Origin of the sequence: Pseudomonas sp. BT-42-2, from assembly GCF_025847435.2 — a bacterium.
Classification (GTDB): Bacteria; Pseudomonadota; Gammaproteobacteria; order Pseudomonadales; family Pseudomonadaceae; genus Aquipseudomonas; species Aquipseudomonas urmiensis.
Window position 1 is genome coordinate 282696 of record NZ_JAOYTM010000006.1, and the last position, 56507, is coordinate 339202.

Consider the following 56507-nt stretch of genomic DNA (forward strand, 5'->3'; position numbering starts at 1 on the left):
AAATCTTTTAATTGAGCGGTTTAGAATCCAACATGATCTCCCTATCCCTTAAGGTTTACGTGGATCATGGTGGCTTTCACGGAGTTGTAACGAGGTAAGGTAAGGCAGCTTCGGTTGAAAAAGATTGACCTATGCCGGATTAGGGCTGCGTTGCAGCCCATCGCGGGACAAGCCCGCTCCCACAGAGTGACGCTTTCTTTGGATGGCGCCGTTTTTGTAGGAGTAGGCTTGCCCCGCGCTGGGCGGCACAACGGCCGCCAAAGCTAGACTGCACAGTGCACTAGATCACTCCACGGTAACCGACTTAGCCAGGTTACGCGGCTGGTCTACGTCGGTGCCCTTGAGCACCGCAACGTAGTACGACAGCAGCTGCAGCGGGATGGTGTAGAGAATCGGCGACAGTGCATCGCTAACGTGCGGCACCTTGACCACGTGGGTGCCTTCACCATTGCTCATTCCAGACTGTTCGTCAGCGAACACCACCAGCTCGCCACCGCGGGCACGAACTTCCTGCAGGTTGGACTTGAGCTTCTCCAGCAGTTCGTTGTTCGGGGCCACGGTAACTACCGGCATGTCGCTGTCGACCAGCGCCAGTGGGCCATGCTTGAGCTCGCCGGCCGGGTAGGCTTCGGCGTGGATGTAGGAGATTTCCTTGAGCTTGAGCGCGCCTTCCATTGCCACTGGGTACTGCGCGCCGCGGCCGAGGAACAGGGTGTGGTGCTTGTCGGCAAACAGCTCGGCGATCTTCTCGACCGTGCCGTCCATGGCCAGGGCTTCACCCAGGCGAGTCGGCAAGCGACGCAGTTCTTCGACCAACTCAGCTTCGACGCCTGCCTCCAGGGTGCCGCGAACCTGGCCCAATGCCAGGGTCAGCAGCATCAGCGAGACCAGCTGGGTGGTGAAGGCTTTGGTCGAGGCCACGCCGATTTCTGGGCCGGCCAGGGTCAGCAGGGTCAGATCGGATTCGCGAACCAACGAGCTGATGCCCACGTTGCAGATCGCCAGGCTACCAAGGAAGCCCAGCTCCTTGGCATTGCGCAGGGCCGCCAAGGTATCGGCGGTTTCACCCGACTGGGAGATCGAGACGAACAGGGTGTCTGGCTGCACCACTACCTTGCGATAGCGGAACTCGCTGGCCACTTCGACCTGGCACGGAATGCCAGCCAGGCCTTCGAGCCAGTAACGGGCGACCATACCGGCGTGGTAGCTGGTGCCACAGGCGACGATCTGTACGTTACGCACTTTGCCAAACAGCTCGGCTGCCTGTGGGCCGAATGCTTGCACCAACACGTGATCACTGCCCAGGCGACCTTCCAGGGTGCGCTGAACGACGGTTGGCTGCTCGTGGATCTCTTTGAGCATGAAGTGGCGATAAGCGCCCTTGTCCGCCGCCTCGGCACCTTCGTGGTACTGCACCGCCTCGCGCTGGACTTTGTTGCCAGCCTGATCCCAGATGTTGATCTGGTCACGGCGGATCTCGGCGATATCGCCCTCTTCGAGGTACATGAAGCGGTCGGTGACCTGGCGCAGGGCCAACTGGTCGGAAGCGAGGAAGTTTTCCCCATGGCCCAGGCCGATTACCAGCGGGCTACCGCTACGCGCTGCAACCAGGCGGTCTGGCTGCTTGACGCTGATCAGCGCCAGGCCATAGGCGCCGTGCAGGCGTTTGACCGCGAGCTTGAGGGCGTCGGCCAGATCTGGCGTGCTCTTGAGGGTGTGGTGAATCAGGTGGACGATCACTTCGGTGTCGGTTTGCGAAACAAACGGGTAGCCCAGCGCTTTGAGCTCTTCACGCAGGGCTTCGTGGTTTTCGATGATGCCGTTGTGCACCACTGCCACTTCGTGGCCGGAGAAATGCGGGTGAGCATTGGTCTCGGTAGGTGCACCGTGGGTAGCCCAGCGGGTGTGGGCGATGCCCAGTTGACCCGCCAGCGGCTCGGCAGCAACAGCGGCTTCCAGTTCGCTGACCTTGCCGATCCGACGACGACGCTCAAGGGTACCGTCTTGGGTATAGACGGCCAGCCCTGCGCTGTCATAGCCACGGTATTCCAGGCGCTTGAGGCCTTCGATCAGGATGGTAGTGATGTTGCGCTCGGCTACGGCACCGACGATTCCACACATAATTAATGCTCCTGGCTGATCGCGGCGCAGATCAGGTTAATGCCGCGGGCTTTGAATTCTTCGCGTGCCGCTGCAGGCAGGCGGTCATCTGTAATCAGGGTGTTGATGCTGCTCCACGGCAGCTCGAGGTTGGGAATCTTGCGCCCGACCTTGTCTGACTCGACCATCACGATCACTTCGCGGGCCACCTCCGCCATCACCCGGCTCAGGCCGAGCAGTTCATTGAAGGTGGTGGTGCCACGTTCGAGGTCGATACCATCGGCACCGATGAACAGCTGGTCGAAATCGTATGAGCGTAGTACCTGCTCGGCGACCTGGCCCTGGAACGACTCGGAGTGCGGGTCCCAGGTGCCGCCTGTCATCAACAGCACTGGCTCATGTTCGAGCTCGCTGATGGCACGGGCGACGTTCAACGAGTTGGTCATTACTACCAGACCCGGCTGGCGGCCCAGTTCAGGGATCATGGCGGCGGTGGTGCTGCCACTGTCGATGATGATCCGCGCATGTTCGCGAATTCGGGCAACGGCGGCGCGGGCGATCGCTTGCTTGTAGCGCGACACCGGCTGCACGGCTTCACCGAGCAACTCCTGGGGCACCGGGACAGCGCCGCCATAACGGCGCAGTAGCAGGCCGTTGGCTTCAAGCGCAGCGAGGTCTTTGCGGATGGTCACTTCCGAAGTTTCGAAACGCTTGGCCAAGTTATCCACACTCACTTCACCCTGCTCGGTGAGCAAGGCCAGGATATTGTGACGGCGCTGGGGCGTGTTTCGTTTCGACATGACAGGTTAAGTTTCGATTCGAAAGATAATGATTGCAATCAAAACCTAAGACGAAGGCTTCGTCAATGCCTAAATAGCTCTGTGGATAAAAAAATCGCGGGGCAAGCCCGCTCCAACGCCTAGCTCCGGATGTGGAGTCCAACGTGGGAGCGGGCTTGCCCCGCGATAGGGTCTGTGGATAACCCTCGGTGAATCAATCAGCTCTTCTTGATCTTCTCTGGACGTTTCCAGCCTTCAATGTTGCGTTGGCGCGCACGGCCCACGGCCAATTGCTTGTCTTCAACGGTCTGGGTGATGGTAGAACCCGCCGCCGTAGTAGCGCCGTCCTTGATTTCAACAGGGGCTACCAGCGAGTTGTTCGAGCCGATGAACACATCCTCGCCCATCACTGTCTTGAACTTGTTGGCGCCATCATAGTTGCAGGTAATGGTGCCGGCACCGATGTTGGTGCGGGCGCCGACCTCGGCGTCACCCAGGTAAGTCAGGTGACCGGCCTTGGCGCCCTCGCCCAAGTGGGCATTCTTCAGCTCGACGAAGTTACCCACATGGGCCTTGGCATCCAGCACGCTACCCGGACGCAGGCGCGCGAACGGGCCAGCATCGCTGCCCTCACCCAACACCGCACCGTCAAGGTGGCTGTTGGCTTTTACCACCGCGCCTTTACGCAGGGTGCTGTCCTTGATGACGCAGTTCGGACCGATCTGTACGTCGTCTTCGATCACTACCTTGCCTTCGAGGATCACGTTAACGTCGATCAACACATCGCGACCAACGGTCACCTCACCACGGACATCGAAGCGCGCTGGATCGCGCAGGGTTACGCCCTGGGCCATCAGCCGACGGCCCTCGCGCAGCTGATAGTGACGCTCAAGCTCAGACAGCTGCCGGCGATCATTGGCGCCCTGCACTTCCATCGGATCATGCGGCTGTTCAGTGGCGACCACCAGGCCATCGGCAACGGCCATGGCGATCACGTCGGTGAGGTAGTACTCACCCTGGGCGTTGTTGTTGGACAGCCGACCCATCCAGTCGGCCAGGCGCGCGGCGGGCATGGCGAGGATGCCGGTGTTGCCTTCCTTGATCGCTTTCTGCGCGTCGCTGGCGTCCTTGTGCTCGACGATTGCCGCAACCTGGCCCTGGGCATCACGCACGATGCGGCCGTAGCCGGTCGGATCTTCAAGATTGACGGTGAGCAGGCCCAATTGCTGCTGGTTGGCCTTGGCCAGCAAGCGCTGCAGGGTTTCTACTTCAATCAGCGGCACGTCGCCGTACAGCACCAGCACGGTGTCGGCGGTGAGTGCCGGAATCGCCTGGGCGACGGCGTGGCCGGTGCCCAGCTGCTTGTCTTGCAGGACGAAGTTCAGGTCATCCGCAGCCAGGCGCTCGCGCACCAGCTCCGCACCATGGCCAATGACCACATGGATACCGCTAGGCTTCAGCTGGCGCGCGCTGTGGATAACGTGACCGAGCATGGAGTTGCCAGCCACCGGATGCAGCACCTTGGGCAATGCCGAACGCATGCGGGTGCCTTGGCCGGCGGCGAGAATAACGATATCGAGGGACATTGACTGGCTACCAATCCTGGGCGGTCAGCAATGTGACCGATGAGGGAAATTCAGAAAAAGAAAAAGGGTAGCCGAGGCTACCCTTTTACTCAATCGCAACAGCAGTGATCTGGCCGGGGCCGGATTACTTGCCTCTGCGCATTTGCTGGACGGTACGCAGCTGAGCTGCGGCCTCGGCCAGACGTGCGGCAGCGGCGCCGTAGTCGAAATCAGCGCTTTTGCTGTGCAGGGCGTTCTCAGCAGCCTTGAGGGCTTCCTGAGCCTGAGCCTCATCCAGGTCAGCAGCACGTTGCACGGTATCGGCAAGCACCTTGACCATGTTCGGCTGAACCTCGAGGAAACCACCAGAGATGTAGAACACCTCTTGGGCGCCACCCTGCTTGGTCAGCGTGATCGGACCAGGCTTGAGATTGGTGATCAGCGGCGCGTGGCCTGGAGCGATACCAAGATCACCCAGGTTACCGTGCGCAACTACCATCTCGACCAGGCCGGAGAAAATCTCTCCTTCCGCGCTGACGATATCGCAATGGACTGTCATAGCCATCTGCTTGCCTCAACCTGATAGCGCCCCTTGCGGGGCGCAGGAATTACAGTTTCTTGGCTTTCTCGATCGCTTCGTCGATGCTGCCGACCATGTAGAACGCTTGTTCTGGCAGGTGGTCGTAGTCACCTTTGAGGATGCCGCTGAAGCCAGCGATGGTGTCTTTCAGGGAAACGTACTTGCCTGGCGAACCGGTGAAGACTTCGGCCACGAAGAACGGCTGCGACAGGAAGCGCTGGATCTTACGAGCGCGGGCTACCAGTTGCTTGTCGGTCTCGGACAGTTCGTCCATACCCAGGATCGCGATGATGTCCTTCAGCTCTTTGTAGCGCTGCAGAACATACTGAACGCCACGAGCAGTGTCGTAGTGCTCGTTGCCGATCACGTTCGGGTCCAGCTGGCGCGAAGTCGAGTCCAGTGGATCGACTGCTGGGTAGATACCCAGGGAGGCGATGTCACGGGACAGAACGACGGTGGCGTCCAAGTGGGCGAAGGTGGTCGCTGGCGACGGGTCGGTCAAGTCGTCCGCAGGTACGTATACGGCCTGGACGGAGGTGATCGAACCTTCCTTGGTGGAGGTGATGCGCTCTTGCAGAACGCCCATCTCTTCAGCCAGGGTCGGCTGGTAACCTACTGCCGAAGGCATACGGCCCAGCAGTGCAGATACTTCGGTACCGGCCAGGGTGTAACGATAGATGTTGTCGACGAACAGCAGAACGTCGTTACCTTCGTCACGGAACTTCTCAGCCATGGTCAGGCCGGTCAGCGCTACGCGCAGACGGTTTCCTGGTGGCTCGTTCATCTGACCGTAGACCAAGGCTACTTTGTCGAGAACGTTGGAGTCCTTCATCTCGTGGTAGAAGTCGTTACCCTCACGAGTACGCTCACCCACACCAGCGAACACGGAGTAACCGCTGTGTTCCATGGCGATGTTACGGATCAGTTCCATCATGTTTACGGTCTTGCCGACACCGGCACCACCGAACAGACCAACCTTACCACCCTTGGCGAACGGGCAAACCAGGTCGATAACCTTGATGCCGGTTTCCAGCAGGTCGTTGCCGCCTGCCTGGTCAGCGAACGAAGGCGCTGGCTGGTGGATACCGCGACGCTCTTCCTCGCCGATCGGGCCGGCTTCGTCGATTGGGTTGCCCAGTACGTCCATGATACGGCCCAGGGTGGCCTTACCAACAGGAACGGAAATGGCAGCGCCGGAGTCAACGACTTCCAGACCGCGCTTCAGGCCTTCGGTGGAGCCCATCGCAATGGTACGAACCACGCCGTCGCCCAGCTGCTGCTGGACTTCCAGGGTGGTTTCCGCGCCTTGTACTTTCAGCGCGTTGTATACACTCGGCACGACGTCACGTGGGAATTCCACGTCGATGACGGCGCCGATGATTTGAACGATACGTCCGCTACTCATAGCTGGATCCTCTGAATTTTTGAACCGTTAAACCGCGGCAGCGCCGCCGACGATTTCCGAGATCTCCTGGGTGATCGCAGCCTGACGCGCCTTGTTGTAGATCAACTGAAGCTCTTTGATCAAATCACCGGCGTTGTCTGTGGCGTTCTTCATGGCGATCATCCGGGCCGCTTGTTCAGCAGCGTTGTTCTCGACCACCGCCTGGTATACCTGCGACTCCACGTAACGCACCATCAAGCCGTCCAGCAGCTCTTTTGCGTCGGGTTCGTACAGGTAATCCCAGTGATGCTTGAGATCCTGATCCGGGGTTGCCACCAACGGTACCAATTGCTCGACCGTCGGTTTTTGGGTCATGGTGTTGATGAACTTGTTCGAAACCACCGAAAGGCGATCGATACGGCCATCCAGGTAGGCGTCCAGCATCACTTTGACAGAGCCGATCAGATCGTTGATCGATGGCTCTTCGCCCAAGTGGCTGATCGCTGCTACGACGTTGCCGCCAAAGATGCGGAAGAAAGTCGCACCCTTGCTGCCGATCACGCACAGGTCGATTTCCACGCCCTGTTCGCGGTTTGCGTTCATGTCCTTGACCAAGGCCTTGAACAGGTTGGTGTTCAAGCCACCGCACAGACCACGGTCACTGCTCACCACGATATAACCGGTGCGCTTTACAGGGCGCTCGATCATGAATGGGTGGCGGTATTCCGGGTTGGCGTTGGCCAGATGACCGATCACCTGGCGGATACGCTCCGCGTAAGGACGGCTAGCAGCCATGCGCATTTGTGCCTTGCGCATCTTGCTTACCGCCACTTTCTCCATGGCGCTGGTAATTTTTTGCGTGCTTTTGATGCTCGCAATCTTACTGCGAATCTCTTTTGCGCCTGCCATGTATCACCTATCAGGTTAGCAAGCGGGGGCCTGGGCCCCCGCTGCGGCTTACCAGGTCTGGGTGGCCTTGAACTTCTCGATGCCGGCTTTCAGGCCTGCGTCGATTTCGTCGTTGAAGTCACCCTTCACGTTGATCTTCGCCATCAGTTCAGCGTGATCACGGTTGAAGAAGGCGATCAGTGCTTGCTCGAAGCTGCCGATCTTGGAGACTTCTACGTCAGTCAGGAAGCCACGCTCAGCGGCATACAGCGACAGGGCCATGTCCGCGATGGACATCGGCGCGTACTGCTTCTGCTTCATCAGCTCGGTAACGCGCTGACCATGCTCCAGCTGCTTGCGGGTCGCTTCGTCCAGATCGGAAGCGAACTGGGCGAATGCAGCCAGCTCACGGTACTGAGCCAGAGCGGTACGAATACCACCGGACAGCTTCTTGATGATCTTGGTCTGAGCGGCACCACCTACGCGGGATACCGAAACACCGGCGTTCACTGCAGGACGGATGCCCGAGTTGAACATGGCCGATTCCAGGAAGATCTGACCGTCGGTGATCGAGATCACGTTGGTCGGAACGAACGCGGAAACGTCGCCAGCCTGGGTTTCGATGATCGGCAGCGCGGTCAGGGAACCGGTTTTGCCAGTCACAGCACCGTTGGTGAACTTCTCGACGTACTCTTCGGAAACGCGCGATGCACGCTCCAGCAGACGGGAGTGGAGATAGAACACGTCACCTGGGTACGCTTCACGTCCTGGTGGACGGCGCAGCAGCAGGGAGATCTGACGGTAGGCAACAGCCTGCTTGGACAGGTCATCGTAAACGATCAGCGCGTCTTCACCGCGGTCACGGAAGAACTCGCCCATGGTGCAACCGGCGTATGGCGCCAGGAATTGCAGTGCGGCGGATTCCGAGGCGCTGGCAACCACCACGATGGTGTTTTTCAGTGCGTCGTTTTCTTCCAGCTTGCGAACGATGTTGGCAACGGTGGAACGCTTCTGGCCGACAGCAACATAAACGCAGAAAATACCGGAGTCTTTCTGGTTGATGATGGCGTCGATGGCCATGGCGGTCTTGCCGATCTGACGGTCACCAATGATCAGCTCACGCTGGCCACGGCCGACAGGGATCATGGCGTCGACGGATTTGTAGCCAGTCTGTACAGGCTGGTCTACCGACTTACGCCAGATCACGCCTGGAGCAACTTTCTCGACCGCGTCGGTCTCGGTGTTGCCCAGCGGGCCTTTGCCGTCGATTGGGTTGCCCAGTGCGTCAACGACGCGACCCAGCAGTTCCTTACCAACTGGAACTTCCAGGATGCGGCCGGTGCACTTGGCGCTCATGCCTTCGGCGAGGGTGTCATAGGCACCCAGGATCACTGCACCTACGGAGTCTTGCTCCAGGTTCAGGGCCATGCCGTACACGCCACCCGGAAACTCGATCATTTCGCCGTACATAACGTCGGCCAGACCGTGAATCCGCACGATACCGTCAGAAACGCTGACGACGGTACCTTCGTTGCGGGCTTGAGAGGCTACATCGAGGTTATCGATGCGGCCCTTGATGATTTCACTAATTTCGGAAGGATTGAGTTGCTGCATTGCTCTGCTGCCCCTTCAAACTCAAGATTTCAATGCTTCGGCCAGTTTCGCGATCTTGCCGCGAACCGAGCCATCGATTACCAGGTCGCCTGCGCGGATGAGGACGCCGCCGATCAGGCTGGCATCCTCCGACGCGTGCAGGCGAACTTCCTGGCCGAGCCGTGCACTGAGAACCTTGGCGAGTTTGTCTTGCTGTTCTTGGTTCAACGCAAAAGCACTGGTGACTTCCACGTCCACGGATTTTTCCAGTTCGGCCTTGTACAGCTCGAACAGGTCGGCAATCTCCGGCAGGAGCAGGAGACGGCCATTTTCCGCGGCAACATGAATGAAATTCTGTGCCTGTGCATCGAACTTGTCACCGCACACTTCAATGAAAGTGGCGGCCTTTTGTGCGCTCGTCAGTCGCGGGGCCTTGAGCAGGCGCTGCATGGTGTCGTCTTGCGACACAGCAGCAGCCAGGCCGAGCATGGCTGACCAATTGGCCAGTTGCTGATGGGCCTGGGCGTGCTCAAAGGCAGCCTTAGCGTAAGGTCGGGCCAACGTGGTCAGTTCTGCCATGATCGCCCTCGCTTAAATTTCAGCGGCCAGTTTGTTAACCAGCTCCGCATGCGCGTTTTGATCGATTGTGGCGCCAAGGATCTTTTCAGCACCGCCAACAGCCAGGGCACCCAGTTGGGCACGCAGGGCGTCTTTGACGCTGTTCAGTTCCTGTTCGATCTCGGCCTGAGCCTGAGCCTTCACACGGTCAGCTTCGACGCGGGCCTGATCACGGGCTTCCTCGACAAGCTGAGCAGCGCGTTTCTTGGCTTGCTCAATGATTTCGGCTGCCTGTGCTTTAGCTTCACGCAGTTGCTGACCCGCTTTCTCTTGGGCCAGCTCCAGGTCGCGAGCTGCGCGGTTGGCAGCGTCCAAGCCATCAGCAATCTTCTTCTGACGCTCTTGCAGGGCAGTGATGACCGGAGGCCATACGTACTTCATGCAGAAGACGACAAAAATCAGGAAAGCAACGGATTGGCCAATCAGGGTTGCATTAATGTTCACGCCAACACCTCGCTCGGTCTTTGTTCATCACAGCAATCAACTCGTGGGTACGAGTGATTAGCCGGCGATTTGACCAACGAACGGGTTTGCGAAGGTGAAGAACAGAGCAATACCAACACCGATCATGGTTACGGCGTCGAGCAGACCGGCAACGATGAACATTTTGACCTGCAGCATCGGAACCATCTCAGGCTGACGAGCAGCGCCTTCCAGGAACTTGCCGCCCAGCAGGCCGAAACCAATGGCGGTGCCCAGTGCGCCCAGACCGATCAGCAGAGCAACAGCGATAGCGGTAAGACCAACTACAGTTTCCATCTTTCCTCCCGACTTTTACGTCGTATTGGTTAGGTTTTTAATTTGAAGCGGTAAAACAAATCGTTTGGTACAACTGCCCTTGCGGACTTTTTACCGCCCTCCCCCCAAACGGGCAGGGAAGGCTATCAGACACGCCAGGCGGTCTTAATGGTTATCTTCGTGAGCCATCGACAGGTAGACGATGGTAAGCATCATGAAGATGAAGGCTTGCAGGGTGATGATCAGGATGTGGAACACAGCCCACGCCCATTGCAGCACCACACCCAGGCCGCTGAGCCAGAGCAGGCCGCTGCCGAACATTACCGCGATCAGGATGAACACCAGTTCGCCGGCATACATGTTGCCGAACAGACGCAGTGCCAGCGAGATCGGCTTGGCGATCAGGGTGACGAATTCAAGCAGGAAGTTCACCGGGATCAGCAGGGCTTGAACGAAGATGTTCTTGCTGCCGAAGGGGTGCAGGGTCAGCTCGCCGATGAAGCCGCCGATGCCCTTGACCTTGATGCTGTAGAAGATGATCAGCGCGAACACCGAGAAGGCCATGGCCAGGGTGGCGTTCGGGTCGGTGGTCGACACAGCGCGGAACGGAATGTGCGGGTCACCGGAGATCAGGATGGCCAGCTGAGGAATCCAGTCGACCGGAATCAGGTCGATGGCGTTCATCAGGAAGACCCAGACGAAGATGGTCAGCGCCAGCGGGGCGATCACCGCGCTACGGCCGTGGAAGGAGTCCTTCACGCTGCCGTGGACGAAATCGACCATCACCTCGACGAAGTTCTGCAGGCCGCCAGGTTGGCCGGAAGTAGCCTTTTTGGCCGCCATGCGGAAGATGAAGAGGAAGATCAGACCCAGCGCAACGGACCAGCCCAGGGTATCCAGGTGGAAGGCCCAGAAGCCCATTGCCTTGGCTTCTGCAGCCGAATGGGCCAAGCCCCAGCTGCCGTCTGGTAGTTGACCGTAGGTCAGGTTCTGCAAGTGGTGCTGGATATAGCCCGAAGCGGTTTCTGCTGCCATGGTTGCCTCAAACGCCCTTAGGTCTCGAAAGTCTTTTATTCATTAGCAGGGGCGCGAACCAGCTGACCAATTGGGTCAGCACGAAGACGCCGAATACTGCTAACGGCGCCAATGGCTTCACTCCTGCGAAGGTCAGTGCAAACAGCACTGCCGTCAAAATCAATTTGCCTGCCTCGCCTGCGTAGAACGACTTGACGATGGCCTGCGCTGCCCGGGCTCCGCTGAAGCGAAAAGCCTTCCAGGCGAAATACACATTCGGCAGCCAGGCAATCAGCCCTCCACAGAGGCCTGAATATCCACTGACTGCTCCTTTCCACTGCCACAACACCAAAGTTGCCAGCAGGACTACGACACATTGCGTCAGCAGTACTGGAAAAACTGCCCAGCGATGGAAAGGCAGGCGGTTTGGCGTGCGGATTTCCATCGCATCTACTCCTGGAAAGTCGACCATCAAGTCAGCAACGACTTGGCATAATTTGTGCCGACAAAATGCGCGCAGAGTATAGGGGGGGATTAACCCCTATTCAACTATTGGGTAGTGATTTCCGACTGCGCGCTACAACGGGAATTGTTTCAGCGGATGTGAGCAAGCACGCCTTGCAACTCGTCAAGCGAGTTATAGCGAATCACCAACTGACCTTTGCCCTTGTTGCCATGGCGGATCTGCACCGCCGAGCCCAGGCGCTCTGCCAGACGCTGTTCGAGGCGAGCGATATCCGGATCAGGTTTGCTCGGTTCGACCGGATCAGGTTTGCCGCTCAACCACTGGCGCACCAGTGCCTCGGTTTGGCGCACAGTGAGCCCACGTGCGACAACATGACGCGCCCCTTCTTCCTGGCGATCTTCTTCCAGGCCTAGCAAGGCGCGGGCGTGGCCCATCTCCAGGTCACCGTGGGCGAGCATGGTCTTGATCGCCTCTGGCAGCGAGATCAGGCGCAGCAGGTTGGCCACGGTCACCCGCGACTTGCCGACGGCGTCTGCCACTTGCTGCTGGGTCAGTTCGAACTCCTGCTGCAGGCGTTGCAGGGCAATCGCCTCTTCCAGCGGGTTGAGATCCTCACGCTGGATGTTCTCGATCAGCGCCATGGCGATGGCGGCTTCATCGGGTACATCACGGACCATGGCCGGAATGGTGTCCAGGCCCGCCAGTTGAGTGGCGCGCCAGCGGCGTTCGCCGGCGATGATCTCGTAGCGCTGGTCGCCGATCGGCCTAACCACGATCGGCTGCATGACGCCTTGGGTGCGAATCGAGGCAGCCAGTTCTTCCAGCGCCTCCGGGTCCATGTCCCGGCGTGGCTGGTACTTGCCACGCTGGATCAGCTCGACCGGCAGGTGTTGCAGTTCTTTCTGGTCGATCTTGACAGCCTGCTCCTCGAGCGAGCTGACGGAAGGACCACTGAGCAGTGCATCCAACCCACGTCCGAGACCCCGTTTCTTAACGGCCATGCGGATTCCTTAAGTTGTTTGTGCAGTGCGTGATTGACGGCGTTGGCGGCGTACCAGTTCCCCGGCCAGGGCCAGATAGGCCAGTGCGCCACGCGATTGCTTGTCGTAGGCCAGGGCCGGCATGCCAAAGCTTGGCGCCTCGGCCAGGCGAATGTTGCGCGGGATCACCGTATCGTACAGCTGCTCGCCGAAGTGCTCTTTGAGCTGCGCCGAAACATCGTTGTTCAGGCTCAGGCGCGGATCGTACATGGTCCGCAGCAGGCCTTCGATCTTCAGCGCCGGATTCAGCCGGGCTGCGATGCGCTTGATGTTATCCACAAGGTCGCTGAGACCTTCGAGTGCGTAGTACTCGCACTGCATCGGGATAATCACGCCATCGGAGGCGACCAGGGCGTTGAGGGTGAGCATCGACAGCGATGGTGGGCAGTCGATGAGAATGTAGTCGTAATTCTCGCGGATAGGCGCCAGCGCATTGCGCAGACGGCTCTCCTTGACCTGCATCTCCAGCAGCACCACTTCCGCGGCGGTGAGGTCGCGGTTGGCCGGCAGCAGTTGGAAACCACCGTGCTCGGAGTAGTGCATCGCCTGGGCCAGGTCGCATTCGCCGATCAGCAGGTCGTAGACCGAATGCTCGAGCTCGTGCTTGTCCACCCCGCTGCCCATGGTCGCGTTGCCCTGCGGATCGAGGTCGATCAGCAGCACACGGCGCTTGGTCGCAGCCAGCGATGCGGCGAGATTGATACAGGTGGTGGTCTTGCCCACACCACCTTTCTGGTTCGCGATTGCGAATACCTTAGCCATTGTTGCGTGTAATCCCAGTCATGCCTTGCGGCGCAGTATCAGCAGATGGCGCTGGCCCTGGCAACCCGGAACGGTCAGGGCCTGCTCGCTTTCCACTGTGAAGTCTGCGGGCAATGCTACCAGTTCGTCGGCAGGATGCAGCCCTTTCATTGCAAGCCAAAGCGTACGCGTGTCGCCCAGGTGGCGAGTCCAGCCGGTGAAGTTCTCCATGCTGCTGAACGCCCGCGAGATGATCCCGCTGAACGGCTGCGCCGGTTGATACTCTTCGACCCGGCTGTGGATAACCTGCAGGTTGTCCAGTTTCAGCTCCATCTTCACCTGGGTGAGGAAGCGGGTTTTCTTGCCATTGCTGTCGAGCAGCGTCACTTGCTTGTGCGGGTGCAGGATAGCCAAAGGAATCCCCGGCATGCCACCGCCGCTGCCGACATCCAGCCAACTTTGCGAGTCGCTGTGGATAAACGGCATGACGCTGAGGCTGTCGAGCAGATGCCGCGAGACCATTTCGTTCGGGTCGCGCACTGCGGTCAGGTTGTAGGCCTTGTTCCATTTGATCAACAGGGCCAGGTAGCCCAGCAGTTGCTCGTGCTGCTGTGGGCTCAACTCGACACCGAGCTGGCGCGCGCCTGTGGACAACTCTTCTGCGTGTTGCGGGGTGACCAAGGAACTCAAGCGCTTTGCTCCAATTCGCGGCCTGCGCCGCGTTTTTTCAGATGAATCAGCAACAGGGAAATCGCCGCCGGGGTCACGCCGGGGATGCGCGAAGCCTGGCCGAGGGTCTCCGGGCGGGTCTGGCCGAGTTTGCCCTGGATCTCCTTGGACAGGCCGGAGATCGTCGTGTAGTCGATATCCACAGGCAGGCGGGTGTCTTCGCTGGCGCGCAGACGAGCGATCTCATCCTGTTGACGGTCGATGTATCCGGCGTACTTGGTCTTGATCTCGACCTGCTCAGCCACTTGCGGGTCAAGTGCCTCACCGCCAGTAGCCTCGATCAGGCCGGCATAGTCGATTTCCGGGCGAGCCAGCAGGTTGAGCAGGCTGTATTCGTGGCTCAGCGGCGTGCCGAACTTATCCACAACGGCTTGGCCCATCGGCGTGCCGGGACGAACCCAAGTCGACTTCAGGCGCTGTTCTTCACGCTCGATGCCTTCGCGCTTGGCGCAGAACGCAGCCCAACGCTGGTCATCGATCAAGCCCAGCTCGCGGCCCTTCTCGGTCAGACGCAGGTCGGCGTTGTCTTCACGCAGGATCAAGCGGTACTCGGCGCGCGACGTGAACATGCGGTACGGCTCCTGGGTACCCAGGGTGATCAGGTCGTCGACCAGTACGCCGATGTACGCCTCGTCGCGACGCGGGCACCAGCTTTCCCGACCCTGCGCACGCAGTGCGGCGTTGGTTCCGGCCAGCAGACCTTGAGCGCCAGCTTCTTCGTAGCCGGTGGTGCCGTTGATCTGGCCGGCGAAGAACAGGCCGCCAATCACTTTGGTTTCGAGGCTGTACTTCAGGTCACGCGGATCGAAATAGTCGTACTCGATGGCATAGCCCGGGCGCACGATGTGGGCATTTTCCATGCCGCGGATCGAGCGGACCAACTCCAGCTGCACATCGAAGGGCAGCGAAGTGGAAATGCCGTTGGGGTACAGCTCATGGGTGGTCAGGCCTTCCGGCTCGATGAACACCTGGTGGCTTTCCTTGTCGGCGAAGCGGTGGATCTTGTCTTCGATCGACGGGCAGTAACGCGGGCCGACACCTTCGATAACCCCGGAATACATCGGCGAACGGTCGAGGTTCGAAGCGATGATTTCGTGGGTACGGGCGTTGGTGTGGGTGATCCAGCAGCTGACCTGGCGCGGGTGCATCTGCGCATTGCCCATGAACGACATCACCGGAATCGGCGTATCGCCGGGCTGCTCGGTCATCACCGAGAAGTCCACAGAGCGGCCATCGATACGCGGCGGCGTACCGGTTTTCAGCCGGCCGACCCGCAGCGGCAGTTCACGCATGCGGTGGGCCAGGGCAATGGCGGGCGGATCACCGGCGCGGCCGCCGGTGTAATTCTGCAAACCAATGTGAATAAGTCCGGCGAGGAAGGTACCAGTGGTCAGTACCACCGAGTCGGCGAAGAACCGCAGACCCATTTGCGTGACCACACCCTTGACCTGGTCTTGTTCGACGATCAGGTCGTCGCAGGACTGCTGGAATATCCACAGGTTCGGTTGGTTTTCCAGGATTTCCCGGACCACCGCCTTGTAGATGGCGCGGTCAGCCTGGGCACGGGTCGCACGGACGGCCGGGCCTTTGCGGTTGTTCAACACGCGGAACTGAATGCCGCTCTTGTCGGTGGCCAACGCCATGGCGCCGCCGAGGGCATCGATCTCTTTGACCAGATGACTCTTGCCGATCCCACCGATAGCGGGGTTGCAACTCATGTGACCGAGGGTTTCCACGTTGTGGGTCAGCAGCAGGGTTTTTACCCCCATGCGTGCAGACGCAAGCGCAGCCTCGGTACCGGCATGGCCGCCGCCGATGACGATCACTTCAAAACGGGAAGGGAAATCCACCACGCACCTCGTGCCTGTTTTTGCGAATAGAGAAGGTAAGCCGACAAGTATAGGGACTTCCTACCCGCTAAAGAAACCTTTTGAGCAATTTTTGACCAGGCTGTGGATGAACGGGGATAACAGAAATTAAAAAGGAAGAAATTAAAAAAGCTTTGTTTTTATGTTTATTCTTATGCACAGCCTTTTCTGTGGATAAAGCTCTACACATCACTATTCATGGTATGTACATAGAAATTAAACCCTGTGTCTGAGTGGCCATGAGGGCTATGGATAAGCTCATTTAGCCTGTGGATGAAATGCCTATTTACCCACAGGCGGATTTGTCCTCAGCCCTGAAGGGGGTTTATCAACTGAGCTGAAGGTGAGTTTTCCACAGGGCTTAGACGAACGAAAACTCGCCTGTTGATGAAATCAAAGGCGTGGTTCTTCAAAGGAAATTAGAAAAGGGTGGTTGCAGGCTGTGGAGGAGCGTTTATCCACCGACGAAAGCGCAGCCCCCGCCGTTCATTTCGGTGTGTTCTTCGCGGGTGAACCCGCTCCCACAGGTACTACCTTGCTGATCGCCGGCAATTGGAGGGGAGCGGTTGTGGATTATTTGCCGATGCAGAAGCTTGAGAAGATACGCCCCAGCAGATCATCGGAACTGAACGCGCCGGTAATTTCTCCCAGCGCCTGCTGAGCTTGACGCAGATCTTCCGCCAGCAGCTCTCCAGCGCCGGCCAGGGTCAGCTGGTCACGACCATGCTCGAGGTGCGCGCTAGCCTGGTTCAAGGCCTCCAGGTGGCGTCTACGGGCGCTGAAGCTGCTCTCTGAGGTCTGTTCATAACCCATGCATGCCTTCAGGTGATCGCGCAGCAGGAGCAAACCGCTGTCATCGCCCTTGGCGCTGAGGGTAATGGTCACATGGCCATCGTCGCATTGTTCTATGGCAACCGCTTCACCGCTCAGGTCGGCCTTGTTACGAATCAAGGTGACTTTGCCAGGATCTGGGCGCTGATCGAGAAACTCTGGCCACAAGGCGAAGGGATCGCTTGCTTCAGGGGCCGTGCTATCCACAACCAGCAACACCCGGTCAGCCTCGCTGATCGCTTTGAGCGCACGTTCCACGCCGATCTTTTCCACATGGTCGTCGGTATCTCGCAGCCCTGCGGTATCGACCACGTGCAACGGCATCCCGTCGATGTGAATATGTTCCCGCAAGATATCCCGGGTGGTGCCGGCGATATCGGTGACGATGGCCGCCTCACGCCCTGCCAGGCGGTTGAGCAGGCTCGACTTGCCCGCATTGGGCCGTCCGGCAATCACCACGTTCATACCGTCACGCAGCAGCGCGCCCTGGCCAGCTTCCTTCTGCACTGTGGACAACTCGGTGCGCACTGCATCGAGCATCGACAGCACATGGCCGTCGGCGAGAAAGTCGATTTCTTCCTCAGGGAAGTCGATCGCAGCTTCGACGTAGATCCGCAGCGCGATCAGTGCCTCGGTCAGCGAGTGAACGCGCTTGGAGAATTCGCCCTGCAGCGAACGCAAGGCATTGCGTGCGGCCTGGGTCGAGCTGGCCTCGATCAGGTCAGCGATCGCTTCGGCCTGGGCCAGGTCGAGTTTGTCGTTGAGGAATGCACGCTCGCTGAATTCACCAGGACGCGCCAGGCGGCAGCCCAGTTGCAGGCAGCGCTGCAGCAGCATGTCCATCACCACCGGGCCGCCATGACCTTGTAGTTCCAGGACGTCTTCACCGGTAAACGAGTTCGGCCCCGGGAAGAACAGCACGATGCCCTCATCCAGCACCAGCCCGTCCTGATCACGGAACGGCCCATAGTGAGCATGCCGGGGCGTGAGAGTGCGCCCGGTAATAGCTTGCCCGGCCTGGCTCGCCAAAGGGCCAGACAGGCGGACGATGCCGACCCCGCCGCGGCCCTGAGCGGTAGCGATGGCGGCAATGGTTTCACGCACAGTGTTCATGCTCGAAAGCCTCTTACGACAAATTCATCAGACAGATAGCAAAAACGCCCCACGAGGGGGCGTTTTTATTCACAGGCTAGCTTAGCAGCCTGTCAAGCGGCAGCCTTCTTGGCCGCAGCTTCGATGCTACGAGTGATGTACCACTGCTGCGAAATCGACAAGCAGTTGTTCACAACCCAGTACAGCACCAGACCCGCTGGGAACCACAGGAAGAAGAAGGTGAAGATGATTGGCATCATTTTCATCACCTTGGCCTGCATCGGATCCGGCGGAGTCGGGTTCAGGCGCTGCTGGATGAACATGGTCGCGCCCATGATGATCGGCAGGATGAAGAACGGATCCTTGATCGACAGGTCGGTAATCCACAGCAGCCATGGGGCCTGGCGCATTTCTACGCTTTCCAGCAGTACCCAGTACAGGGCCAGGAACACTGGCATCTGCACCAGGATTGGCAAGCAGCCACCCAGCGGATTGATCTTCTCTTTCTTGTACAGCTCCATCATCGCCTGGGACATCTTCTGGCGATCGTCACCGAAGCGTTCCTTCAGCGCGGCCAGTTTTGGCGAAACGGCACGCATGCGCGCCATCGAGCGGTAGCTGGCAGCCGACAGCGGGAAGAACAGGCCCTTGATGAGCATGGTCAGGACGATGATCGACCAGCCCCAGTTACCCAGGATGCTGTGGATATGTTGCAGCAGCCAGAAGATCGGCTGAGCGATGAACCACAGGAAGCCATAGTCGACAGTCAGTTCCAGGCCTGGGGACAACTCCTTGAGCTTGGACTGAATCTTCGGACCTGCGTACAGCATGGCGCTGGTTTCGACTTTACCGCCGGCAGGCACGCTGAGCGCTGGGCCGGTGTAGCCGATGATGTAGTTGCCTTGGCTATCCTTACGGGTCTGGATAACGTTGTTATCCGACTTGGCAGGAATCCACGCAGTTACGAAGTAGTGCTGCAGCCAGGCAACCCAGCCGCCGGACACATTTTCTTTCAAACTGCCTTTGTCGATGTCTTTCATCGACACTTTCTTGTACGGCTCGGAAGGCGTCCACAGGGCGGCGCCCAGGTAGGTCGCGGTACCGGTAGCCGTGCTCGACGATGGATCGGAGCTGGCATCACGCTTGAGCTGGGCGAACATGTTGCCCGACCAGGCTTGAGCGCTTTGGTTGTCGATCAGGTAGCTGACGGTGAGGTCGTACTCACCGCGCTTGAAGCTGAAGCGCTTGATGTAGTTGACGCCGTTCTCGCTGAACTTCAGGTCAACGACCAACTGCTCCTGGCCATCGGCCAGTTGGAAGCTCTTTTGTTCAGCGGCGTACAGCGGACGACCGGAAGAACGTGCATCCGGGCCATTAACGCCAGTCAGACCACTCTGAGCCAGGTAAACACGCTCACCACCGTTATCGAACAGCTGGAACGGAATGTCCGGATGGTCTTGGCGGCGTGGGTACTTGGGCAGGTTCAGCTGGACGATGTCACCACCGACCGGATCGATAGCCAGTTCAAGGACGTCGGTCTTGACCCGGATCAGGTCCTTGCTGACTGCAACCGGAGCCAGTTCGGCTGGGCTGGATTCAGCATTGGCGCTCGGCACATCGGCGCTGGCGCCGTTGTTATTGCCGGCCGGCACGGTATCGGGCAGGGCCGGGGCAGCGTTGCTGGCAGCAGTATGCTGAGTCGGCAGTGCAGCCTGACCGTAGTCCTGGTTCCACTTGAGGACCAGCACGTAGGCCACGATTGCCAGGGCGACGATCAGGATCGTGCGTTTAATATCCATGATTACTCGGCTATCGAAGAAGTTCGGGAGGAAGGAGCGGGAGGGACGGGATCGAAACCGCCGTCGTTCCACGGATGACAACGCCCCAGGCGACGAACGGCTAGCCACCCACCACGCAACAGGCCATGGTTTTCTATGGCTTCGTAGGCGTAACAGGAGCAGCTGGGGTAGAAACGACAGTGGCTGGCCATCAGTGGACTAATGGCGTAACGGTAAAACTGGATCGGGACGAGGGCCAGTTTACGCATCGTGACTGTCTACCCCTGCAGAATCGGCATTAACCGCTGGAGAGGGCCGATTACGAGCGAGGCGCTTCCAGAGCTTGCCAAAGTGTTGGTGCAATTCTGGGTTTTCTACTTCGCCCAAGCCCTTGCGCGCGACGATCACGATGTCCAATCCAGCAAGACTCTGCTGATTCAGACGAAAGGAATCGCGCATCAAGCGTTTGAGGCGATTGCGTTGAACGGCGAGCTTGACGCTCTTCTTGCCGATCACCAAGCCAAGGCGCGGGTGATCGAGGCCGTTCTCGCGGGCAAGGATTAGCAGGCTTTTACCTGGAACCTTGCCGGTTGGCGAGTCGAAGACCGCTTTGAAATGCCGGGGTGTAAGCAGTCGCTTTTCCCGACTGAAGTCCTGACTCACCACCTGTGCCGAAAAATCAAACGGCCAGACGCTTACGGCCTTTGGCACGACGACGCGACAGAACAGCGCGGCCGTTCTTGGTGGCCATACGGGCACGGAAGCCGTGGGTGCGCGCGCGCTTGATGGTGCTTGGTTGGAAAGTACGTTTCATGGCGTGTTACCTGGGTTCGTCGACTACGGGCCGGAATGGCCCCCGTTTTAAGAGATCGGCGATTCTAGAGAAAGCAAGCCAATAGGTCAATTTCCAACCAACCTTTCCTTATGGATGGCATGGCTTCTACCTGACTTCTACCTGACCTCTAGCTGGCCTTAAGAAGGAGGGATCGACAGGCTTGATCGAATCGCAAAGAGTGGACAACATGAAAAAATAAAAGAGACATATAAAAAGCTTTTCTGAATAACTTATAGATCTTAGGCAAGCCACTATCTGTGGATAACCATCTACAGGCCAAGATTTACGCTATGTACAGAGTTTTGAAACCTTGTCCGAAACCGGTGCTCCGGCTGTGCTGCGCATGCGGACAAGCTGTGGATTAATGGAGCTGTTATCCACAGCGGAGTTATCAACAGGCTTGGGCCCAGGGTTGTGCATAGACCTTAGGTGCGGTTATCCACAGAGCTTATTCACATGCAGGTGACGGCGTTTTGGCCATCATTTGACTGCTTTGTCATGGTTCAAGTCGCTGTCTCATGTGGATAAGTAACCGCTCGCCCGGTACAATGGCGGTTTGCTTTTGCCTCATCCGGCTTTCAACTCAGGGGATATCCGTGTCAGTGGAACTTTGGCAGCAGTGCGTGGAGCTTCTGCGCGATGAACTGCCTGCCCAGCAATTCAACACCTGGATCCGTCCGCTACAGGTCGAAGCCGAAGGCGACGAGTTGCGCGTGTATGCGCCCAACCGTTTCGTCCTCGATTGGGTCAATGAAAAATACCTGGGTCGTCTGCTCGAGCTGCTGGGCGAACACGGCAATGGCCTGGCGCCGGCGCTTTCCTTATTAATAGGCAGCCGCCGCAGCTCTGCGCCGCGCGCCGCTCCCAATGCTCCGGTCAGTGCTGCGGTCGCCGCCAAAGCTCAGCCCCAGCAGCCAGCGCCTGTACTCAGTCAGAATGAGTCGGTTGCGGTGCAGGCGGTCGAGCCGCTTTTGACCAACGAAGTGGAACAGCCGTCGTCGCGCGACAGTTTCGACTCGATGGGCGATACGCCAGTGGTCCCGAGTGCTACCACGCGCACTGAGCAACGGACCGTGCAGGTAGAAGGTGCGCTGAAGCACACCAGCTACCTCAACAGAACGTTCACCTTCGATACCTTCGTTGAGGGTAAGTCCAACCAATTGGCACGTGCAGCTGCCTGGCAGGTTGCCGATAACCCCAAGCATGGCTACAACCCGCTGTTCCTGTACGGTGGCGTGGGCCTGGGTAAGACTCACTTGATGCATGCTGTGGGTAACCACCTGCTCAAGAAGAATCCGAACGCCAAGGTGGTCTACCTGCATTCGGAGCGCTTCGTTGCCGACATGGTCAAGGCGTTGCAGCTCAATGCGATCAACGAGTTCAAGCGCTTCTATCGTTCGGTGGATGCGTTGCTGATCGATGACATCCAGTTCTTTGCCCGCAAAGAGCGCTCGCAGGAAGAGTTTTTCCACACCTTCAACGCCTTGCTCGAGGGTGGTCAGCAGGTAATTCTTACCAGCGACCGTTATCCAAAAGAGATCGAAGGCCTCGAAGAGCGTCTGAAGTCGCGCTTCGGCTGGGGGCTGACAGTTGCCGTCGAGCCGCCAGAGCTGGAAACCCGCGTAGCGATCCTGATGAAGAAGGCCGATCAGGCCAAGGTGGAACTTCCTCACGATGCGGCGTTCTTTATCGCCCAGCGCATCCGCTCCAACGTGCGTGAGCTGGAAGGCGCGCTCAAGCGTGTCATCGCTCACTCGCACTTCATGGGGCGCGACATCACCATCGAGCTGATCCGTGAGTCGCTCAAGGATCTGCTGGCGCTGCAAGACAAGCTGGTGAGTGTGGATAACATTCAGCGCACCGTGGCCGAGTACTACAAGATCAAGATCTCCGACCTGCTGTCCAAGCGGCGTTCGCGATCGGTAGCTCGCCCACGTCAGGTGGCCATGGCGTTGTCCAAGGAGCTGACCAACCACAGCCTGCCGGAAATCGGCGACATGTTTGGCGGCCGCGACCACACCACCGTGCTGCACGCCTGCCGCAAGATCAATGAATTGAAGGAATCCGACGCGGACATCCGCGAGGACTACAAGAACCTGCTGCGCACGCTGACGACCTGATGGCCGTCGGCGCAGCTATTTGAAGGCAAGGGACTAGACCATGCATTTCACCATTCAACGCGAAGCCCTGTTGAAACCCCTGCAACTGGTCGCAGGTGTCGTCGAGCGCCGCCAGACCTTGCCGGTCCTGTCCAACGTCCTGCTGGTCGTGCAAGGCCAGCAGCTGTCGTTGACCGGTACCGACCTGGAAGTCGAGCTGGTTGGCCGCGTACAACTGGAAGAGCCGGCTGAGCCGGGCGAAATCACTGTCCCGGCGCGTAAGCTGATGGACATCTGCAAAAGCCTGCCGAGCGATGTCCTGATCGACATCAAAGTGGACGAGCAAAAGCTACTGGTCAAAGCTGGCCGTAGCCGCTTCACCCTCTCTACCTTGCCGGCCAATGACTTCCCGACTGTGGAAGAAGGTCCAGGCTCGCTGACCTGCAACCTGGAACAAAGCAAGCTGCGCCGTCTGATCGAGCGCACTAGCTTCGCCATGGCCCAGCAGGATGTACGCTACTACCTCAACGGCATGCTGCTGGAAGTGTCGACCGACACCCTGCGTGCGGTTGCTACCGACGGTCACCGCTTGGCCATGTGTTCCATGCAAGCTGCGATCGGCCAGGCGGAGCGCCACCAGGTCATCGTTCCACGCAAAGGTATTCTTGAGCTGGCGCGTCTGCTCACGGATCCAGAAGGCATGGTCAGCATCGTTCTGGGCCAGCATCACATTCGTGCGACCACTGGCGAATTCACCTTCACTTCGAAACTGGTCGACGGTAAGTTCCCTGACTACGAGCGCGTTCTGCCCAAGGGTGGCGACAAGCTGGTTCTCGGTGATCGTCAGGCCCTGCGTGAAGCGTTCAGCCGGACCGCGATCCTGTCCAACGAGAAATACCGCGGTATTCGTCTGCAGCTGGCCGCTGGCCAGTTGAAGATTCAAGCCAACAACCCAGAGCAGGAAGAAGCCGAAGAAGAGATCAGCGTCGACTACAACGGTAGCTCGCTGGAAATCGGCTTCAACGTTAGCTATCTGCTGGATGTGCTGGGCGTCATGACTACGGAGCAAGTTCGTCTGATTCTGTCCGATTCCAACAGCAGCGCCCTGCTGCAGGAAGCCGGCAACGACGACTCGTCTTACGTTGTCATGCCGATGCGTCTGTAATCTGTAGCAGATAATGTCCCTAAGACGCATCATGGTCACTGCGGTGCGCAACCTGCACCCAGTGACCCTCTCTCCCTCTCCCCGCATCAATATCCTTTACGGCGCCAACGGCAGCGGCAAAACCAGTGTTCTGGAAGCCGTCTACCTATTGGGCCTGGCTCGCTCCTTCCGCAGTACTCGACTGAACCCTGTTATCCAATACGAGCAGCCAACCTGCACCGTGTTTGGCGAGGTTCAGTTGGCCGAAGGTGGAACCAGCAACCTAGGTGTTTCGCGCGAGCGACAGGGGGAGTTCACCATCCGCATTGACGGGCAGAATGCCCGCAGTGCTGCTCAATTGGCAGAGCTACTGCCGTTGCAGTTGATCAACCCAGACAGCTTCCGCTTGCTCGAAGGTGCACCGAAAATTCGTCGACAGTTCCTCGATTGGGGTGTGTTCCACGTGGAACCACGCTTCATGGCAGCCTGGCAACGTCTGCAGAAGGCACTGCGACAGCGGAACTCATGGTTGCGGCATGGTACACTTGACGCTGCTTCGCAAGCCGCCTGGGACCGGGAATTGTGCCTGGCCAGCGCGGAGATAGATGAATACCGTCGCAACTATATCAAGGCCTTGAAGCCCGTCTTCGAGCGAACCCTGAGCGAACTGGTCGAGCTGGATGGATTGACCCTGAGCTATTACCGCGGCTGGGACAAGGACCGGGAACTCAACGAAGTACTCGCCTCTTCTCTTCACCGTGACCAGCAAATGGGCCATACCCAGGCCGGTCCTCAGCGTGCTGATTTACGTCTTCGTATTGGCGCAAACAACGCTGCGGATATCCTGTCCCGTGGGCAGCAAAAACTTGTGGTGTGTGCGTTGCGCATCGCCCAAGGCCACTTGGTCAGCCAAGCCCGTCGCGGTCTCTGTATCTATCTCGTGGATGACTTGCCGTCTGAACTGGACGAGCAGCACCGCCGCGCATTATGCCGCTTGCTTGAAGAATTACGCTGCCAGGTTTTCATCACCTGTGTAGATCACGAATTACTGAGGGAAGGCTGGCAGACGGAAACGCCAGTTGCTTTGTTCCACGTGGAACAAGGCCGTATCACCCAGACCCACGACCATCGGGAGTGAAGGCATGAGCGAAAATCAAACGTACGATTCCTCCAGCATTAAAGTGCTGAAAGGGCTGGATGCCGTACGCAAACGTCCCGGGATGTACATTGGCGACACCGATGATGGTAGCGGCCTGCACCACATGGTCTTCGAAGTGGTCGACAACTCGATCGACGAAGCCCTCGCCGGTCACTGCGATGACATTACCGTCATCATTCACCCAGACGAATCCATCAGTGTCCGCGACAACGGTCGCGGCATTCCGGTCGACGTGCACAAAGAAGAAGGTGTATCGGCGGCTGAGGTCATCATGACCGTCCTGCACGCAGGCGGTAAGTTCGATGACAACTCCTACAAAGTTTCTGGCGGTCTGCACGGGGTTGGTGTTTCCGTGGTTAACGCCCTCTCCGAGCAGCTGATCCTTACTGTTCGTCGCAGCGGCAAGATCTGGGAGCAGACCTACGTGCATGGTGTGCCTCAGGCACCTATGGCTGTAGTCGGTGAAAGTGAAACCACCGGTACCCACATCCACTTCAAACCGTCGGCTGAAACCTTCAAGAACATCCACTTTAGCTGGGACATCCTCGCCAAGCGTATCCGCGAACTGTCCTTCCTGAACTCCGGTGTTGGCATCCTGCTCAAGGATGAACGCAGCGGTAAAGAAGAGTTCTTCAAATACGAAGGTGGTCTGCGCGCGTTCGTTGAATACCTCAACACCAACAAGACCCCGGTGAACACGCAGGTCTTCCACTTCAATGTCCAGCGTGACGATGGTGTCGGTGTCGAAGTCGCCCTGCAGTGGAACGACAGCTTCAACGAAAACCTGCTGTGCTTCACCAACAACATTCCGCAGCGCGATGGTGGTACTCACCTGGTGGGCTTCCGCTCTTCGCTGACCCGCAGCCTGAACGCTTACATCGAGCAAGAAGGCCTGGCCAAGAAAAACAAGGTCGCGACCACCGGTGACGATGCCCGTGAAGGTCTGACTGCGATCATCTCGGTCAAGGTGCCGGATCCGAAGTTCAGCTCGCAGACCAAGGATAAGTTGGTTTCCTCGGAGGTGAAGACCGCCGTGGAACAAGAGATGAACAAGTACTTCGCCGACTTCCTGTTGGAAAACCCCAACGAAGCCAAGGCGGTGGTTGGCAAGATGATCGACGCTGCCCGCGCGCGTGAAGCAGCGCGCAAGGCACGCGAGATGACTCGCCGCAAAGGCGCATTGGATATCGCTGGCCTGCCGGGCAAATTGGCGGACTGCCAAGAGAAAGACCCTGCCCTCTCTGAACTGTACCTGGTGGAGGGTGACTCCGCAGGTGGTTCGGCCAAGCAAGGTCGTAACCGTCGCACCCAGGCGATCCTGCCGCTCAAGGGTAAGATCCTTAACGTCGAGAAAGCACGCTTCGACAAGATGATCTCGTCCCAGGAGGTCGGTACGCTGATCACCGCACTGGGCTGCGGCATTGGCCGCGAAGAGTACAACATCGACAAGCTGCGCTATCACAACATCATCATCATGACCGATGCTGACGTTGACGGTTCGCACATCCGTACCCTGCTGCTGACCTTCTTCTTCCGTCAGTTGCCGGAGCTGGTCGAGCGCGGCTACATCTATATCGCTCAGCCGCCGCTGTACAAGGTCAAGAAGGGCAAGCAAGAGCAATACATCAAAGACGACGACGCCATGGAAGAGTACATGACGCAGTCGGCCCTGGATGACGCCAGCCTGCACTTGGACGAATCGGCACCTGCGGTTTCCGGCGTACAGCTGGAAAGCCTGGTGAACGATTTCCGCGGTGTGATGAAAACTCTTAAGCGTCTGTCGCGCCTGTACCCACAAGAGCTGACCGAGCACTTCATCTACCTGGATGAAGTCACCCTTGAGCAGTTGGGCGATCACGCGCACATGGAAAACTGGTTGGCCAAGTTCCAGGCACGTCTGAACAACAGCCAGAAGTCTGGCCTGGCCTACAAAGCCAGCCTGCGTGAAGACAAAGAGCGCAATGTCTGGCTGCCGGAGGTGGAGATCACTTCGCACGGTCTGGCCAGCTACATCACCTTCAACCGCGACTTCTTCGGCAGCAACGACTACCGCACCGTGGTCAACCTGGGTGGCAAGCTCAGCACCCTGCTCGGCGAAGGTGCGTATGTGCAGCGTGGCGAACGTCGCAAGGCGGTCACCGAGTTCAAGGAAGCCTTGGACTGGCTGATGAACGAAACCGCCAAGCGTCACACCATCCAGCGATACAAAGGTCTGGGTGAGATGAACCCGGAGCAGCTGTGGGAAACCACCATGGACCCAACCGTGCGCCGCATGCTCAAGGTGACTATCGAAGACGCGATCGCTGCCGATCAGATCTTCAACACACTGATGGGGGATGCGGTGGAACCACGCCGCGACTTCATCGAAAGCAACGCGCTGTCGGTGTCCAACCTGGACTTCTGATCAGGTGTAGTTTCACCGACAAGCTGCATGAAAAAGCCCGCGTAAGCGGGCTTTTTCATGAGTGCCAGAGCCATCTGAGCGACAGGTGTTGAGCTGTCCAATTCAACGGCCAGCCGCTTCATCCTTTATTTCACTCCAACTGCTGTCGGGGTCGAAACGCGTTATCGCAGCCGCGCGCTTGGCACTGTCACGGCCGAGGTCTTTCTCGAACAATTCACCGTCGTGGCTGATCATAAAACTCATGACGCCAGTGTCCGCGTAGTTCGCCGGCCAGGCGATTACGGCAAAGCCGCGGGTCATGTGATCGCCGATCTTGTAGTCATAGGCGCCACCTGGTGCCGAAGGGCCTTGGGCGGTGAGAATCCGATAGTGATAGCCATGCCAGTCATCACGCTTGGCGGCATCACCGAATAGCGGCCCTAGTGGACTTTCTTCGACCCCGTCCTCTTCCGGCCAGTACAGCCCGTCGAACGCCCCGTCGCTACTCATGAACTTCTGTGCGTACTCGAGCAGCCCATCGCCATTGCGATCAATTTCGGCGTAGTCCATCTGCGCATCGTGATAGGCACGGGCTGCTTGAATGGTCGCCAATTCGTTGCGGCCGATGCGGCGCTGGCGGATTTCCTCGGCGCCCGCTTTGGTGTCGAAAGCCCAACCGCCAGCACTGTGTCTGATGGGGATTGGGAAAATCCAGGGTGTGTTGCCGACCACCAGATGTGCACGCTTCTGGCTATCGGACTGAACCTGGTGGGATTCGTTGTAGAGCGAGAGAAAGGCATCCACATCTTTACGATCGACGTCCTTGGTCGGGATATAAGTGTTCCAGTCATCGCCAAGCAAGTTTGCCAACTGTTGGCTATTGGCCTTTTCACTACCCAGGGCCTGCACCAACGCTTCGCCTGCCGCCTCCGCGCTTGGGAAATATTTCTGAGCGTAGCTGCTGGACGTCCAGCAAAGGAGCAGCACCAGCGCAATCCGACTAGCCGTTTTCATGACTGACTCTCCTCTCAGCGGCGACGGCCGCCACCGCTGGATTGCATGCGCACGGGTCGTTGCAGCTGATGGCCGGCGGGCGCAGCACTGGGGCGGCTGGCGCTACGTTGACTGATCTGTCCACGGTTGCTTGCCATGCGTGCCTGTGAAGGGTTGCGCACATCGGCCAAGGCGTTGTTGCGCGGCGCCTGGGCGCGAGCATGTTGCTGGCGTACTTGCTGGCGTGCTTGTTGATTACGCTCCGACGGCTGATGCTGGCGAGTTTTCAAAGGTGCCTGCGCGCCAGGCTTGTGCTGGCGGTCGGCGACCTGTGCGCGCTCGCGAGCGCTAGCGGGCTGGTTGATGCCATGTTTTTCCAGGCTTTGTTGAGAGCGCTCACGCTCTGCACTCTGCGCCCTTTGGCGGGCTTCGAGGTTGCTGGTTGCCGGTGCTTCGATGCCACGCTGGGCGAGACTTTCTCGGGCGCGCGCGCGATCTTCGACACGCACCGGGGTGTCACCACGATAGGCTGTACGCTCTGCGCTGCCGGGCAAGCGCCGGTCGAACTGGGCTCGACTGGCTTGATCGCGGTAGGGAACGCCGTCACGATAGATAGGATTATGGCGCCAGCTGTTCTGGTTGGCTTCGAGCCTGCGGTTGACGTTGTTGATGTTGTTGTAGCGATTGACGTTGATATCAACGTCATGATCGTCCCAGTCGCAATCCCCCCACAGAGAATTGACGATGGCTACGCCGGCACCGAAAGCCAGGCCGGTCGCCAATGCCGTACCAATGGCATAACCCGGCGGTGGCGGATAGGACGCCGGTGGGTAGGACGCAGAGGACCAATTACCGTACACCACAGAGGGGTTGTAGCTTGGGACGTATACGACCTGGGGGTTGGTCGGCTGGATAATGATGGTTTGTGCCGACGCGGCACCTTGCCCCGCCGTCGTGGCGCCTGCTTGAGCGTTTGAGGGTTGCACGATAACACTCTGCTTATCGTTCGACTCCAGGTGGCCAGCAGCCTTGGCCTTAGCGCGCAGGCGCTGTACCGAATTCATCACCGCGTCGGGCTGGGCGAGAAAGGCATCGCCAACTCGCTGCACCCAGACTGGGTCCTGGCCAAGTGTGGCTAGCACCTGCGGGAAAGCCACCAACGATTGCACGCTGGGGTCCCAGGGTTGCTCGGCGACCTGCTGGACGGCGGCATCGCCACTGACGTTCGGATGCGCCTTGGACCAGGCAACCGCGTCGGCGACATTGCCGGGATAGGTGGTTGCCATCAGCACCTGAGCCAATAAAGCATCCGGGTACAGGGCCAACGGTGCAAGCATCTGATCAAGCTGTTCGGTGTTGAACACCTGCTCGCTGGGCGCGGTCGCAGTGGCAGGTACAGCTGCAGCTGCAGGTACCGGCGCTGGCGCTGGGGCCGTTGCCTTAGGTGGCGCATCTTCTTCGGAACAGCCCAAGAGCGCGAGCATGGTGATGGTGAGCAGGATCGCCTTGTGAAGGCAGGCAGACATGACGATGCTCCTGTAGCGGAGGGACAGAGCGGAGCGTCAGGCGCCCAACGGGTTACCGGGTCGGCAATCGACGCATGGAAGGCTCAGAGCAGTATCAGCGTAGAAGAAAATTGCTCTGCAGGACGAGCTCCCCTTGCACCCGATGCGGTTCACGTTAGTTGGAGCCGCTTCGCGACCCTTCGCGGCGTTGGCGTCCAGACAAGCCCGCTCCCACAACGACCGCGCTGAACCCGCTTACAGACCCAGCTCACGCAAGCGCCGATAAAGCGTCCGCTCGCTCAACCCCAGATGTCGGGCCAACTCAATCCGCGACCCTTGGAATTGCTCAAGCGCCAACGCCAGCTCGCCCAGCTCGTTGCGGCTGCGGCGTAGCGTAGCTACGTTCTGAATGGGGCCAATGTCGTGTGGTAAATGTTCAGGCCGAATCAAGCCGTCGTCGGCAAACAAGCGTGCTCGTTCGAGAATATTGCGCAGCTCGCGAATGTTGCCAGGGAACGGATGCAAGCTGAGCCGTTGTTGCGCTTCTGCGGTGAGCGTGGCGGATTGCGCGCCAGCCATGCGCTTCAACAAACTCTCGGCCAGCATGGGCAGATCCTCTACCCGTTCGCGCAGGGCAGGCAGCCGGATTGGAAAACCGCTGATGCGGTAGTACAAGTCTTCACGAAAGGTGCCCGCAGCGACCATTTCCTTGAGTGGTTTGTGGGTGGCAGAGACCAGGCGAAAATCCGAGTGCACCGTACGCAGGCTGCCGACTGGGCGGAAACTGCCAGACTCGATCAGGCGCAGCAGCTTCACCTGCATGGCCAATGGAACCTCACCAATTTCATCGAGGAACAACGTGCCGCCATGCGCCGCTTCGGCCAAACCGATCTTGCGCTGGGTAGCACCGGTGAAGGCGCCTTTTTCGTAGCCGAACAATTCACTCTCGAACAGGCTCTCGGTAAGACCCGTGCAGTCGACCACAACCAACGGCCCATTGGCGCGCAGGCTACCCAAGTGCAGGGCGCGAGCGAAAAGCTCTTTACCGGTACCAGACTCACCCTGAAGCAATACCGGGATCTGCGCCGGCGCTGCTCTTTGCAAGCTGGCCAGGGCGGCCTTGAACGCCGGAGCACGGCCTACCAGGCCTTGCTGTTGCGGCTGGGCGGAGGCGAGCGTCACGGTGTTCAGACGTTCGACGAAGGCGACCACCCTGCCCTGTTCATCCAGGATCGGCCGTAACTCGACGTCCACATGCTCAGGCCCACGGGGAGTGTGATGGATGTGCAGGACCCGCTCCGGCACCTTGCTGTCCCATGCCTTGCGCATCGGACAATGTTCGCCGGCCTGGTCGCAGGGGACGGCGTAGTGGTGGGATACCCGGTGGCACTTCTCCCCCAGCGGCGCGTTGTCGTTGCTGCCGAACTGGCGGCGGTAGGCGGCATTGGCGGCGAGGATGTTGTAGTCGGTATCGAGCACGATGGACGGATGGACGTCGTGTTCCAGATACGACACTAGCGCAAGGATCGCGGGTTGGTTGGCAGAAGCTGAAAACGCGGGCATGACCAGGACCGGAGGAGAGTACATCGCGGAGGGTAGCAAGGACTGCCAATCACTGCCATTAGCTGCCAGTCGACTGCCAGGTCTGTCATTGGCGGTAAAGAGTACCCAGATAGGAACAGGCTGCGCAGCGTGTCCTTCGCGGTAAACCGGCTGGCTAAAACCCTGATGCGTAGGGCTTGAACAGTCACCCTATGCTTGATAGCAAGGCACACGTGGTTTCGGACCAATGCCCTGGCATGCATCTTGATAAAGCACCGTTTACTGCCTACGCCTCTAACGAGGCGCGGCGGATAAATCTGGAGAGTGCAATGATCATCGGCAGTAACATCTATGTGGAAGCCTTGTTCGACGAGGCCACCTCGACCATCAGTTACCTGGTCATGGATCGCCAGACCCAGGAGTGCGCGTTGATTGACAGCGTGCTCGACTATGACCCCAAGTCCGGGCGTACCAACACTGCTTCGGCGGACAAACTGATTCGCAGGGTCCAGGCGCTGGATGCCAAGGTGCACTGGATTCTTGAAACCCATGTGCATGCCGACCACCTTTCTGCGGCGGCCTACCTCAAGGAAAAGCTCGGTGGCCATATCGCCATCGGTGCACGTATCACTCAGGTACAGAAGACCTTCGGCGCCCTGTTCAATGCCGAGCCTGGCTTTGCCCGCGATGGCAGCCAGTTCGATGTATTGCTCGAAGATGAACAAGTGTTTCTGATCGGCACGCTGCGCGCGCGCGCCCTGCATACCCCAGGGCATACCCCGGCGTGCATGAGCTACGTGGTCGAGGATGCTGGCGAGATTGCGGTGTTCGTTGGCGACACCTTGTTCATGCCTGACTACGGCACAGCCCGCTGCGACTTCCCAGGCGCCGATGCACGCACGTTGTATCGCTCGATCCGCCGCCTGCTGGCCTTTCCCGATCAGACCCAGCTGTTCATGTGCCATGACTACCTGCCCAATGGCCGCGCACTGCGTTATGTCACCACCGTGGCCGAGCAGCGCGCCAACAATATCCACATTCATCAGGGCATCAGCGAGGACGAATTCGTGGCCATGCGCGAAGCGCGTGACGCGACGTTGGACATGCCGGTGCTGATCCTGCCCTCGGTACAGATCAACATGCGCAGCGGCCAGTTGCCTGAGCCGGAAGATAACGGCGTGCGCTACCTGAAGATCCCCCTCAACAAACTGTGAGCCCGCTATCGCGGGGCCCGCTTCCACGCAGAGACACAGAGCTAACGTGGGAACAGGCTTGCCCCGCGATAGAAAAAGAGCAGCTACCTCGATCAACAAGGAACATTTAAATGCCTGCGTCGCCGTCCACTTCCGCCAGCCCGCGCACCGATCACCACAAGGTGGTGATCATCGGTGCCGGGGCTTCGGGTATCGCCACCGCTTCGAGCCTGATCAGCCGTGATCCTTCGCTGGACATCGCCCTGATCGATCCTGCCGAGGTGCATTACTACCAACCAGGCTGGACCATGGTCGGCGCCGGTGTGTTCAACGCACCCAGCACCGCTCGCACCATGGCCTCGACCATTGCGCGTGGGGTGCGCTGGATCAAGGCCAGCGTGCAGGGTTTCGATCCGGTCGCGCAACTGGTGATGCTCGAGGATGGTCGCGCGATCAGTTACGAACAGCTGGTGGTATGCCCCGGCCTCAAGCTCGATTGGAACGCCATCGAAGGCTTGAGTGAGACCCTGGGGCGTAACGGCGTCACCTCCAACTACCGCTATGACCTGGCGCCCTATACCTGGGAGCTGGTGAAAAACCTCAAGCAAGGTCGCGCGCTGTTCACCCAGCCACCGATGCCGATCAAGTGCGCTGGCGCGCCACAGAAGGCGTTGTACCTGTCCTGTGATCACTGGTTGCGTCACGGCCATCTCGGTGCGATCAAAGCCAGCTTCTTCAATGCCGGCGCGGTGCTGTTCGGGGTAGCGGACTACGTACCGGCACTGATGAGCTACATCGAGAAGTACAGTGTCGACCTCAACTACGCCCAGCGGCTGGTCGCCGTGGACGGCCCCGGCAAGCGCGCTACCTTCGTGCGCAGCTTGCCCGATGGCAGCACGCAGACACAGGTCGAACCCTTCGACCTGTTGCATGTGGTGCCGCCGCAAGTTGCTCCTGACTTCATCCGGAACAGTCCGCTGGCCGATGCGGGTGGCTGGGTCGATGTCGATCCGCACACCTTGCGCCATCGTCAGTTCGCCAACATTCATGGCCTGGGCGATGTGATCAACACCAGCAACGCCAAGACCGCCGCCGCAGCACGCAAGCAGGCGCCGGTGGTGGCGAACAATGTTTTGGTGGCGCTCGGCAGGCTGCCTGCCCTCGCCCACTATGACGGCTATGGCTCATGCCCTCTGACCGTGGAGCGCGGCAAGATCGTCCTCGCTGAGTTCACCTATGGTGGTAAGGTCGCGCCGAGTTTTCCGCGCTGGTTGCTCGATGGTCGCCAGCCAACCCGATTGGCCTGGCTGCTCAAGGCACGGATCCTGCCGCCGCTGTACTGGCGTGGCATGCTCAAGGGACGGGAGTGGCTGGCCAAGCCGCAGCCGAGGGTGATCGAGGGGCAGCAGTGATCGAGCATCAACTGCTCGGCACGCTGCTGGGCACAATCATTGGCGCAGTGCTGGCGCTGACCGGCGCTGGCGGCGGCATCCTGGCGGTGCCGCTGCTGGTGTTCGGCCTGGGCCTGACGATGGTCGAGGCGGCCCCGGTCGGGTTGCTGGCGGTGGGCCTGGCGGCGGCGGTCGGGGCGGTGTTGGGTTTACGCCAGGGCTTGGTGCGCTATCGGGCGGCGCTGTTCATTGCCGTGATCGGCATCGTCACTGCGCCGTTCGGCTTGATGCTCGCCCACAGTCTGCCCAACACGCCATTGGCGCTGGTGTTCGCTGCGGTGCTGGTTTACGCCTGCCTGCGCATCGGGCGCAAGGCAGCGCGCGAATTGCGCGGTCAGTCGCCATGCGGGGAACGGCAGATCATGCCCTGCGTGCTCAATCCGTTGCAGGGCCGACTGCGCTGGACCCTACCCTGCGCGCGTGCCCTGGCCTTCACCGGGGCGATGTCTGGATTGCTTTCAGGGTTACTCGGCGTTGGCGGTGGGTTCGTCATCATCCCTGCGTTGAACCGCTACACCAATCTGGACATGAAGAGTATCGTCGCCACCTCCCTGGCGGTAATTGCCCTGGTCTCCACCGGCAGTGTGGTCAGCGCCAGCGTTGCCGGCGTCATGCACTGGCAGGTCGGTGCCCCGTTCGCAGTGGGCGCGGTATTTGGCCTGCTGCTGGCGCGGCCTTTGGCCGCCAAGCTTGCCGGGCCACGCCTGCAACAGTTGTTCGCCATCGTCGGCATTGGCGCTGCACTGCTGCTGGCGGGCAAGGCGCTACTCGGCTAGTAGGTCTGCCTGCTCGGCCGCACACAGGGCGAGCAGGTAATCCCAGACCACCCGCAGGCGTACTGATTTGTGCAGCTCGCGCCGGGTGCAGATCCAGTAGCTGCGCTGGATCGTCTCACTCGGCAGTACGCGCACCAGCGTCGGGTCATGCCGGGCCATGAAGTTCGGCAGCACGGCGATACCCAGGCCGGCACGCGCTGCGTGTTGCTGGGCGATCACGCTGGTGCTGCGGAACACCACATTCGGTGCGCGGCAAAAGCTGTTGAGAAACAGCAGCTCCTGGCTGAACAGCAGGTCGTCTACGTAGCCAATCCAGCTGTGCCGCGCCAGGTCCTCGCGGGTCTGCAGCGGTGGGGAGCGGTCGAGATACTCGCGACTGGCGTAGAGCGCCAGGCGGTAGTCGGTGAGTTTGCGGGTGATCAACAAATCGGCGTTGGGCCGTTCCAGGTGGATGCTGATCTCCGCTTCGCGGTTAAGGATGCTGACAAAGCGCGGCACCGCTACCAGCTCTACCTCCAACCCCGGATAGCGCTCGAACAGATCGCTCATGCGCGGGGTGAAGAACATGATGCCAATGCCTTCGGTGACCCCTAGGCGAATCTTGCCCAGCGGCGTAATCGCCTGGGTGATTTCCTCCTGCGCCAGCAGCGCGACATTTTCCATCGCCTCGGCATGCTTGAGCAGGGCCTGTCCGGAAGGCGTCAGTTCATAGCCCTGGGCATGCTGGACGAACAGTGCCGTACCCAAGCTTTTTTCGATGTTCTCGATATGCCGGGCGACGGTGCTGTGGGTGGTATTGAGCCGCTTGGCAGCGCTGAGCAGGCGGCCGCTGCGCTGCAACTCGAGGAAAAACCGCAGATCATTCCAGTCGAACATGCTGATCCTTGTGCGTGATGGCGAGGGTTCTGAGCGCGGCCGTCGAGGCACTACGCAGGAGGATGCAGGACTCGCATGGCTCGTTGGACTCGTAGATTTCGTTGGACTCGTAGATCTCGTGGGAGCGGGCTTGCCCCGCGATAGCGATGGTGGCAGCACTACTGCTGTCGCGGGGCAAGCCCGCTCCCACGTGCATCCGTCAAATATCGCTCCCACGCGCCTCGCATCCGCCCATACCCGCCCCACACTACCGACTCTCGCAGCTACCTGGGCTGTGCTAAAACGCACAGCCGTTGCGCAAAATCTCGTGTTTCCTCTGCGAAATTACTCACTAAGATGAAGGGCGACAAGAATAATAATCAGGCGCGAGGTTACACATGCCATCAGCCGATTCTGTCTACGACTACGTGGTCGTAGGCGCCGGTCCCGCCGGTTGCCTGCTGGCCAATCGTTTGTCCGCCGACCCTAGCTGCCGGGTGCTGTTACTCGAAGCGGGCGGGCGCGACAACTATCCGTGGATTCACGTCCCGGTCGGTTACCTCTATTGCATCGGCAATCCGCGCACCGACTGGTGCTTCAAAACCGAAGCGCAAGCCGGCCTGGACGGTCGCAGCCTGGGTTATCCACGGGGCAAGGTGCTGGGTGGTTGTTCATCGATCAACGGCATGATCTACATGCGCGGCCAGGCGGCGGACTACGACCGCTGGGCTGAGCAAGGCAATGCCGGCTGGGCCTGGAGCGATGTGCTGCCGCTGTTCAAGGCCAGCGAGAATCACTTTGCCGGCAGCAGCGACAGCCACGGCGCCGAGGGCGAATGGCGGGTCGAGCAACAACGCTACAGCTGGCCGATTCTCGATGCCTTCCGCGACGCCGCCGAGCAAAGCGGGATCGCCAAGGTCGATGACTTCAACACCGGTGACAACCAAGGCTGTGGATACTTTCAGGTCAACCAGCGCAGCGGCGTACGCTGGAATGCGGCCAAGGCCTTTTTGCGGCCGATCCTCAAACGCCCCAATGTCACCATCCTGACCGATGTCCAGGTGGATCAGGTGCTGCTCGACAACACCCGTGCGACGGCGGTCAAGGCCCAGTGGCAAGGCGCCTGGCATGAGTTCATGGCGCGCCGGGAAATCATCCTCTGCGCAGGTTCTGTCGGCTCGCCTGGGATTCTCCAGCGCTCTGGAATCGGTCCACGCAAGCTTCTCGAAGGGTTGGGCATCGGCGTTCGGCATGACATGCCCGGTGTGGGCGGCAACCTGCAAGATCACCTGCAACTGCGCCTGATCTATCAAATCCGCAACACCCGCACCCTCAACCAGATGGCCAACAGCCTGTGGGGCAAGATGGGCATGGGCCTGCGTTATCTGTATGACCGCAGCGGCCCCTTGGCAATGGCTCCAAGTCAGCTGGGTGCGTTCGTACGCTCCAGCCCTGATCAGGCCACCGCCAATTTGCAGTACCACGTCCAGCCGCTATCGCTTGAACGCTTTGGCGAGCCGCTGCACCGCTTCCCGGCTTTTACCGCATCGGTTTGCAACCTGCGCCCGGCCAGCCGTGGACGCATCGATATCCGCTCTGCGGACATGAACGCCGCCCCACTGATCGATCCCAATTACCTCAGCGATCCGCACGACCTGCGCGTCGCCGCCGACGCTATCCGCCTGACCCGGCGTATCGTCCAGGCCCCTGCCCTGGCAGCGTTCGAACCCCAGGAATATCTGCCAGGCCCCGCCCTGCAGAGCGAGCAACAACTGCACGAAGCGGCCAGCAAGATCGGCACCACGATCTTCCACCCGGTGGGCACCTGCCGCATGGGTAAAGGGCCGCTGGACGTTGTGGATAACCAGCTGCGCGTGCATGGCATTCCTGGTTTGCGCGTGGCTGATGCGTCGATCATGCCGCAGATCGTTTCCGGTAATACCTGTTCACCCACACTGATGATCGCCGAGAAGGCGGCACAACTGATCCTCAAGGGGGCTGCTACCCAGACCAACCTCAGCGACGCAAGCGCGATACCGACGCCCTGACCAGGCGCGTGCAACAACCGGCGGCTTGTGGTCAGGGGCTGCCGACAGTGGAACAACAAGAATAATCACTGTGGCCTGTAGGCCGAGGACAGCAACGATGTCGGATTACATCCAAGAGCAGGGTGCAGCGGCGAGCAGCTCCAGTCGTCGCGAGGAACGAAAGATCATTTTCGCGTCATCCCTCGGGACCGTTTTCGAGTGGTATGACTTTTTTCTTTATGGCGCGTTGGCGGCGGTCATCAGCAAGCAGTTCTTCGCTGGGGTCAACGACACCACCGCGTTCATCTTTGCCCTGATGGCGTTCGCCGCAGGCTTCCTGGTGCGGCCATTCGGGGCGTTGGTATTCGGCCGCTTGGGCGACATGATCGGGCGTAAATACACCTTCCTGATCACCATCGTGCTGATGGGCTTGTCCACCTTCGCCGTGGGCTTGCTGCCGACCTATGCCAGCATTGGCATTGCCGCGCCGATCATCCTGGTGATCTTGCGCATGCTCCAAGGCCTGGCGCTGGGCGGTGAGTATGGCGGTGCAGCCACGTATGTCGCCGAGCATGCCCCACCTGGCAAGCGCGGTTTCCACACAGGCTTCATCCAATCTACCGCGACCCTGGGCCTGCTGCTGTCACTGCTGGTGGTGCTCGGCAGCCGCTACATCAGCGGCGATCAGTTCGAAACCTGGGGCTGGCGCCTGCCGTTCCTGCTGTCGATCGTGCTGCTGGGCATCTCCACCTGGATCCGCATGAGCATGCACGAGTCGCCAGCGTTCGTGAAAATGAAGGCCCAAGGCAAGGTGAGTAAATCGCCGATTCGTGAGTCGTTCACCCATTGGCCGAACCTCAAAGTGGTGCTGACTGCCCTGTTCAGTATCAACGCCGGGCAAGCGGTGACCTTCTACACCGCGCAGTTCTATGTGCTGTTCTTCATGACCCAGATGCTCAAGATGGACCCGGCCCAGGCGAACACCCTGCTGATCATCAGCGTGGTGATCGGCGCGCCGTTCTTCGTGTTCTTTGGCTGGCTGTCGGATCGGGTCGGACGCAAGCCGATCCTGATGCTCGGCCTGCTGCTGGCCACAGTGCTGTACTTCCCGATGTTCAAAGCCCTGAGCCATTACGCCAACCCGCAGATCGACGCTGCCAGCCGTCAGGCACCGATCGTGGTGACGGCTGATCCGAACAGCTGCACCTTCCAGTTCGATCCAGTAGGCAAGGCCCGTTTCGACAGCCCGTGCGACAAGGTCAAGACCTTCCTGGTCAAGCAGGGTCTGCCGTACAGCTCGGCTGCAGGGGCGAGCAGTGAAGTGGTGGTGAGCATTGGCCAGACCACCATCAATGGCTTCGACGAAGCGGCCATGCGTGCGGCCATCGAGCAGGCGGGCTATCCGGCCAAGGCCGATCCGTCGCAGGTCAACGAGTTCATGGTGGTGGTGCTGATCGTTGCGATGATCCTGATTGCCACCATGACCTATGGGCCACTGGCGGCGGTGATGGTCGAGCTGTTCCCGACGCGGATCCGCTATACCTCGATGTCACTGCCCTACCACATCGGTAATGGCTGGTTTGGCGGGTTCCTGCCGACGGTGTCGTTCGCCTTGGTGGTGTATACCGGGGATATCTTCTACGGGCTGTGGTATCCGGTATTGATCACCGGGATCAGCTTGGTGGTGGGGATCTTCTGCCTGAAAGAGACCAAGGATGTGGATATCGACAAGGTTTGACCGGTAGAGCCAGACGCCTCTATAGCAGGCACAAAAAAACCGGCGTAAAAGCCGGTTTTTTTATCGCTCAAAAAAACTTATGCACGATTTTCAGAAAAACGTCATACAGGGAAATAAGTAACTAATTCAACAACTTAGATCATATCTCTGAGCGTTAATCCAAAAGTTGCTCACAAGTTATCCACAGAACGTCAGGCCGTGCGCTGCTCGGTGTTTTCTGCCGCTGGCGGCAATGAACCCAAGGCCCGCTGGGTCGCCTCGTTCCACGCTTCGGCGCGATTATTAAGGTCGGCAATCGCCCGCGGCCCGCTACCTTCGGCATACATCGGCTGACCAATCACCACCTCGATCACCCCTGCCCGCTTACCCCAGCCGGATTTTGGCCAGAATTTGCCAGCGTTGTGGGCAATTGGCAGCACCGGCAGGCCGGCATTGACTGCCAGCGCAGTGCCGCCACGGGAGAACTTGCCAATCTGGCCATGGGGCACGCGGGTGCCCTCCGGGAAGATCAGCACCCAAACGCCTTGCTTGAGCAGCTCGTCGCCCTTTTTGGCGACATGACGCAAAGCTTCTTTGGGGTTGTCGCGATCAATTGCGATCGGTCGCAGCATGGCCATCGCCCAGCCAAAGAACGGCACATACAACAGCTCACGCTTGAGCACCTGGCTCAGCGGCTGGAAGTAGGCGGAGAGGAAGAACGTCTCCCAGGTGCTCTGGTGGTTGGACAGGATCACGCACGGCGTATCCGGCACGTTCTCGGCGCCGGTGATTTTGTAGCGGATACCGAGGATCACCCGCGCCAGCAGCACGGCGAACCGGCACCAGTAGACGTTGATGAAGCGATAGCGTTGGCGAAACGGCAGAAACGGCGCAACGAAGAAGCTCAGGGTGCACCACAGCAACGAGCTGGTGCCCAGCAGCAGGTAAAAAAGAAAGATTCTGATCGCCTGCAGGATCGACATAGTGGCAAGTACCGTTGCGGGCATGCCCGCCTAATGAAAAAGTGCGCCAGCGTGGCGCACCCTCTTAAATAAGTGCTCTGGCCACAGCGGCCAGATCGTCAAAAATCAGGGTGTTTTGCGGGACGCCTTTACTCAGGGTCTTCTCACCCTTGCCGGTTTTCACCAGCACTGGTTGTGCTCCGACGGCCAGGGCGGCCTCCAGGTCACCTTTGCTGTCTCCGACAAACCAGATGCCGCTCAGGTCTGCCTGATAATGCTCGGCGATTGCCCGCAACATGCCAGGCTTGGGTTTGCGGCAGTCGCAGCCCTCGTCCGGGCCATGCGGGCAATAGACGATATGACCGACTTCACCACCCTGCTCGGCCACCAGCTCGCGCAGGCGCGCATGCATGGCCTCGAGGGTTTGCAGCGGATAATAGCCACGGGCAATGCCGGACTGGTTGGTGGCGACCGCCACCGTCCAGCCGGCCTTGCTCAACTGCGCGATGGCCTCGATCGAGCCGGGAATGGGGATCCACTCCTGCAATGACTTGATGTAGGCGTCGGAGTCGAAGTTGATCACCCCGTCACGATCGAGAATCAGCAGTTTCAAGGCTTACCCCAGCAGCGAAATGTCGGCCACGCCCAGGAACAGACCGCGCAGGCGGCTGAGCAGGGCATAACGGTTGGCGCGCACCTTGGCGTCTTCGGCGTTGACCATCACCGCCTCGAAGAAGGCGTCGACCGGATCACGCAGGGCCGCCAGGCGAGCCAGCGACTCGCTGTACTGACGCGCAGCTGCCATCGGTTGCACGGCCTGGTCGGCCTGCTGGATGGCCGAGTACAGGGAGAACTCATTGGCATTGTCGAAGTACTTCGGCTCGACCTGTTCGGCGATAGCGCCTTCGGCTTTGCTCAGCAGGTTCGACACACGCTTGTTCACCGCCGCCAGGGCTTCGGCTTCCGGCAGCTTGCGGAAGGCCTGCACGGCCTGTACGCGCTGGTCGAAGTCCAGGGCAGAACCCGGCTTCAGGGCACGCACCGACAGGTAGGTGCCCACGTCGATGCCTTCGTCTTCATAACGCGCACGCAGGCGGTCGAAGATGAACTCCAGGACCTGCTCGGACAGCCCAGCAGCCTTGACCTTGCTGCCGAACTGGGTGACGGCGAAGCTCACGGCGTCGGTCAGGTCCAGGTCCAGCTGCTTCTCGATCAGGATGCGCAACACGCCCAGGGCGGCGCGACGTAGGGCGTACGGGTCTTTGCTACCGGTTGGCAGCATGCCGATGCCGAAGATGCCGACCAGGGTGTCGAGCTTGTCGGCGATCGCCACGGCAGCGCCAGTCAGGGTCTGTGGCAGTTCAGCGCCAGCACCGCGCGGCATGTACTGCTCGTTCAGGGCCTGGGCAACGTCTTCTGGCTCGCCATCGTTGACGGCGTAGTAGTAGCCCGCGATGCCCTGCATTTCAGGGAATTCGCCAACCATTTCGGTGGCCAGGTCGCACTTGGACAGCAGGCCAGCACGCGCGGCACGCTGGGCGTCGCCGCCAATGCGCGGGGCAATGAAAGCTGCCAGTTTCGAGACGCGCTCGGCTTTGTCGTAGACGCTGCCCAGCTGAGCTTGGAACACCACGTTCTTCAGGCGCTCGTTGAAGGTTGCCAGCGGCTGCTTCTTGTCTTGCTTGAAGAAGAACTCGGCGTCGGTCAGGCGCGGACGCACCACCTTCTCGTTGCCCTGGACGATCTGCTTCGGATCGCGGCTCTCGATGTTGGCCACGGTGATGAAGCGCGGCAACAGCTTGCCTTCGCTGTCGAGCAGGCAGAAATACTTCTGGTTGTCCTGCATGGTGGTGATCAGCGCTTCTTGCGGCACTTCGAGGAAACGCTCCTCGAACGAGCACACCAGCGGCACAGGCCACTCGACCAGCGCGGTCACTTCATCGAGCAGCGCTGGCGGCACGATGGCCGTGCCTTCCTGCTGCATGGCAAGTTCCGCGGTGCGCTTGGCGATCAGCTCGCGGCGCTCGGCGAAGTCGGCCAGCACGTAGGCCTTGCGCAGGTCTTCGACGTAGTTGGCCGGGGTGGTGATGACCACGTTTTCCGGGTGGTGGAAACGGTGGCCACGCGACTCGCGCCCAGCCTGTTGCTTGAGGATGGTGCAGTCGACGACCTGGTCACCGAGCAGCATGACCAGCCACTGGGTTGGCCGCACGAACTCTTCACGGCTGGCCGCCCAGCGCATGCGCTTAGGAATCGGCAGGTCGTTGAGCGAATCTTCGACGATGGTCGGCAGCAGGCTGGTGGTGGCCTTGCCCGGGATGTGTTGGGAGAAGCGCAGCTTGGCGCCGCTCTGGTCGATCTCGGACAGATCGACGCCACATTTCTTGGCAAAGCCCAGTGCCGCCTGGGTCGGTTTGCCTTCAGCGTCGAACGCTGCCTGCACGGGCGGGCCGTCGACGTTGATGCTGCGGTCTGGCTGCTGCACGTCGAGCTGACGGATCAGCACGGCCAGACGGCGCGGCGCGGCATAGACCTGCTTGGCGGTGTAGTTCAGGCCAGCGGCCTGCAGGCCTTTCTCGATCCCTGCCAGGAAGGCGTCGCCGAGGCTGGCGAGAGCCTTGGGTGGCAGCTCTTCGGTGCCCAATTCAACCAGGAAATCTTGAGCACTCATTGTGCAGCCTCCAGCTTAGCCAACACTTCATCACGCAGTTCAGGGGTCGCCATCGGGAAGCCCAGGCGTGCGCGAGCTTGCAGATAGCTTTGTGCCACGTCCCGGGCCAGGGTACGCACACGCAGGATGTAGCGCTGACGCTCGGTCACCGAGATGGCGCGGCGGGCGTCGAGCAGGTTGAAGGTGTGCGAAGCCTTCAGGACCATTTCATAGGTCGGCAGCGGCAGGTCGAGCTTGATCAGACGGTTCGCTTCGCTTTCGTAGAAGTCGAACAGCTCGAACAGTTTCTCGACGTTGGCGTGCTCGAAGTTGTAGGTCGACTGCTCCACTTCGTTCTGGTGGAACACATCGCCATAGGTCACGGTGCCGAACGGGCCATCGGCCCAGATCAGGTCGTAGACCGAGTCGACGCCCTGGATGTACATCGCCAGACGCTCCAGGCCATAGGTGATTTCACCGGTGACCGGGTAGCACTCGATGCCACCGACTTGTTGGAAGTAGGTGAACTGGGTCACTTCCATGCCGTTGAGCCAGATTTCCCAGCCCAGACCCCAGGCACCGAGGGTCGGCGACTCCCAGTTGTCTTCGACGAAGCGAATGTCGTGGACCAGCGGGTCCAGGCCGATCGCTTTCAGCGAGCCGAGGTACAGCTCCTGGAAGTTGGCCGGGTTGGGCTTGAGGACCACCTGGAACTGGTAGTAGTGCTGCAGGCGGTTAGGGTTCTCGCCATACCGTCCGTCGGCTGGACGACGGCTAGGCTGCACGTAGGCGGCGTTCCAGGTCTCTGGGCCGACGGCGCGCAGGAAAGTAGCGGTGTGGAAAGTGCCGGCGCCTACTTCCATATCGTAGGGCTGAAGTACCACACAACCTTGCTCCGCCCAGTATTGCTGCAGGGCGAGGATGAGGTCTTGGAAGGTACGCACGGCTGGCGTAGGCTGGCTCACGAAATTCACCTGTATCTGGGGATGCGGATGTAAAGAGCGGGAGTATAACCTGATTCGCCTCGCCCTCTACTCATTGGAGCCTTATGCCACGCTGCTTTTGGTGTACCGACGATCCGTTGTACCAGGCCTATCACGACCAGGAATGGGGAACGCCGCAGCGCGACCCGGCGTTGCTGTTCGAGATGCTTTTGCTCGAAGGGTTCCAGGCGGGGCTGTCATGGATCACCGTGCTGCGCAAACGCGAGCGCTATCGCCAGGTGATGTATGGCTTCGACCCGGTGCAGTTGGCGCAAATGAGCGATGAGCGCATCGAGGAGTTGATGCTCGATGCCGGGATCATCCGCAACCGTCTCAAACTCAACGCCGCCCGGCGCAATGCCAAGGCCTGGCTGGCTGTGGATAACCCTGCGCAGTGGCTCTGGTCGTTCGTGGGTGGCGAGCCGAAGATCAACCACTTCAAGGGCCGCAGCGACGTCCCGGCAGTCACCGACGAGGCCAAGGCGATGAGCAAGGCGCTGCAAAAAGCCGGCTTCACGTTTGTCGGCCCGACCATCTGCTACGCCTTCATGCAAGCCACCGGCATGGTCATGGATCACACCACCGACTGCGATCGCTACGCCGCGTTGCTGCGCTGAGGGGTTACAATGCGCGCCTTGCAGAAATAAGGAATAGGGCTGTGGAAAAATTCAAAGGCGCCCTGATGGTCGGGGTGCTGCGACTGTTCGCCAAACTGCCCTGGGGGGCAGTGCAGCGAGTCGGCGCGGGTATCGGCTGGCTCATGTGGAAGATCCCAAACGGTTCGCGCAACGTGGTGCGGATCAACCTGGCCAAGTGCTTTCCGGAAATGGATCCTGGCGAGCGCGAGCAGCTGGTGGGCCGCGCCCTGCGTGACATTGGCAAATCGTTCGTCGAAAGCGCCTGCGCCTGGATCTGGCCGCCACAGCGCTCGCTTGAGCTGGTCAAGGAAGTGCACGGCCTGGAAGTGCTGGAGCAGGCCCTGGCCTCTGGCAAGGGCGTGGTCGGTATCACCAGCCACCTGGGCAACTGGGAGGTGTTGAACCACTTCTATTGCAGCCAGTGCAAACCGATCATTTTCTACCGCCCGCCCAAGCTCAAGGCGGTGGATGACTTGCTGCGCGAACAGCGCGTGCAGATGGGTAACCGCGTGGCGCCGTCGACCAAGGAAGGCATCCTTAGCGTGATCAAGGAAGTGCGCCGTGGTGGCCAGGTGGGGATCCCCGCTGACCCGGAGCCGGCTGAGTCGGCGGGGGTGTTCGTACCGTTCCTGGGTACGCAGGCGCTGACCAGCAAGTTCGTGCCGAACATGCTCGCCGGTGGCAAGGCGGTGGGCGTGTTCCTGCATGCCCTGCGGCTGCCGGATGGCTCGGGGTTCCGGGTGATTCTGGAGGCGGCGCCGCAAGAGATGTACAGCGACGATGTGACCGTATCGGCGGCGGCCATGAGCAAGGTGGTCGAGCGTTATGTGCGTGAGTATCCGAGCCAGTACATGTGGAGCATGAAACGCTTCAAGAAGCGCCCGGCGGGTGAAGCGCGGTGGTATTGAGTTATCCACTGCCTTGCTAGCAGGCTGAATATAGGTCTGTCTGTTTTAGCAGGGCCCCTGTGGGAGCGGGCTTGCCCGCGAAGCAGGCACTGCGGTGGATGGCACCGGCTTCGCCGGTGTTCGCGGGCAAGCCCGCTCCCACAGGGAAAGCGTCAAGGCGAAGCTTTGTTGAGCTTCGTCAGGAAACGGTCATCTGTTTGTCAGGGGCTGCGCTGCCGTCAAGTCAGCGGAGCAGCGCCGATATCCAGCGACGATGTCCGGCGGGTGAAGCGCGCTGGTATTGAGTTTTCCACTGCCCTGCTAGCAGGCTGAACACAGGTCTGTCTGTTTTAGCAGAGCCCCTGTGGGAGCGGGCTTGCCCGCGAAGCAGGCACTGCGGTGGATGGCACCGGCTTCGCCGGTGTTCGCGGGCAAGCCCGCTCCCACAGGGACAGCGTCAAGGCGAAGCTTTGTTGAGCTTCGTCAGGAAACGGTCATCTGTTTTTCAGGGGCTGCGCCGCCGTCAAGTCACGGGGAGCAGCGCCGATATCCAGCGACGATGTCCGGCGGGTGAAGCGCGCTGGTATTGAGTTATCCACTGCCCTGCTAGCAGGCTGAACACAGGTCTGTCTGTTTTAGCAGGGCCCCTGTGGGAGCGGGCTTGCCCGCGAAGCAGGCACTGTGGTGGATGGCACCGGCTTCGCCGGTGTTCGCGGGCAAGCCCGCTCCCACAGGGACAGCGTCAAGGCGATGTTTTGTTTAGCTTCTTCAGGAAAACGGTCATCTCTTTCTCGGCCTGCTTGTCGCCATGCGCCTGCGCCGCGGCAATGCCCTCCTCCCAGGCCTTGCGCGCTGCCTCCAGGTTGCCGTCCAGCTGATACGCCTTACCTAAAAGTTTCCAAGCCGCCGAATACTTAGGATCCTGCTCGACACACCGCGCCAGGTGCACCGCCGCCTCAGCGCCGTTGCCTTCATCCAGCCAAGCCTTGCCCAGACCGAAGCGCAACAGCGCGTTATCCACACCCTTGGCGAGCATTTTTTCCAGCGATTCGCGCATGCCGTTTCTCCTTAGAAGAAGCTCAAGCCCACGTGGAACAGCTTCTCCACGTCACGGATATGCTTTTTATCCACAACGAACAGAATCACATGGTCACCGGCCTCGATCACCGTGTCGTCGTGGGCAATCAGCACTTGCTCGTCGCGAATGATCGCACCGATGGTGGTGCCGGGCGGCAGGGCGATGTCTTCGATGGCCTTGCCAATCACCTTGCTCGACTTCGAATCGCCATGCGCCACCGCTTCGATGGCTTCCGCCGCGCCCCGACGCAGCGAGTGCACGCTGACGATATCGCCGCGGCGCACGTGCGCCAGCAAGGTGCCGATGGTCGCCAGCTGCGGGCTGATGGCGATATCGATATCGCCGCCCTGGACCAGGTCGACATAGGCCGGATTGTTGATAAGTGTCATGACCTTGCTCGCACCCAGGCGCTTGGCCAGCAGCGAGGACATGATGTTGGCCTCGTCGTCGTTGGTCAGGGCCAGGAAGATATCGGCGTCGGCGATGTTCTCTTCGAGCATCAGGTCCTTGTCCGAAGCGCTGCCCTGCAACACCACAGTGCTTTCCAGGGTGTCGGACAGATAGCGGCAACGCGCCGGGCTCATCTCGATGATCTTGACCTGATAGCGGCTCTCGATGGCCTCGGCCAGACGCTCGCCGATCTGCCCGCCACCGGCGATGACCACACGCTTGTTGGTTTCGTCGATGCGCCGCAGCTCGCCCATCACCGCCCGAATGTGGGCCTTGGCGGCGATGAAGAACACTTCGTCGTCAGCTTCGATCACGGTATCGCCATGCGGCTTGATCGGCCGGTCGCGACGGAAGATCGCCGCCACCCGGGTGTCGACGTTGGGCATGTGCGCGCGGATCTGGCGCAGCTGCTGGCCGACCAGGGGGCCGCCATAGTAGGCCTTGACCGCCACCAGCTGCGCCTTGCCTTCGGCGAAGTCGATCACCTGCAGCGCGCCGGGGTGCTCGATCAGGCGCTTGATGTAGTTGGTCACCACTTGCTCGGGGCTGATCAGCACGTCGACCGGAATGTGATCGTTGTGGAACAGCTCTTCGCGGGTGAGGTAGGCCGACTCACGCACCCGGGCGATCTTGGTCGGGGTATGGAACAGCGAATAGGCGACCTGGCAGGCGACCATGTTGGTCTCGTCGCTGTTGGTGACCGCGACCAACATGTCGGCGTCATCGGCGCCGGCCTGGCGCAGGACCGTTGGCAACGAGCCACGGCCTTGTACGGTGCGGATATCGAGGCGATCGCCGAGGTCGCGCAGGCGTTCGCCGTCGGTGTCGACCACCGTGATGTCGTTGGCTTCGCTGGCCAAGTGTTCCGCCAGCGTGCCGCCTACCTGGCCTGCGCCGAGGATGATGATCTTCATCCGCTACTCCTAACCTTTATTTTTATCCGCGCGAAGCGGCAATCTTGATCAGCTTGGCATAGTAGAAGCCGTCGTGGCCGCCTTCCTGAGCCAACAGCTGGCGACCATGCGCCTGGCGCAGGCCGGCGGTGGTGGCCAGGTCCAGCTCGCGAGCCCCAGGGGTGCGGGCCAGGAAGGCATCGATCACTTCGGTGTTTTCCGTCGGCAGGCTCGAGCAAGTGGCGTAGAGCAGCATGCCGCCGACTTCCAGGGTCGGCCACAGGGCATCGAGCAACTCGCCTTGCAGGCTGGCCAGGGCCGGGATGTCGTCGGCTTGGCGAGTCAGCTTGATGTCGGGGTGACGGCGGATCACGCCAGTGGCCGAGCATGGGGCGTCGAGCAAGATCCGTTGGAACTGCTTGCCGTCCCACCAGGCGGCGGTTTCGCGAGCGTCACAGGCGATCAGCTTGGCGTCCAGCTGCAAACGGTCGAGGTTCTCGCGTACACGGGTCAGGCGCTTGGCTTCCAGGTCGATGGCGACCACTTCGCTCAGGCCCTGTTCGGCTTCGAGCAGGTGGCAGGTCTTGCCGCCCGGCGCGCAGCAGGCGTCGAGCACGCGCTGGCCGGGCGCCAGGTCGAGCAGATCGGCAGCCAGCTGCGCGGCCTCGTCCTGAACGCTGACCCAACCGTCGGCAAAGCCTGGCAGGCCGCGCACGTCGCAGGGGGCTTCGAGCACGATGCCGTCACGGCTGTATTGGCAAGCGCTGGCAGTGATGCCCGCTTCAGCCAGCAACGCCAGGTAGGCATCGCGGCTGTGATGACGGCGGTTGACCCGCAGGATCATCGGCGGGTGGGCGTTGTTGGCCGCGCAAATCGCTTCCCACTGCTCGGGCCAGAAGGCCTTGAGCGACTTCTGCAGCCAGCGCGGATGGGCAGTGCGCACCACCGGATCGCGCTCCATGCCGGCGAGGATTTCTTGCCCTTCGCGCTGGGCGCGGCGCAGCACGGCATTGAGCAGGGCCTTGGCCCAGGGTTTTTTCAGCTTGTCGGCGCAGCCCACGGTCTCGCCAATGGCGGCATGGGCCGGAATGCGCGTGTAGAACAGCTGGTACAGGCCGACCAGCAACAACGCCTGCACATCGCAGTCGGCGGCTTTGAAAGGCTTCTGCAAGAGCTTTTCGGCCAACAGCTCCAGGCGTGGCTGCCAACGGGCGGTGCCGAACGCCAAGTCTTGGGTCAGGCCACGGTCGCGCTCGTCGACCTTGTCCAGTTGAGCTGGCAGCGAGCTGTTCAGCGAAGCCTTGCCGCTGAGCACGGCAGCCAGGGCGCGGGCGGCGGCCAGACGTGGGTTCATTGGCCGAGCACCTTACCGCTGGCGAATTTCTCGCGACGGCTGTTGAACAGGTCGCTGAAATTCAGCGCCTTGCCACCTGGCAGTTGCAGGCGGGTCAGGCTCAGTGCCTGGTCACCGCAGGCGACCACCAGGCCGTCTTTGCTGGCGCTGAGGATCTCGCCAGGTGCGCCCTTGCCTGTGGACAAGTTGGCGGCCAGTACCTTGACGCTCTCGCCATCGAGGGTGCTGTGGCACACCGGCCAAGGGTTGAAGGCGCGCACCAGGCGCTCCAGTTCCACCGCCGGGCGGTTCCAGTCGATGCGCGCTTCGTCTTTGTTCAGCTTGTGCGCATAGGTGGCCAGGGCATCGTCCTGCACTTCACCTTGCAGGCTGCCATCGGCCAGGCCGGCGATGGCCTGGACCACGGCTGGCGGGCCCATCTCGGCGAGGCGATCGTGCAGGCTGCCGCCGGTATCGTCGGCGCTGATCGGGGTGACCACCTTGAGCAGCATCGGCCCGGTATCCAGGCCTGCTTCCATGCGCATCACGGTGACGCCGCTCTGGGCATCGCCGGCTTCCACGGCGCGTTGGATCGGCGCCGCACCGCGCCAGCGTGGCAGCAGCGAGGCATGGCTGTTGATGCAGCCCAGGCGCGGGATGTCGAGCACCGCTTGCGGCAGGATCAGGCCGTAGGCAACCACCACCATCAGGTCGGGCTTGAGCGCGGCCAGCTCCGCCTGCGCCTCGGCATTGCGCAAGGTTGGCGGCTGCAACACCGGAATGTCATGGGCCACGGCCAATTGCTTGACCGGGCTCGGCATGAGCTTCTGCCCACGGCCCGCCGGGCGATCCGGCTGGGTGTACACCGCCACCACTTGGTAGGGGCTGTCGAGCAGGGCTTTGAGGTGTTCGGCGGCAAACTCTGGGGTGCCTGCGAAGACGATGCGCATGGAGTTCTCGCTTTAAAAAAGAAAAAGGCTTGCCGGAGCAAGCCTTCTGCAAGGTGGGAATCAGGCTTGCTGGCGGTGCTGCTTTTCCAGCTTCTTCTTGATCCGGTCACGTTTGAGCTGCGACAGGTAGTCGACGAACAGCTTGCCGTTGAGGTGGTCCAGCTCGTGCTGGATGCACACCGCCAGCAGGCCCTCGGCCTCCAGCTCGTACGGTTTGCCATCACGATCCTGGGCCTTGACCCGGACCCGCAACGGGCGGTCGACGTTCTCGTAGAAGCCCGGCACCGACAGGCAGCCTTCCTGGTACTGGCCCATGTCGTGGGTCAGCTCTTCGACCTCGGGGTTGATGAACACCCGTGGCTCGCTGCGATCTTCGCTCAGGTCCATCACCACCAGGCGCAGGTGTACGTTGACCTGGGTTGCGGCCAGGCCGATGCCAGGGGCTTCGTACATGGTTTCAAACATGTCGTCGATCAGCTGGCGCAGGGCGTCGTCGAACTCCGTCACCGGTTTGGCGATGGTGCGCAGGCGCGGGTCAGGGAATTCGAGAATGTTCAAAATGGCCATAGGGGTCAGGCAGTCACTGTGCGGTCGGTTGAAAACTGAGCACACATAATAAAGGGAAACGGGGGATTCAGCACCTGGCAAAGCTCGTCTAGGGTTTCAAAGGACGCCTTATAGCCCATTCGACTGACAGGTTGTCAAAGTATTATCAACACAGTTATCCACAGGTTGTGCCAGGTGGATGACCCTCTGTCGATCAAGGATGATCTGCCATGCCTGAACACCATTCGTCTGCTTGTCCGCCTGCCGAGCTGGAGGCGCGTTTGCGTCTGCATCGGCTGCCCGAGGTGGGCCTGCGGCGCTTTCAAACGCTGATCGAAGCCTTCGGCAGTGCCTCTTCGGCACTCAGTGCGCCGGCCACCGCGTGGCGTACGTTGGGCATTCCAGCAGCCGCCTGCGAAGCGCGCCGCAGCCCAGACGTGCGCGATGGCGCAAGTGCCGCAATGGCCTGGCTAGAGCGGCCTGGCCAGCATTTACTGATGTGGGACCAGCCGGGTTATCCACCGCTGCTGGGCGAAATCGATGATGCCCCGCCGCTGCTTTTTGTCGCCGGTAACCCAGCCCTGCTCGAGCGCCCGCAGTTGGCGATCGTCGGCAGTCGCAGGGCGACCCCGCCTGCGCTGGATAACGCGGCGATGTTCTCGCGCTACCTGGCCAAAGCCGGATTTACCATCACCAGCGGCTTGGCAGTGGGTGTTGACGGTGCCGCTCATCGGGCCGCATTGGAGGCGGGCGGGAGCACGATTGGGGTGCTGGGCACGGGCTTGGAAAAACTTTATCCACAGCGTCACCAGTCGCTCGCCCAGGTGATGATCGAGCGTGGTAGTGCGGTGGTTTCCGAGTTCCCCCTGGACGCCGGCCCGTTGCCTGCCAACTTCCCTCGCCGCAACCGGATCATCAGCGGCCTGTCGTTGGGCGTGCTGGTGGTTGAGGCGAGCCTGGCCAGTGGCTCGTTGATCAGCGCGCGGCTGGCAGCTGAGCAAGGCCGTGAGGTGTACGCGCTGCCTGGCTCCATCCACCACCCTGGCGCCAAGGGCTGTCACCAACTGATTCGCGACGGCGCCTTGTTGGTAGAGAGCGTGGAACAGATCCTCGACAGTCTGCGCGGTTGGCAGAACCTGCCTCCTGCGCCTGTGGATAAACCTGCCCATCCCCTGCTCGCCTTGTTGCATGCCCAACCGCAGACCAGCGAGGGCCTGGCGCGCAGCAGCGGCCAACCCATGGCGCAGGTGTTGGCCAGCCTCACCGAGCTTGAGCTTGAAGGGCGGGTCAGCAATGAAGCTGGGCGTTGGTTTGCGCGGTCCGGCTAAGTAAACTGCAGATCAGCTTTATATGCGGAGAGACAGCAATGGTGAGCAGTTGGCGTGTGCAACAAGCCGCACGGGAGATTCGGGCGGGCGCGGTGATTGCCTATCCGACGGAAGCGGTCTGGGGCCTGGGCTGCGACCCGTGGAACGAAGACGCGGTGTATCGCCTGCTGGCGCTCAAGTCGCGGCCTGTGGATAAAGGCCTGATTCTGGTTGCCGACAACATTCACCAGTTCGAATTCTTGTTCGAGGACTTCCCCGAAGACTGGATCGAGCGCATGAGCAGCACCTGGCCCGGGCCTAATACCTGGCTGGTGCCGCATCAAGGCTTGTTGCCCGAGTGGGTGACTGGGCAGCACGATACGGTGGCGTTGCGGGTCAGCGATCATCCGCTGGTGCGCGAGTTGTGTGCCCTGGTCGGGCCGTTGATCTCGACGTCGGCCAACCCTGGGGGGCGGCCAGCGGCCAAGAGCCGGTTGCGCGTCGAGCAGTATTTCCGCGGCCAGCTGGACCTGGTGCTGGGCGGGGCGCTGGGGGGGCGGAAGAATCCGAGTGTGATTCGTGATCTGGCCACCGGAGAAGTGGTTCGCGCGGGCTGATGGCTCGCTTATAGAACTGGATCTTGCCTGCACCACTTGACCCTGTGGGAGCGGGCTTGCCCGCGAAGAGGCCGGTGGCAGCCGTAGTGATGGATGGCGAGGGCTTCGCCCTCGTTCGCGGGCAAGCCCGCTCCTACAGGGGGCTTCGTCGCTATCCGGTGCGGTGCTGACAATTCTGATTTTGTCCTCAAGGCTGTCCGAAGTGGATTTAGGGAAATATCCTACGCACGCTGTCGAACGCCGTTACCTTCTCAGTGGGAACTCGTACCTCTAGGCTTCATTTCGTCGCTGAATAACTCGGCGATGGGGTGTGGTAACCCCATTGGAATAGGTATCAGAGTCGTCTATGGCGGCTGTGCGCGGGAGGCTTTCGAGCCTGCCGGGTCTGGTACCTCTCCGGTTTACCACCCCGCGTGCAGCTGCCACCCATTCGTGTGGTAACGAATGATGTGCCAGCTTCAATTATTGAGGTTGCCATGACTAGAAAGCTCGTACCGGATCCGCCACTTCCTACAACTACCGCTCACCCCTTCGGCCGCTGCGATGCCGGCCACCCGCCGCTGTATTCGATAAACCCCAACATCCCCATCGAAGACGCCTTGGTCCACGTAGCCCTGCACCTGCGCTGTGCCTACGAAACAGGCATGCAGGCGATTGATCATCTGCGCGAAGAAGGCCGCGGCATGTTCTGGGCGAACCTGCATGCGGTCGAGGCGGCTGAGGGGGTGGTTGAAGCGTTGCTCGACAGCTTCGAGTCCGGGACATTGAGCACGCGATTGGCGGTCTGAATTGACGCTATCGCGGGGCAAGCCCGCTCCCACGTGGACCATGAGCACCGCGAAAATCCTCCGGGTCACACTTACAACGTGGGAGCGGGCTTGCCCCGCGATTGGGCCGCAAAGCGGCCCCACTGGCTTCAGGGCAGAAGCACCGTCGAACCCACCGTGCGCCGCGCCGACAACTCAGCCTGCGCCTTGGCCGCTTCACTCAGCGGATAACGCTGCTGGATATCCACGGTCAGCTTGCCACTGGCAATCATCGCGAACAGGTCATCGGCCATGGCCTGGGTGTTCTCGGCATTGTTGGCATAGCTAGCCAACGTCGGGCGGGTCACATACAGCGAACCCTTCTGCGACAGGATTCCCAGGTTCACCCCACTGACCGCGCCCGAGGCATTACCAAAGCTCACCATCAGGCCGCGCGGTTGCAGGCAATCCAGCGAGGTCAGCCAGGTATCGGCGCCAACCCCGTCGTACACCACTGGCACTTTCTTGCCGTCAGTCAGCTCCAGCACGCGCTTGGCGACGTCTTCGCGGCTGTAGTCGATCGTCTCCCAGGCGCCCAGCGCCTTGGCCCGTTCGGCCTTCTCGGCCGAGCTGACGGTGCCAATCAGCTTGGCTCCCAGAGCTGCCGCCCACTGGCACGCCAGCGAACCGACCCCACCGGCAGCGGCGTGGAACAGAATCACATCGCCCGGCTGTACGGCGTAGGTCTGCTTGAGCAGGTACTGCACGGTCAGGCCCTTGAGCATCACCGCAGCGGCCTGCTCGAAGCTGATGCTGTCGGGTAGCTTGACCAGATTCGCTGCTGGCAGGGTGTGCACATCGCTATAGGCACCCAGCGGGCCGCCGGCATAGGCCACGCGGTCGCCGACCTTCAGGCGGGTGACGCCCTCGCCCACGGCATCGACCACGCCGGCGCCTTCGGTGCCCAGGCCCGAGGGCAGCGACGGTGGTGCATACAGGCCACTGCGAAAATAGGTGTCGATGAAGTTCAGGCCGACGGCCTGGTTACGTACACGCACTTGCTGTGGGCCGGGTGGGGCCGGGTCGAACTCGACCAGTTGCAGGACTTCTGGGCCGCCATGTTGGCTGAACTGGATACGCTGGGCCATCTCGCACTCCTGTTGTCGGGATTGAAGCAGGCCTTCTATCGGACGCCTTTGCTTGATCGCCGTCAACTGCGGCGGGCCAGTTGCCGGTGGTATGCTACGCGGCGAATTCTTCCCCTGCCCCTTCCAGGTGACCCGATGACCAGCCGCACCGAGGCCGTGAAGGCCTATCTGCTCGACCTGCAAGACCGCATCTGCTCTGCCCTTGAAACCGAAGACGGCGGCGCCCGCTTCGTCGAGGATGCCTGGGTGCGCGAAGCCGGTGGTGGCGGGCGCACACGGGTGATCGGTGAGGGCAAGGTGATCGAAAAAGGGGGGGTCAATTTCTCCCACGTGTTCGGTTCAGGCCTGCCGCCTTCGGCCAGCGCTCACCGGCCGGAGCTGGCTGGACGCGGCTTCGAAGCGCTGGGCGTGTCGCTGGTGATCCACCCGCACAACCCGCATGTACCCACCTCGCACGCCAATGTGCGTTTTTTCATCGCCGAGAAAGAAGGCGAGGAAGCGGTCTGGTGGTTCGGCGGTGGCTTCGACCTGACGCCCTACTATGGCAACGAGGAAGACTGCGTGCATTGGCACCGCGTCGCCGAGCAGGCCTGCGCGCCGTTTGGCGCTGATGTCTACCCGCGCTACAAGGCCTGGTGCGACCGCTACTTCCACCTCAAGCACCGCGGTGAGCCGCGTGGTATTGGCGGGTTGTTCTTCGATGACTTGAACGAGTGGGACTTCGACACCTGCTTTGCCTTCATCCGCGCCATCGGCGATGCCTATGTTCAGGCCTACCTGCCAATCGTCCAGCGCCGCAAGGACACCCCCTATACCGCTGAGCAGCGCGAGTTCCAGGAATACCGCCGCGGGCGCTATGTTGAATTCAACCTGGTCTATGACCGCGGCACCCTGTTCGGCCTGCAGTCGGGTGGCCGTACCGAGTCGATTCTCATGTCGCTGCCGCCGCAAGTGCGTTGGGGCTACGATTGGAAGGCCGCGCCGGGCAGCGAAGAAGCGCGCCTGACCGAGTACTTCCTGCAAGATCGCGACTGGCTCGGCCAGTGAGCCCTGTGGATAACCGAGGAGCCCTCATGGACCAGTACGTCGTTTTCGGCAACCCGATCGGCCACAGCAAGTCGCCGTTGATCCATCGCCTGTTCGCCGACCAGACCGGCCAGGACATCGAGTACAACACCCTGCTGGCGCCACTGGATGACTTCAGTGACTGCGCACGGGGCTTCTTCAAGCAGGGCAGTGGTGCCAACGTCACGGTACCCTTCAAGGAAGAGGCCTATCGTCTGTGCGACAGCCTGACCCCACGAGCCCAGCGCGCTGGTGCGGTGAATACGCTGAGCAAGCTGGCCGATGGCACGCTGCAAGGCGATAACACCGACGGAGCGGGCCTGGTGCGTGACCTGACAGTGAATGCTGGGGTCGAGCTGACGGGCAAGCGCATCCTCATCCTCGGTGCCGGCGGCGCCGTGCGTGGGGTGTTGGAGCCGCTTCTGGCGCATAACCCGCAGTCGGTGGTGATCGCAAACCGCACGGTGGAAAAGGCTGAACAGCTGGCGCAGGAGTTCGATGAACTTGGGCCCGTGGTCGCCAGTGGTTTTGCCTGGTTGCAGGAGCCGGTCGACCTGATCATCAATGCAACTTCGGCGAGCCTGGCGGGTGAGATGCCAGCGATTGCCGAGAGCTTGGTCGAGGCCGGGCGCACGGTGTGCTACGACATGATGTATGGCAAGGAGCCAACCCCGTTTTGCCAATGGGCCAGCCGGTTAGGCGCCGGGCAGGTGCTGGATGGGTTGGGGATGCTGGCGGAGCAGGCAGCTGAGGCGTTCTTCATCTGGCGTG

The 56507-nt window shown here is 60.5% G+C and carries 52 protein-coding genes (2 of these 52 cut by a window edge); 17 read left to right on the forward strand and 35 right to left on the reverse strand.

Features of this window, described 5'->3' with window-relative positions; genetic code table 11:
* Nucleotides 1–15 carry the final stretch of an HIT family protein gene (locus tag OIU19_RS05925; protein ID WP_264234119.1) on the forward strand. Its footprint begins 444 nt before the window's first position, so 15 of the gene's 459 nt are visible here — the last part of the coding sequence; its start codon lies beyond the left edge, outside the window; its stop codon occupies nucleotides 13–15.
* Between the two features lie 270 nt (nucleotides 16–285).
* On the opposite strand, the gene glmS is transcribed toward OIU19_RS05925, so the two are convergent.
* From glmS to rpmH, 21 genes are all read right to left on the reverse strand, one after another.
* Nucleotides 286–2121 carry a glutamine--fructose-6-phosphate transaminase (isomerizing) gene (gene glmS, locus OIU19_RS05930; RefSeq protein WP_264234121.1) on the reverse strand — a complete coding sequence of 612 codons (1836 nt, stop codon included), beginning with the start codon at nucleotides 2119–2121 and terminating at the stop codon, nucleotides 286–288.
* A 2-nt stretch (nucleotides 2122–2123) separates the two neighbouring features.
* Nucleotides 2124–2900: a DeoR/GlpR family DNA-binding transcription regulator gene (locus OIU19_RS05935; protein ID WP_186553110.1), complete on the reverse strand. Its 777-nt coding sequence runs from the start codon at nucleotides 2898–2900 to the stop codon at nucleotides 2124–2126.
* A 197-nt stretch (nucleotides 2901–3097) separates the two neighbouring features.
* On the reverse strand, nucleotides 3098–4465 hold the full coding sequence (glmU, locus tag OIU19_RS05940; RefSeq protein ID WP_186553111.1) for a bifunctional UDP-N-acetylglucosamine diphosphorylase/glucosamine-1-phosphate N-acetyltransferase GlmU: 1368 nt from the start codon (nucleotides 4463–4465) through the stop codon (nucleotides 3098–3100).
* A gap of 124 nt (nucleotides 4466–4589) precedes the next feature.
* Nucleotides 4590–5009: a F0F1 ATP synthase subunit epsilon gene (locus OIU19_RS05945; protein ID WP_186553112.1), complete on the reverse strand. Its 420-nt coding sequence runs from the start codon at nucleotides 5007–5009 to the stop codon at nucleotides 4590–4592.
* Nucleotides 5010–5052: 43 nt separating this feature from the next.
* Complete coding sequence (atpD, locus tag OIU19_RS05950) at nucleotides 5053–6429, reverse strand: F0F1 ATP synthase subunit beta (RefSeq protein WP_016502294.1); 1377 nt, start codon at nucleotides 6427–6429, stop codon at nucleotides 5053–5055.
* A 27-nt stretch (nucleotides 6430–6456) separates the two neighbouring features.
* Nucleotides 6457–7317, reverse strand: a complete 861-nt coding sequence (gene atpG, locus OIU19_RS05955; RefSeq protein WP_016489911.1) for a F0F1 ATP synthase subunit gamma — start codon at nucleotides 7315–7317, stop codon at nucleotides 6457–6459.
* A 48-nt stretch (nucleotides 7318–7365) separates the two neighbouring features.
* Nucleotides 7366–8910, reverse strand: coding sequence for a F0F1 ATP synthase subunit alpha (atpA, locus tag OIU19_RS05960; RefSeq protein ID WP_186553113.1), 1545 nt, complete (start codon nucleotides 8908–8910; stop codon nucleotides 7366–7368).
* 21 nt (nucleotides 8911–8931) lie between these two features.
* Nucleotides 8932–9468, reverse strand: a complete 537-nt coding sequence (locus tag OIU19_RS05965) for a F0F1 ATP synthase subunit delta (RefSeq protein ID WP_186553114.1) — start codon at nucleotides 9466–9468, stop codon at nucleotides 8932–8934.
* 12 nt (nucleotides 9469–9480) lie between these two features.
* Nucleotides 9481–9951 carry a F0F1 ATP synthase subunit B gene (locus OIU19_RS05970; RefSeq protein WP_186553115.1) on the reverse strand — a complete coding sequence of 157 codons (471 nt, stop codon included), beginning with the start codon at nucleotides 9949–9951 and terminating at the stop codon, nucleotides 9481–9483.
* A 57-nt stretch (nucleotides 9952–10008) separates the two neighbouring features.
* The gene (gene atpE, locus OIU19_RS05975) at nucleotides 10009–10266 is read right to left on the reverse strand and encodes a F0F1 ATP synthase subunit C (protein ID WP_003097235.1); all 258 of its coding nucleotides are present in this window, start codon (nucleotides 10264–10266) and stop codon (nucleotides 10009–10011) included.
* Between the two features lie 144 nt (nucleotides 10267–10410).
* Nucleotides 10411–11280, reverse strand: a complete 870-nt coding sequence (gene atpB, locus OIU19_RS05980) for a F0F1 ATP synthase subunit A (protein ID WP_264234128.1) — start codon at nucleotides 11278–11280, stop codon at nucleotides 10411–10413.
* A gap of 7 nt (nucleotides 11281–11287) precedes the next feature.
* Entirely contained in the window at nucleotides 11288–11704 is a 417-nt protein-coding gene (locus OIU19_RS05985) for a F0F1 ATP synthase subunit I (RefSeq protein WP_186553117.1), read from the reverse strand.
* A gap of 149 nt (nucleotides 11705–11853) precedes the next feature.
* On the reverse strand, nucleotides 11854–12726 hold the full coding sequence (locus tag OIU19_RS05990; RefSeq protein WP_186553118.1) for a ParB/RepB/Spo0J family partition protein: 873 nt from the start codon (nucleotides 12724–12726) through the stop codon (nucleotides 11854–11856).
* 9 nt (nucleotides 12727–12735) lie between these two features.
* Entirely contained in the window at nucleotides 12736–13527 is a 792-nt protein-coding gene (locus tag OIU19_RS05995) for a ParA family protein (RefSeq protein WP_186553119.1), read from the reverse strand.
* Between the two features lie 18 nt (nucleotides 13528–13545).
* Nucleotides 13546–14196: a 16S rRNA (guanine(527)-N(7))-methyltransferase RsmG gene (rsmG, locus tag OIU19_RS06000; RefSeq protein ID WP_264234131.1), complete on the reverse strand. Its 651-nt coding sequence runs from the start codon at nucleotides 14194–14196 to the stop codon at nucleotides 13546–13548.
* Complete coding sequence (gene mnmG / locus OIU19_RS06005; protein ID WP_186553121.1) at nucleotides 14193–16085, reverse strand: tRNA uridine-5-carboxymethylaminomethyl(34) synthesis enzyme MnmG; 1893 nt, start codon at nucleotides 16083–16085, stop codon at nucleotides 14193–14195. Before mnmG ends, rsmG begins: the two co-directional genes overlap by 4 nt.
* 591 nt (nucleotides 16086–16676) lie before the next feature.
* Nucleotides 16677–18047 (reverse strand): tRNA uridine-5-carboxymethylaminomethyl(34) synthesis GTPase MnmE, encoded by a 1371-nt coding sequence (mnmE, locus tag OIU19_RS06010; RefSeq protein WP_264234133.1) that lies wholly within the window; start codon nucleotides 18045–18047, stop codon nucleotides 16677–16679.
* A gap of 92 nt (nucleotides 18048–18139) precedes the next feature.
* Complete coding sequence (gene yidC, locus OIU19_RS06015; RefSeq protein WP_264234135.1) at nucleotides 18140–19825, reverse strand: membrane protein insertase YidC; 1686 nt, start codon at nucleotides 19823–19825, stop codon at nucleotides 18140–18142.
* A 2-nt stretch (nucleotides 19826–19827) separates the two neighbouring features.
* Nucleotides 19828–20073 carry a membrane protein insertion efficiency factor YidD gene (yidD, locus tag OIU19_RS06020; RefSeq protein WP_011536514.1) on the reverse strand — a complete coding sequence of 82 codons (246 nt, stop codon included), beginning with the start codon at nucleotides 20071–20073 and terminating at the stop codon, nucleotides 19828–19830.
* Nucleotides 20066–20470 (reverse strand): ribonuclease P protein component, encoded by a 405-nt coding sequence (rnpA, locus tag OIU19_RS06025; RefSeq protein WP_186553240.1) that lies wholly within the window; start codon nucleotides 20468–20470, stop codon nucleotides 20066–20068. The genes yidD and rnpA overlap by 8 nt, the downstream gene beginning before the upstream one ends.
* A 13-nt stretch (nucleotides 20471–20483) precedes the next feature.
* Nucleotides 20484–20618 carry a 50S ribosomal protein L34 gene (gene rpmH, locus OIU19_RS06030; RefSeq protein ID WP_002551315.1) on the reverse strand — a complete coding sequence of 45 codons (135 nt, stop codon included), beginning with the start codon at nucleotides 20616–20618 and terminating at the stop codon, nucleotides 20484–20486.
* A gap of 617 nt (nucleotides 20619–21235) precedes the next feature.
* Between rpmH and dnaA the strand changes: the two genes are divergently transcribed.
* Genes dnaA through gyrB form a run of 4 tightly spaced genes read left to right on the forward strand, consistent with a single transcriptional unit; the run spans nucleotide 21236 to nucleotide 27445 of the window.
* Nucleotides 21236–22759, forward strand: a complete 1524-nt coding sequence (gene dnaA, locus OIU19_RS06035) for a chromosomal replication initiator protein DnaA (RefSeq protein WP_264234137.1) — start codon at nucleotides 21236–21238, stop codon at nucleotides 22757–22759.
* A 40-nt stretch (nucleotides 22760–22799) separates the two neighbouring features.
* Complete coding sequence (dnaN, locus tag OIU19_RS06040; RefSeq protein WP_264234139.1) at nucleotides 22800–23903, forward strand: DNA polymerase III subunit beta; 1104 nt, start codon at nucleotides 22800–22802, stop codon at nucleotides 23901–23903.
* Between the two features lie 13 nt (nucleotides 23904–23916).
* Nucleotides 23917–25020, forward strand: a complete 1104-nt coding sequence (recF, locus tag OIU19_RS06045) for a DNA replication/repair protein RecF (RefSeq protein ID WP_264234141.1) — start codon at nucleotides 23917–23919, stop codon at nucleotides 25018–25020.
* 4 nt (nucleotides 25021–25024) lie between these two features.
* The gene (gene gyrB / locus OIU19_RS06050) at nucleotides 25025–27445 is read left to right on the forward strand and encodes a DNA topoisomerase (ATP-hydrolyzing) subunit B (protein ID WP_186553127.1); all 2421 of its coding nucleotides are present in this window, start codon (nucleotides 25025–25027) and stop codon (nucleotides 27443–27445) included.
* A 102-nt stretch (nucleotides 27446–27547) separates the two neighbouring features.
* Here the strand turns inward: gyrB and OIU19_RS06055 are convergent, their stop codons facing one another.
* The 3 genes from OIU19_RS06055 to OIU19_RS06065 all read right to left on the reverse strand — a co-directional run bounded on the left by OIU19_RS06055 (nucleotide 27548) and on the right by OIU19_RS06065 (nucleotide 31485).
* Nucleotides 27548–28438 carry a DUF2950 domain-containing protein gene (locus OIU19_RS06055; RefSeq protein WP_264234144.1) on the reverse strand — a complete coding sequence of 297 codons (891 nt, stop codon included), beginning with the start codon at nucleotides 28436–28438 and terminating at the stop codon, nucleotides 27548–27550.
* A 14-nt stretch (nucleotides 28439–28452) separates the two neighbouring features.
* Entirely contained in the window at nucleotides 28453–29943 is a 1491-nt protein-coding gene (locus tag OIU19_RS06060; RefSeq protein WP_264234146.1) for a DUF3300 domain-containing protein, read from the reverse strand.
* 234 nt (nucleotides 29944–30177) lie between these two features.
* Nucleotides 30178–31485 carry a sigma-54-dependent Fis family transcriptional regulator gene (locus OIU19_RS06065; protein ID WP_264234147.1) on the reverse strand — a complete coding sequence of 436 codons (1308 nt, stop codon included), beginning with the start codon at nucleotides 31483–31485 and terminating at the stop codon, nucleotides 30178–30180.
* A gap of 308 nt (nucleotides 31486–31793) precedes the next feature.
* Between OIU19_RS06065 and OIU19_RS06070 the strand changes: the two genes are divergently transcribed.
* The 3 genes from OIU19_RS06070 (at nucleotide 31794) to OIU19_RS06080 (ending at nucleotide 34884) form a co-directional block, all read left to right on the forward strand.
* Nucleotides 31794–32678, forward strand: a complete 885-nt coding sequence (locus tag OIU19_RS06070) for an MBL fold metallo-hydrolase (protein ID WP_264234149.1) — start codon at nucleotides 31794–31796, stop codon at nucleotides 32676–32678.
* A 110-nt stretch (nucleotides 32679–32788) separates the two neighbouring features.
* A complete protein-coding gene (locus OIU19_RS06075; RefSeq protein WP_264234152.1) occupies nucleotides 32789–34069 on the forward strand; it encodes an FAD/NAD(P)-binding oxidoreductase in 1281 nt (426 codons plus the stop codon).
* Nucleotides 34066–34884: a sulfite exporter TauE/SafE family protein gene (locus OIU19_RS06080; RefSeq protein WP_264234154.1), complete on the forward strand. Its 819-nt coding sequence runs from the start codon at nucleotides 34066–34068 to the stop codon at nucleotides 34882–34884. The genes OIU19_RS06075 and OIU19_RS06080 overlap by 4 nt, the downstream gene beginning before the upstream one ends.
* Here the strand turns inward: OIU19_RS06080 and OIU19_RS06085 are convergent.
* Entirely contained in the window at nucleotides 34873–35760 is an 888-nt protein-coding gene (locus OIU19_RS06085; protein ID WP_186553134.1) for a LysR family transcriptional regulator, read from the reverse strand. The two genes, OIU19_RS06080 and OIU19_RS06085, sit on opposite strands and share 12 nt — an antisense overlap.
* 377 nt (nucleotides 35761–36137) lie before the next feature.
* On the opposite strand from OIU19_RS06085, the gene OIU19_RS06090 reads away from it, so the two are divergent.
* A complete protein-coding gene (locus tag OIU19_RS06090) occupies nucleotides 36138–37787 on the forward strand; it encodes a GMC family oxidoreductase (protein ID WP_264234157.1) in 1650 nt (549 codons plus the stop codon).
* Between the two features lie 97 nt (nucleotides 37788–37884).
* Entirely contained in the window at nucleotides 37885–39504 is a 1620-nt protein-coding gene (locus OIU19_RS06095) for an MFS transporter (RefSeq protein ID WP_264234158.1), read from the forward strand.
* Nucleotides 39505–39695: 191 nt separating this feature from the next.
* Here the strand turns inward: OIU19_RS06095 and OIU19_RS06100 are convergent, their stop codons facing one another.
* The 4 genes from OIU19_RS06100 to glyQ all read right to left on the reverse strand — a co-directional run bounded on the left by OIU19_RS06100 (nucleotide 39696) and on the right by glyQ (nucleotide 44060).
* Entirely contained in the window at nucleotides 39696–40466 is a 771-nt protein-coding gene (locus OIU19_RS06100; RefSeq protein ID WP_186553137.1) for a 1-acyl-sn-glycerol-3-phosphate acyltransferase, read from the reverse strand.
* A gap of 64 nt (nucleotides 40467–40530) precedes the next feature.
* On the reverse strand, nucleotides 40531–41058 hold the full coding sequence (gene gmhB, locus OIU19_RS06105; RefSeq protein ID WP_186553138.1) for a D-glycero-beta-D-manno-heptose 1,7-bisphosphate 7-phosphatase: 528 nt from the start codon (nucleotides 41056–41058) through the stop codon (nucleotides 40531–40533).
* Nucleotides 41059–41061: 3 nt separating this feature from the next.
* Complete coding sequence (glyS, locus tag OIU19_RS06110; protein WP_264234162.1) at nucleotides 41062–43116, reverse strand: glycine--tRNA ligase subunit beta; 2055 nt, start codon at nucleotides 43114–43116, stop codon at nucleotides 41062–41064.
* Nucleotides 43113–44060, reverse strand: coding sequence for a glycine--tRNA ligase subunit alpha (glyQ, locus tag OIU19_RS06115; RefSeq protein WP_186553140.1), 948 nt, complete (start codon nucleotides 44058–44060; stop codon nucleotides 43113–43115). The genes glyS and glyQ overlap by 4 nt, the downstream gene beginning before the upstream one ends.
* 83 nt (nucleotides 44061–44143) lie before the next feature.
* Here glyQ and OIU19_RS06120 point away from each other — a divergent pair, with 83 nt between their 5' ends.
* Nucleotides 44144–44695: a DNA-3-methyladenine glycosylase I gene (locus OIU19_RS06120; protein ID WP_264234165.1), complete on the forward strand. Its 552-nt coding sequence runs from the start codon at nucleotides 44144–44146 to the stop codon at nucleotides 44693–44695.
* A gap of 41 nt (nucleotides 44696–44736) precedes the next feature.
* Nucleotides 44737–45624, forward strand: a complete 888-nt coding sequence (locus OIU19_RS06125) for a lysophospholipid acyltransferase (RefSeq protein ID WP_264234168.1) — start codon at nucleotides 44737–44739, stop codon at nucleotides 45622–45624.
* 721 nt (nucleotides 45625–46345) lie between these two features.
* On the opposite strand, the gene OIU19_RS06130 is transcribed toward OIU19_RS06125, so the two are convergent.
* From OIU19_RS06130 to def, 5 genes are read right to left on the reverse strand one after another with little or no spacing between them, the layout of a single operon-like run.
* Nucleotides 46346–46660: a tetratricopeptide repeat protein gene (locus tag OIU19_RS06130; protein ID WP_264234170.1), complete on the reverse strand. Its 315-nt coding sequence runs from the start codon at nucleotides 46658–46660 to the stop codon at nucleotides 46346–46348.
* Between the two features lie 11 nt (nucleotides 46661–46671).
* Nucleotides 46672–48045 (reverse strand): Trk system potassium transporter TrkA, encoded by a 1374-nt coding sequence (trkA, locus tag OIU19_RS06135; RefSeq protein ID WP_186553144.1) that lies wholly within the window; start codon nucleotides 48043–48045, stop codon nucleotides 46672–46674.
* 22 nt (nucleotides 48046–48067) lie between these two features.
* Nucleotides 48068–49378 (reverse strand): 16S rRNA (cytosine(967)-C(5))-methyltransferase RsmB, encoded by a 1311-nt coding sequence (gene rsmB / locus OIU19_RS06140; RefSeq protein WP_264234172.1) that lies wholly within the window; start codon nucleotides 49376–49378, stop codon nucleotides 48068–48070.
* Nucleotides 49375–50307 (reverse strand): methionyl-tRNA formyltransferase, encoded by a 933-nt coding sequence (fmt, locus tag OIU19_RS06145; RefSeq protein WP_264234173.1) that lies wholly within the window; start codon nucleotides 50305–50307, stop codon nucleotides 49375–49377. The genes rsmB and fmt overlap by 4 nt, the downstream gene beginning before the upstream one ends.
* Before the next feature lie 60 nt (nucleotides 50308–50367).
* Entirely contained in the window at nucleotides 50368–50874 is a 507-nt protein-coding gene (gene def, locus OIU19_RS06150; protein WP_186553147.1) for a peptide deformylase, read from the reverse strand.
* A 209-nt stretch (nucleotides 50875–51083) separates the two neighbouring features.
* Between def and dprA the strand changes: the two genes are divergently transcribed.
* From dprA to OIU19_RS06165, 3 genes are all read left to right on the forward strand, one after another.
* On the forward strand, nucleotides 51084–52181 hold the full coding sequence (gene dprA / locus OIU19_RS06155; protein WP_264234176.1) for a DNA-processing protein DprA: 1098 nt from the start codon (nucleotides 51084–51086) through the stop codon (nucleotides 52179–52181).
* 38 nt (nucleotides 52182–52219) lie between these two features.
* Entirely contained in the window at nucleotides 52220–52777 is a 558-nt protein-coding gene (locus OIU19_RS06160; protein WP_264234178.1) for an L-threonylcarbamoyladenylate synthase, read from the forward strand.
* Between the two features lie 476 nt (nucleotides 52778–53253).
* Entirely contained in the window at nucleotides 53254–53565 is a 312-nt protein-coding gene (locus OIU19_RS06165) for a DUF3077 domain-containing protein (protein ID WP_264234180.1), read from the forward strand.
* A gap of 128 nt (nucleotides 53566–53693) precedes the next feature.
* Here the strand turns inward: OIU19_RS06165 and OIU19_RS06170 are convergent, their stop codons facing one another.
* Complete coding sequence (locus OIU19_RS06170; RefSeq protein WP_264234182.1) at nucleotides 53694–54671, reverse strand: NADPH:quinone reductase; 978 nt, start codon at nucleotides 54669–54671, stop codon at nucleotides 53694–53696.
* A gap of 135 nt (nucleotides 54672–54806) precedes the next feature.
* On the opposite strand from OIU19_RS06170, the gene hemF reads away from it, so the two are divergent.
* Nucleotides 54807–55718: an oxygen-dependent coproporphyrinogen oxidase gene (hemF, locus tag OIU19_RS06175; RefSeq protein WP_186553152.1), complete on the forward strand. Its 912-nt coding sequence runs from the start codon at nucleotides 54807–54809 to the stop codon at nucleotides 55716–55718.
* 26 nt (nucleotides 55719–55744) lie between these two features.
* Nucleotides 55745–56507: the 5' portion of a shikimate dehydrogenase gene (aroE, locus tag OIU19_RS06180; protein WP_264234184.1), read on the forward strand. 62 nt of this gene lie beyond the right edge of the window; only the first 763 of its 825 coding nucleotides appear in the window; it begins with the start codon at nucleotides 55745–55747; its stop codon lies beyond the right edge, outside the window.

What these genes read in the sequence shown, in the direction of transcription:
- fmt (WP_264234173.1), bottom strand. Translation starts at nt 50,307, where the DNA reads ATGCGCATCGTCTTCGCAGGCACCCCAGAGTTTGCCGCCGAACACCTC.
- rsmB (WP_264234172.1), bottom strand. Translation starts at nt 49,378, where the DNA reads ATGAACCCACGTCTGGCCGCCGCCCGCGCCCTGGCTGCCGTGCTCAGC.
- atpB (WP_264234128.1), bottom strand. Translation starts at nt 11,280, where the DNA reads ATGGCAGCAGAAACCGCTTCGGGCTATATCCAGCACCACTTGCAGAAC.
- dprA (WP_264234176.1), top strand. Translation starts at nt 51,084, where the DNA reads ATGCCTGAACACCATTCGTCTGCTTGTCCGCCTGCCGAGCTGGAGGCG.
- yidD (WP_011536514.1), bottom strand. Translation starts at nt 20,073, where the DNA reads ATGCGTAAACTGGCCCTCGTCCCGATCCAGTTTTACCGTTACGCCATT.
- OIU19_RS05985 (WP_186553117.1), bottom strand. Translation starts at nt 11,704, where the DNA reads ATGGAAATCCGCACGCCAAACCGCCTGCCTTTCCATCGCTGGGCAGTT.
- OIU19_RS06100 (WP_186553137.1), bottom strand. Translation starts at nt 40,466, where the DNA reads ATGTCGATCCTGCAGGCGATCAGAATCTTTCTTTTTTACCTGCTGCTG.
- OIU19_RS05990 (WP_186553118.1), bottom strand. Translation starts at nt 12,726, where the DNA reads ATGGCCGTTAAGAAACGGGGTCTCGGACGTGGGTTGGATGCACTGCTC.
- glmU (WP_186553111.1), bottom strand. Translation starts at nt 4,465, where the DNA reads ATGTCCCTCGATATCGTTATTCTCGCCGCCGGCCAAGGCACCCGCATG.
- OIU19_RS06165 (WP_264234180.1), top strand. Translation starts at nt 53,254, where the DNA reads ATGACTAGAAAGCTCGTACCGGATCCGCCACTTCCTACAACTACCGCT.
- atpA (WP_186553113.1), bottom strand. Translation starts at nt 8,910, where the DNA reads ATGCAGCAACTCAATCCTTCCGAAATTAGTGAAATCATCAAGGGCCGC.
- OIU19_RS06120 (WP_264234165.1), top strand. Translation starts at nt 44,144, where the DNA reads ATGCCACGCTGCTTTTGGTGTACCGACGATCCGTTGTACCAGGCCTAT.
- trkA (WP_186553144.1), bottom strand. Translation starts at nt 48,045, where the DNA reads ATGAAGATCATCATCCTCGGCGCAGGCCAGGTAGGCGGCACGCTGGCG.
- OIU19_RS05995 (WP_186553119.1), bottom strand. Translation starts at nt 13,527, where the DNA reads ATGGCTAAGGTATTCGCAATCGCGAACCAGAAAGGTGGTGTGGGCAAG.
- recF (WP_264234141.1), top strand. Translation starts at nt 23,917, where the DNA reads ATGTCCCTAAGACGCATCATGGTCACTGCGGTGCGCAACCTGCACCCA.
- OIU19_RS06170 (WP_264234182.1), bottom strand. Translation starts at nt 54,671, where the DNA reads ATGGCCCAGCGTATCCAGTTCAGCCAACATGGCGGCCCAGAAGTCCTG.
- OIU19_RS06070 (WP_264234149.1), top strand. Translation starts at nt 31,794, where the DNA reads ATGATCATCGGCAGTAACATCTATGTGGAAGCCTTGTTCGACGAGGCC.
- OIU19_RS06095 (WP_264234158.1), top strand. Translation starts at nt 37,885, where the DNA reads ATGTCGGATTACATCCAAGAGCAGGGTGCAGCGGCGAGCAGCTCCAGT.
- dnaN (WP_264234139.1), top strand. Translation starts at nt 22,800, where the DNA reads ATGCATTTCACCATTCAACGCGAAGCCCTGTTGAAACCCCTGCAACTG.
- OIU19_RS06160 (WP_264234178.1), top strand. Translation starts at nt 52,220, where the DNA reads ATGGTGAGCAGTTGGCGTGTGCAACAAGCCGCACGGGAGATTCGGGCG.
- rpmH (WP_002551315.1), bottom strand. Translation starts at nt 20,618, where the DNA reads ATGAAACGTACTTTCCAACCAAGCACCATCAAGCGCGCGCGCACCCAC.
- atpD (WP_016502294.1), bottom strand. Translation starts at nt 6,429, where the DNA reads ATGAGTAGCGGACGTATCGTTCAAATCATCGGCGCCGTCATCGACGTG.
- def (WP_186553147.1), bottom strand. Translation starts at nt 50,874, where the DNA reads ATGGCCATTTTGAACATTCTCGAATTCCCTGACCCGCGCCTGCGCACC.
- yidC (WP_264234135.1), bottom strand. Translation starts at nt 19,825, where the DNA reads ATGGATATTAAACGCACGATCCTGATCGTCGCCCTGGCAATCGTGGCC.
- OIU19_RS06060 (WP_264234146.1), bottom strand. Translation starts at nt 29,943, where the DNA reads ATGTCTGCCTGCCTTCACAAGGCGATCCTGCTCACCATCACCATGCTC.
- glmS (WP_264234121.1), bottom strand. Translation starts at nt 2,121, where the DNA reads ATGTGTGGAATCGTCGGTGCCGTAGCCGAGCGCAACATCACTACCATC.
- mnmE (WP_264234133.1), bottom strand. Translation starts at nt 18,047, where the DNA reads ATGAACACTGTGCGTGAAACCATTGCCGCCATCGCTACCGCTCAGGGC.
- OIU19_RS06055 (WP_264234144.1), bottom strand. Translation starts at nt 28,438, where the DNA reads ATGAAAACGGCTAGTCGGATTGCGCTGGTGCTGCTCCTTTGCTGGACG.
- hemF (WP_186553152.1), top strand. Translation starts at nt 54,807, where the DNA reads ATGACCAGCCGCACCGAGGCCGTGAAGGCCTATCTGCTCGACCTGCAA.
- OIU19_RS05945 (WP_186553112.1), bottom strand. Translation starts at nt 5,009, where the DNA reads ATGGCTATGACAGTCCATTGCGATATCGTCAGCGCGGAAGGAGAGATT.
- atpG (WP_016489911.1), bottom strand. Translation starts at nt 7,317, where the DNA reads ATGGCAGGCGCAAAAGAGATTCGCAGTAAGATTGCGAGCATCAAAAGC.
- OIU19_RS06085 (WP_186553134.1), bottom strand. Translation starts at nt 35,760, where the DNA reads ATGTTCGACTGGAATGATCTGCGGTTTTTCCTCGAGTTGCAGCGCAGC.
- gyrB (WP_186553127.1), top strand. Translation starts at nt 25,025, where the DNA reads ATGAGCGAAAATCAAACGTACGATTCCTCCAGCATTAAAGTGCTGAAA.
- OIU19_RS06130 (WP_264234170.1), bottom strand. Translation starts at nt 46,660, where the DNA reads ATGCGCGAATCGCTGGAAAAAATGCTCGCCAAGGGTGTGGATAACGCG.
- OIU19_RS06075 (WP_264234152.1), top strand. Translation starts at nt 32,789, where the DNA reads ATGCCTGCGTCGCCGTCCACTTCCGCCAGCCCGCGCACCGATCACCAC.
- atpE (WP_003097235.1), bottom strand. Translation starts at nt 10,266, where the DNA reads ATGGAAACTGTAGTTGGTCTTACCGCTATCGCTGTTGCTCTGCTGATC.
- OIU19_RS05935 (WP_186553110.1), bottom strand. Translation starts at nt 2,900, where the DNA reads ATGTCGAAACGAAACACGCCCCAGCGCCGTCACAATATCCTGGCCTTG.
- OIU19_RS06090 (WP_264234157.1), top strand. Translation starts at nt 36,138, where the DNA reads ATGCCATCAGCCGATTCTGTCTACGACTACGTGGTCGTAGGCGCCGGT.
- OIU19_RS06065 (WP_264234147.1), bottom strand. Translation starts at nt 31,485, where the DNA reads ATGCCCGCGTTTTCAGCTTCTGCCAACCAACCCGCGATCCTTGCGCTA.
- glyS (WP_264234162.1), bottom strand. Translation starts at nt 43,116, where the DNA reads ATGAGTGCTCAAGATTTCCTGGTTGAATTGGGCACCGAAGAGCTGCCA.
- OIU19_RS05965 (WP_186553114.1), bottom strand. Translation starts at nt 9,468, where the DNA reads ATGGCAGAACTGACCACGTTGGCCCGACCTTACGCTAAGGCTGCCTTT.